Origin of the sequence: Sphingopyxis granuli (genome assembly GCF_001559015.1) — a bacterium.
Classification (GTDB): Bacteria; Pseudomonadota; Alphaproteobacteria; order Sphingomonadales; family Sphingomonadaceae; genus Sphingopyxis; species Sphingopyxis granuli.
In genome coordinates, this window is record NZ_CP012199.1 from 1866570 (window position 1) to 1922557 (window position 55988).

General features: G+C 62.7%; 53 protein-coding genes, 1 tRNA gene and 4 pseudogenes (1 of these 58 only partly in view). 30 read left to right on the top strand and 28 right to left on the bottom strand.

What is annotated here, in order from left to right; all coding sequences use genetic code 11:
- Positions 1-33: 33 nt before the first annotated feature.
- The 4 genes from SGRAN_RS08560 to uvrB all read right to left on the bottom strand — a co-directional run bounded on the left by SGRAN_RS08560 (position 34) and on the right by uvrB (position 4420).
- Positions 34-1539 carry a S10 family peptidase gene (locus SGRAN_RS08560; protein ID WP_067182577.1) on the bottom strand — a complete coding sequence of 502 codons (1506 nt, stop codon included), beginning with the start codon at positions 1537-1539 and terminating at the stop codon, positions 34-36.
- Between the two features lie 92 nt (positions 1540-1631).
- The gene (locus tag SGRAN_RS21640) at positions 1632-1853 is read right to left on the bottom strand and encodes a type II toxin-antitoxin system HicB family antitoxin (protein WP_082737441.1); all 222 of its coding nucleotides are present in this window, start codon (positions 1851-1853) and stop codon (positions 1632-1634) included.
- Positions 1853-2107: a type II toxin-antitoxin system HicA family toxin gene (locus SGRAN_RS08565; RefSeq protein WP_067182578.1), complete on the bottom strand. Its 255-nt coding sequence runs from the start codon at positions 2105-2107 to the stop codon at positions 1853-1855. The genes SGRAN_RS21640 and SGRAN_RS08565 overlap by 1 nt, the downstream gene beginning before the upstream one ends.
- A gap of 126 nt (positions 2108-2233) precedes the next feature.
- Positions 2234-4420, bottom strand: a complete 2187-nt coding sequence (uvrB, locus tag SGRAN_RS08570; RefSeq protein ID WP_067182581.1) for an excinuclease ABC subunit UvrB — start codon at positions 4418-4420, stop codon at positions 2234-2236.
- A 104-nt stretch (positions 4421-4524) separates the two neighbouring features.
- Between uvrB and SGRAN_RS08575 the strand changes: the two genes are divergently transcribed.
- From SGRAN_RS08575 to SGRAN_RS08615, 9 genes are all read left to right on the top strand, one after another.
- On the top strand, positions 4525-5046 hold the full coding sequence (locus SGRAN_RS08575; protein ID WP_172709637.1) for a DUF3617 domain-containing protein: 522 nt from the start codon (positions 4525-4527) through the stop codon (positions 5044-5046).
- A 585-nt stretch (positions 5047-5631) separates the two neighbouring features.
- Positions 5632-7389: a tetratricopeptide repeat protein gene (locus tag SGRAN_RS08580; RefSeq protein WP_067182585.1), complete on the top strand. Its 1758-nt coding sequence runs from the start codon at positions 5632-5634 to the stop codon at positions 7387-7389.
- 272 nt (positions 7390-7661) lie between these two features.
- Positions 7662-7898 carry an acyl carrier protein gene (locus SGRAN_RS08585; RefSeq protein WP_003039428.1) on the top strand — a complete coding sequence of 79 codons (237 nt, stop codon included), beginning with the start codon at positions 7662-7664 and terminating at the stop codon, positions 7896-7898.
- 169 nt (positions 7899-8067) lie between these two features.
- Positions 8068-9330, top strand: coding sequence for a beta-ketoacyl-ACP synthase II (gene fabF / locus SGRAN_RS08590; protein ID WP_067182587.1), 1263 nt, complete (start codon positions 8068-8070; stop codon positions 9328-9330).
- Positions 9331-9495: 165 nt separating this feature from the next.
- Entirely contained in the window at positions 9496-10434 is a 939-nt protein-coding gene (gene mltG / locus SGRAN_RS08595) for an endolytic transglycosylase MltG (RefSeq protein ID WP_067182590.1), read from the top strand.
- A 98-nt stretch (positions 10435-10532) separates the two neighbouring features.
- A complete protein-coding gene (locus SGRAN_RS08600) occupies positions 10533-11285 on the top strand; it encodes an alpha/beta fold hydrolase (RefSeq protein WP_067182596.1) in 753 nt (250 codons plus the stop codon).
- A gap of 155 nt (positions 11286-11440) precedes the next feature.
- Positions 11441-12004: a 2'-5' RNA ligase family protein gene (locus SGRAN_RS08605; protein ID WP_067182600.1), complete on the top strand. Its 564-nt coding sequence runs from the start codon at positions 11441-11443 to the stop codon at positions 12002-12004.
- Positions 12005-12057: 53 nt separating this feature from the next.
- A tRNA-Met gene (locus SGRAN_RS08610) sits at positions 12058-12134 on the top strand.
- 178 nt (positions 12135-12312) lie between these two features.
- Positions 12313-13566, top strand: coding sequence for a tyrosine-type recombinase/integrase (locus SGRAN_RS08615; protein WP_067182615.1), 1254 nt, complete (start codon positions 12313-12315; stop codon positions 13564-13566).
- A gap of 15 nt (positions 13567-13581) precedes the next feature.
- Here SGRAN_RS08615 and SGRAN_RS22965 read toward each other — a convergent pair whose 3' ends face one another.
- Together SGRAN_RS22965 and SGRAN_RS08620 are read right to left on the bottom strand one after the other, a co-directional pair.
- A complete protein-coding gene (locus SGRAN_RS22965) occupies positions 13582-13749 on the bottom strand; it encodes a DUF5818 domain-containing protein (RefSeq protein WP_311880690.1) in 168 nt (55 codons plus the stop codon).
- Positions 13750-13791: 42 nt separating this feature from the next.
- The gene (locus tag SGRAN_RS08620; RefSeq protein ID WP_067182617.1) at positions 13792-14451 is read right to left on the bottom strand and encodes a lytic transglycosylase domain-containing protein; all 660 of its coding nucleotides are present in this window, start codon (positions 14449-14451) and stop codon (positions 13792-13794) included.
- A gap of 127 nt (positions 14452-14578) precedes the next feature.
- Here SGRAN_RS08620 and SGRAN_RS08625 point away from each other — a divergent pair, with 127 nt between their 5' ends.
- On the top strand, positions 14579-15487 hold the full coding sequence (locus tag SGRAN_RS08625) for a DUF7146 domain-containing protein (protein WP_067182619.1): 909 nt from the start codon (positions 14579-14581) through the stop codon (positions 15485-15487).
- 103 nt (positions 15488-15590) lie between these two features.
- On the top strand, positions 15591-18059 hold the full coding sequence (locus SGRAN_RS08630) for a strawberry notch family protein (protein WP_067182621.1): 2469 nt from the start codon (positions 15591-15593) through the stop codon (positions 18057-18059).
- A 138-nt stretch (positions 18060-18197) separates the two neighbouring features.
- On the opposite strand, the gene SGRAN_RS08635 is transcribed toward SGRAN_RS08630, so the two are convergent.
- The 3 genes from SGRAN_RS08635 to SGRAN_RS08645 are packed head-to-tail and all read right to left on the bottom strand — an operon-like array spanning position 18198 to position 21654.
- On the bottom strand, positions 18198-19202 hold the full coding sequence (locus SGRAN_RS08635; RefSeq protein ID WP_067182623.1) for a tyrosine-type recombinase/integrase: 1005 nt from the start codon (positions 19200-19202) through the stop codon (positions 18198-18200).
- Entirely contained in the window at positions 19199-20113 is a 915-nt protein-coding gene (locus SGRAN_RS08640) for a tyrosine-type recombinase/integrase (protein ID WP_067182626.1), read from the bottom strand. The genes SGRAN_RS08635 and SGRAN_RS08640 overlap by 4 nt, the downstream gene beginning before the upstream one ends.
- A complete protein-coding gene (locus tag SGRAN_RS08645) occupies positions 20107-21654 on the bottom strand; it encodes a tyrosine-type recombinase/integrase (protein ID WP_067182629.1) in 1548 nt (515 codons plus the stop codon). The genes SGRAN_RS08640 and SGRAN_RS08645 overlap by 7 nt, the downstream gene beginning before the upstream one ends.
- Between SGRAN_RS08645 and SGRAN_RS08650 the strand changes: the two genes are divergently transcribed.
- The 3 genes from SGRAN_RS08650 to SGRAN_RS21645 are packed head-to-tail and all read left to right on the top strand — an operon-like array spanning position 21636 to position 24740.
- Positions 21636-23555 carry a strawberry notch C-terminal domain-containing protein gene (locus SGRAN_RS08650; RefSeq protein ID WP_404950408.1) on the top strand — a complete coding sequence of 640 codons (1920 nt, stop codon included), beginning with the start codon at positions 21636-21638 and terminating at the stop codon, positions 23553-23555. The genes SGRAN_RS08645 and SGRAN_RS08650 overlap by 19 nt on opposite strands.
- Before the next feature lie 55 nt (positions 23556-23610).
- Positions 23611-24024, top strand: coding sequence for an MbcA/ParS/Xre antitoxin family protein (locus tag SGRAN_RS08655; RefSeq protein WP_067182635.1), 414 nt, complete (start codon positions 23611-23613; stop codon positions 24022-24024).
- Positions 24021-24740: an RES family NAD+ phosphorylase gene (locus tag SGRAN_RS21645; RefSeq protein WP_082737163.1), complete on the top strand. Its 720-nt coding sequence runs from the start codon at positions 24021-24023 to the stop codon at positions 24738-24740. The genes SGRAN_RS08655 and SGRAN_RS21645 overlap by 4 nt, the downstream gene beginning before the upstream one ends.
- Positions 24741-24906: 166 nt before the next feature.
- Here the strand turns inward: SGRAN_RS21645 and tnpC (SGRAN_RS08665) are convergent, their stop codons facing one another.
- The 3 genes from tnpC (SGRAN_RS08665) to SGRAN_RS08675 are packed head-to-tail and all read right to left on the bottom strand — an operon-like array spanning position 24907 to position 27258.
- Entirely contained in the window at positions 24907-26424 is a 1518-nt protein-coding gene (gene tnpC / locus SGRAN_RS08665; protein WP_067182641.1) for an IS66 family transposase, read from the bottom strand.
- Between the two features lie 31 nt (positions 26425-26455).
- Positions 26456-26812 (bottom strand): IS66 family insertion sequence element accessory protein TnpB, encoded by a 357-nt coding sequence (tnpB, locus tag SGRAN_RS08670; RefSeq protein ID WP_067182644.1) that lies wholly within the window; start codon positions 26810-26812, stop codon positions 26456-26458.
- Positions 26809-27258 (bottom strand): transposase, encoded by a 450-nt coding sequence (locus tag SGRAN_RS08675; protein WP_237233956.1) that lies wholly within the window; start codon positions 27256-27258, stop codon positions 26809-26811. The genes tnpB (SGRAN_RS08670) and SGRAN_RS08675 overlap by 4 nt, the downstream gene beginning before the upstream one ends.
- Before the next feature lie 309 nt (positions 27259-27567).
- Between SGRAN_RS08675 and SGRAN_RS22970 the strand changes: the two are divergent.
- A pseudogene (locus tag SGRAN_RS22970) lies at positions 27568-27705 on the top strand (acyl-CoA dehydrogenase); the annotation flags it as partial.
- Here the strand turns inward: SGRAN_RS22970 and SGRAN_RS08680 are convergent.
- The 6 genes from SGRAN_RS08680 to tnpA (SGRAN_RS08705) form a co-directional block, all read right to left on the bottom strand.
- On the bottom strand, positions 27705-28274 hold the full coding sequence (locus SGRAN_RS08680; protein WP_067182647.1) for a plasmid pRiA4b ORF-3 family protein: 570 nt from the start codon (positions 28272-28274) through the stop codon (positions 27705-27707). The pseudogene SGRAN_RS22970 and the gene SGRAN_RS08680 sit on opposite strands and share 1 nt — an antisense overlap.
- A gap of 105 nt (positions 28275-28379) precedes the next feature.
- Positions 28380-29216 (bottom strand): IS21-like element helper ATPase IstB, encoded by an 837-nt coding sequence (gene istB / locus SGRAN_RS08685; protein WP_067182650.1) that lies wholly within the window; start codon positions 29214-29216, stop codon positions 28380-28382.
- Entirely contained in the window at positions 29213-30727 is a 1515-nt protein-coding gene (gene istA / locus SGRAN_RS08690) for an IS21 family transposase (RefSeq protein WP_079639878.1), read from the bottom strand. The genes istB and istA overlap by 4 nt, the downstream gene beginning before the upstream one ends.
- A 228-nt stretch (positions 30728-30955) precedes the next feature.
- Positions 30956-32497 carry an IS66 family transposase gene (gene tnpC, locus SGRAN_RS08695; RefSeq protein WP_067182653.1) on the bottom strand — a complete coding sequence of 514 codons (1542 nt, stop codon included), beginning with the start codon at positions 32495-32497 and terminating at the stop codon, positions 30956-30958.
- Between the two features lie 53 nt (positions 32498-32550).
- Positions 32551-32898: an IS66 family insertion sequence element accessory protein TnpB gene (gene tnpB / locus SGRAN_RS08700; protein WP_006963110.1), complete on the bottom strand. Its 348-nt coding sequence runs from the start codon at positions 32896-32898 to the stop codon at positions 32551-32553.
- Positions 32895-33251, bottom strand: a complete 357-nt coding sequence (gene tnpA / locus SGRAN_RS08705; RefSeq protein ID WP_052182212.1) for an IS66-like element accessory protein TnpA — start codon at positions 33249-33251, stop codon at positions 32895-32897. Before tnpA (SGRAN_RS08705) ends, tnpB (SGRAN_RS08700) begins: the two co-directional genes overlap by 4 nt.
- Positions 33252-33547: 296 nt before the next feature.
- Between tnpA (SGRAN_RS08705) and tnpA (SGRAN_RS08710) the strand changes: the two genes are divergently transcribed.
- From tnpA (SGRAN_RS08710) to SGRAN_RS23135, 6 genes and pseudogenes are all read left to right on the top strand, one after another.
- Positions 33548-33994, top strand: a complete 447-nt coding sequence (gene tnpA, locus SGRAN_RS08710) for an IS66-like element accessory protein TnpA (RefSeq protein ID WP_067182655.1) — start codon at positions 33548-33550, stop codon at positions 33992-33994.
- On the top strand, positions 33991-34347 hold the full coding sequence (gene tnpB / locus SGRAN_RS08715) for an IS66 family insertion sequence element accessory protein TnpB (protein ID WP_067182658.1): 357 nt from the start codon (positions 33991-33993) through the stop codon (positions 34345-34347). Before tnpA (SGRAN_RS08710) ends, tnpB (SGRAN_RS08715) begins: the two co-directional genes overlap by 4 nt.
- A gap of 31 nt (positions 34348-34378) precedes the next feature.
- Positions 34379-35896: an IS66 family transposase gene (gene tnpC / locus SGRAN_RS08720; RefSeq protein WP_067182660.1), complete on the top strand. Its 1518-nt coding sequence runs from the start codon at positions 34379-34381 to the stop codon at positions 35894-35896.
- 10 nt (positions 35897-35906) lie between these two features.
- A pseudogene (locus SGRAN_RS22975) lies at positions 35907-36047 on the top strand (acyl-CoA dehydrogenase family protein); the annotation flags it as partial.
- A 58-nt stretch (positions 36048-36105) separates the two neighbouring features.
- A complete protein-coding gene (locus SGRAN_RS23130) occupies positions 36106-36348 on the top strand; it encodes an ABC transporter transmembrane domain-containing protein (RefSeq protein ID WP_067182663.1) in 243 nt (80 codons plus the stop codon).
- Positions 36349-36459: 111 nt separating this feature from the next.
- Positions 36460-36738 (top strand): P-loop NTPase family protein, encoded by a 279-nt coding sequence (locus SGRAN_RS23135; RefSeq protein WP_067182666.1) that lies wholly within the window; start codon positions 36460-36462, stop codon positions 36736-36738.
- A gap of 52 nt (positions 36739-36790) precedes the next feature.
- On the opposite strand, the gene SGRAN_RS08735 is transcribed toward SGRAN_RS23135, so the two are convergent.
- Together SGRAN_RS08735 and SGRAN_RS08740 are read right to left on the bottom strand one after the other, a co-directional pair.
- Positions 36791-38308, bottom strand: coding sequence for a class I adenylate-forming enzyme family protein (locus tag SGRAN_RS08735; protein WP_067182668.1), 1518 nt, complete (start codon positions 38306-38308; stop codon positions 36791-36793).
- 271 nt (positions 38309-38579) lie between these two features.
- On the bottom strand, positions 38580-39335 hold the full coding sequence (locus SGRAN_RS08740; protein WP_172709638.1) for a TetR/AcrR family transcriptional regulator: 756 nt from the start codon (positions 39333-39335) through the stop codon (positions 38580-38582).
- Between the two features lie 169 nt (positions 39336-39504).
- Between SGRAN_RS08740 and SGRAN_RS08745 the strand changes: the two genes are divergently transcribed.
- The 3 genes from SGRAN_RS08745 to SGRAN_RS08755 are packed head-to-tail and all read left to right on the top strand — an operon-like array spanning position 39505 to position 44259.
- Complete coding sequence (locus SGRAN_RS08745; RefSeq protein ID WP_067182671.1) at positions 39505-41769, top strand: TonB-dependent receptor; 2265 nt, start codon at positions 39505-39507, stop codon at positions 41767-41769.
- A 45-nt stretch (positions 41770-41814) separates the two neighbouring features.
- Positions 41815-43107, top strand: a complete 1293-nt coding sequence (locus SGRAN_RS08750; protein ID WP_067182673.1) for a spinster family MFS transporter — start codon at positions 41815-41817, stop codon at positions 43105-43107.
- 27 nt (positions 43108-43134) lie between these two features.
- Entirely contained in the window at positions 43135-44259 is a 1125-nt protein-coding gene (locus SGRAN_RS08755; protein ID WP_237233961.1) for a zinc-binding dehydrogenase, read from the top strand.
- 9 nt (positions 44260-44268) lie between these two features.
- Here SGRAN_RS08755 and SGRAN_RS08760 read toward each other — a convergent pair whose 3' ends face one another.
- The 4 genes from SGRAN_RS08760 to SGRAN_RS08775 all read right to left on the bottom strand — a co-directional run bounded on the left by SGRAN_RS08760 (position 44269) and on the right by SGRAN_RS08775 (position 49484).
- Positions 44269-44733 (bottom strand): acyl-CoA thioesterase, encoded by a 465-nt coding sequence (locus SGRAN_RS08760; RefSeq protein ID WP_067182679.1) that lies wholly within the window; start codon positions 44731-44733, stop codon positions 44269-44271.
- A complete protein-coding gene (locus tag SGRAN_RS08765; RefSeq protein WP_404950419.1) occupies positions 44730-45623 on the bottom strand; it encodes an alpha/beta fold hydrolase in 894 nt (297 codons plus the stop codon). Before SGRAN_RS08765 ends, SGRAN_RS08760 begins: the two co-directional genes overlap by 4 nt.
- Positions 45617-47788, bottom strand: a complete 2172-nt coding sequence (locus SGRAN_RS08770) for a TonB-dependent receptor (protein ID WP_067182684.1) — start codon at positions 47786-47788, stop codon at positions 45617-45619. Before SGRAN_RS08770 ends, SGRAN_RS08765 begins: the two co-directional genes overlap by 7 nt.
- Before the next feature lie 151 nt (positions 47789-47939).
- The gene (locus SGRAN_RS08775) at positions 47940-49484 is read right to left on the bottom strand and encodes a carboxylesterase/lipase family protein (protein ID WP_082737167.1); all 1545 of its coding nucleotides are present in this window, start codon (positions 49482-49484) and stop codon (positions 47940-47942) included.
- Between the two features lie 195 nt (positions 49485-49679).
- Here SGRAN_RS08775 and SGRAN_RS23250 point away from each other — a divergent pair, with 195 nt between their 5' ends.
- A complete protein-coding gene (locus tag SGRAN_RS23250; RefSeq protein WP_148650832.1) occupies positions 49680-49835 on the top strand; it encodes a transposase in 156 nt (51 codons plus the stop codon).
- A 292-nt stretch (positions 49836-50127) separates the two neighbouring features.
- Here the strand turns inward: SGRAN_RS23250 and SGRAN_RS08785 are convergent.
- Positions 50128-50808: pseudogene (locus tag SGRAN_RS08785) on the bottom strand (conjugal transfer protein TraH); the annotation flags it as partial.
- Positions 50809-50872: 64 nt separating this feature from the next.
- On the opposite strand from SGRAN_RS08785, the gene SGRAN_RS08795 reads away from it, so the two are divergent.
- Positions 50873-52023 (top strand): IS3 family transposase gene (locus SGRAN_RS08795; RefSeq protein ID WP_148650833.1). Its coding sequence is split into 2 segments (ribosomal slippage): positions 50873-51125 and positions 51125-52023, totalling 1152 coding nucleotides; the frame shifts between segments, so codons are not numbered across the junction.
- 26 nt (positions 52024-52049) lie between these two features.
- Here the strand turns inward: SGRAN_RS08795 and SGRAN_RS08800 are convergent.
- From SGRAN_RS08800 to SGRAN_RS08810, 3 genes and pseudogenes are all read right to left on the bottom strand, one after another.
- Positions 52050-52487: pseudogene (locus SGRAN_RS08800) on the bottom strand (conjugal transfer protein TraH); the annotation flags it as partial.
- Between the two features lie 53 nt (positions 52488-52540).
- Positions 52541-53122: a hypothetical protein gene (locus tag SGRAN_RS08805; protein WP_067182696.1), complete on the bottom strand. Its 582-nt coding sequence runs from the start codon at positions 53120-53122 to the stop codon at positions 52541-52543.
- Positions 53119-53967 (bottom strand): conjugal transfer protein TraF, encoded by an 849-nt coding sequence (locus tag SGRAN_RS08810; protein ID WP_237233976.1) that lies wholly within the window; start codon positions 53965-53967, stop codon positions 53119-53121. Before SGRAN_RS08810 ends, SGRAN_RS08805 begins: the two co-directional genes overlap by 4 nt.
- A 353-nt stretch (positions 53968-54320) precedes the next feature.
- On the opposite strand from SGRAN_RS08810, the gene SGRAN_RS08815 reads away from it, so the two are divergent.
- The 4 genes from SGRAN_RS08815 to SGRAN_RS08830 all read left to right on the top strand — a co-directional run.
- On the top strand, positions 54321-54554 hold the full coding sequence (locus SGRAN_RS08815; RefSeq protein ID WP_067182700.1) for a type II toxin-antitoxin system ParD family antitoxin: 234 nt from the start codon (positions 54321-54323) through the stop codon (positions 54552-54554).
- Positions 54551-54880 carry a type II toxin-antitoxin system RelE/ParE family toxin gene (locus SGRAN_RS08820; protein WP_067182702.1) on the top strand — a complete coding sequence of 110 codons (330 nt, stop codon included), beginning with the start codon at positions 54551-54553 and terminating at the stop codon, positions 54878-54880. Before SGRAN_RS08815 ends, SGRAN_RS08820 begins: the two co-directional genes overlap by 4 nt.
- Before the next feature lie 309 nt (positions 54881-55189).
- Positions 55190-55564, top strand: coding sequence for an SHOCT domain-containing protein (locus SGRAN_RS22985; protein ID WP_237234015.1), 375 nt, complete (start codon positions 55190-55192; stop codon positions 55562-55564).
- Between the two features lie 106 nt (positions 55565-55670).
- Positions 55671-55988 carry the beginning of a competence protein CoiA gene (locus tag SGRAN_RS08830; RefSeq protein ID WP_148650835.1) on the top strand. Its footprint extends 729 nt past the window's final position, so only the first 318 of its 1047 coding nucleotides appear in the window; the start codon lies at positions 55671-55673; the stop codon falls past the right edge of the window.

The window sequence follows — 55988 nt, forward strand, 5'->3', positions numbered from 1 at the left end:
AAGGGGCGCCGATCGGCGCCCCTGTCCGTTTCCTTACCGCGCGCGGATGAAGGCGCGGATGTCGGACGCCAGCTTGTGGCGGTCCTCGTCGCGAATATACATCATGTGTCCCGCGGCATAATATTGATATTCGACGCGGTCCTGCGGGATGCCGGTGCGCGACAGCGAATATTCGGCGGCGAAGAAGGGCGTCGCGAAGTCGTAATAACCCTGTCCGACAAACACGCGCAGTCCGCTGTTCTCGCGCAGCGCCTGCCCGATATAGGGCGCGACGTTCAGATAGGCGTTGGTGTCGCGCCCGCCGATGCGCCAGTCCCACAGCCGCCCGATGCCGCCGATCGACTGATATTCGAGGTCGGTCTTGAACCCCAGCGTTTCGCGCGACCAGCTGTTGATCGCGGCGGTATAGCTCGCGTCGATGCCATAGAAGCTGGGATCGTTGTCGGGCTCTTCGCCGGCATTGTCGTAGTCACGGCCGGTATAACGGCTGTCGAGCCGTCCGACGGTCAGCCCGCGATCGCGCAGCAATTCCTTGTAGAAACGGCCCGGCGTCACGCGCAGGTCGGCATTTTCCAGAAAGGTTTCGGACAGGCCGGTGAAGCGCGAAAGCTCGCGGCGGATCTGCGCGCGCTCGTCGCCCTGCAGCTTCTGCCCCTTCAGCAGCGCCGCGGCATAGGGACCGATCGCCCATTGCCGCGCTTCCTCGACGAACTGTTCGACCGAGGACGCGCTCGCCTTGCCGTGATAGAGCGCGGTTGCGGCCATCGAGGGCAGGTTGGTGATGAAGCCCAGCTCGTTGCCCGGCGCGTCGGACCCGGCCGCAAAGTCGAGCACGGTCGAGATCAGGATGATGCCGTTGAGGCCGACGTCATTGTAGGTGACGTTCATCAACTGGTTGGCGACCGCCGCCGAACGCGTCGTGCCATAGCTTTCGCCGCCCAGGAACTTGGGGCTGTTCCAGCGGCCATTGTCGTTCAGCCAGCGGCGGATCACTTCGGCGACCGCCTTCGCATCCTGCGTCACGCCGTAATAATCCTCGGGCTTGGCATTGCCGATCAGATGCGAAAAGCCGGTGCCCGGGGGATCGATGAATACGATGTCGGTGACGTCGAGCAGTGAATCGGGATTATCGACGATCGGATAGGGCGGGGCGCCGTCGTCGCGCGCGTCGCTGGGGATCGCCACGCGCTTCGGACCGAAGGCGCCCATCATCAGCCACACGGTACCCGAACCGGGGCCGCCGTTGAACAGGAAGGTCACCGGGCGGCTGGGATCGCGCGGTTCCTTGATATAGGATGTGGTGACGATCGCGGCCTCGGGCACGCCGTCCTTGTTCTTGAGGATCGTTTCGCCGATCGTCGCGGCATAGGCGACGCGCTGCCCCCCGAACGTGCCAGACAGCTTCGTCGTACGGACCTGCGGCTCATAGTCGGTGGATTTTTCCGCCTTTACCTTGTCAGCGGGGGCATCCTCGGCATGGAGCATCGCGGGTGTTGCGACGGCGAGCGCCAAGGCGATCAGCGACAGACCAGATTTCATCTCATTCTCCCCAGTTGCGCGCGGACCCTAGGCAGCGCACGGGAGGGGAGCAAGGGCGCTCGTCGGCGGGGATCGTCCTTTTGTCGAAGCGGTCAGGCGGCTGCGTAAATTGCGGGCCGATAGCGCGGCGGAGGAATCGGGCGTCCGCTTTCCTTCGCCGTTTCAAGCCAAAGCTCGATAGCAATTTCGGCTTCGGCAATCGCTTCCGATGGCGTGTCGCCATGAGCTGAACAAGGCTTCAAATCCGGTACATCGGCAATCCAGCAATTATCGTCAGGATACCAGAAAACATTGATGTGATAGCGATGCTGCATCATTCGTCCAAAGCTAGGCCATATTCCTCGATCATATCAAGCAATTCGCGAACTTGGTAGCGCTTTGCATCCTTGCCCTTTGGCTGGACGACCAACAATTTGGTGCATTTGGGATGCACGAAACTCTGATGGCTGCCCTTGGTTCTTGAATGGACGAAACCCAGCGCCATGATCAGGGCGAGGAAATCGCGAAAAGAAACTTCGCGGTTCGAATTTTCGAGCAAAAGAGCGAATAGCTCTGATGGCTTGACCATTTTTCAGATTCCCTTTGTGGATGCATGCTTATTAGCATCACAAAGAAAGTGCTATGGGTGTCCGTCAGCGGACGCCCAAGCAGCTTCGATCGAATCGCACAGCGATTTGGATTGAAACCCGATTGCCTACCGCCCCCACTTCGTCTTGCTCTGCTTCCCGAAGCGTCCCTTGCGCGTTCCCGGCTTGCCTTCGTTCGAGCGTCCCACGCGCGGTGCGACCTGTTCGTCCGGGGGCAGGCCTAGTTCGTCGGCCTCCAGCCGGCGGATCTCGTCGCGCAGGCGGCCGGCTTCCTCGAACTCCAGGTCGGCGGCGGCGTCGCGCATCTTCTTTTCGAGCTCGGCGATATAGGCGCGCAGATTGTGGCCGACCATATGGTCGGGCTTGTTGTCGCCCAGGTCGATCGTGACCTGATCCTTCGACGCAACATGCGCGATGATGTCACCGATATTGCGCTTGATCGTGGTCGGCGTGATGCCGTGTTCGGTATTATACGCCTGCTGTTTTTCGCGGCGGCGGTCGGTCTCGCGCATCGCGCGCTCCATGCTGCCGGTGATGCGGTCGGCATAGAGGATGACGCGCCCGTCGACGTTGCGCGCCGCGCGGCCGATCGTCTGGACGAGGCTGGTCTCGCTGCGCAGGAAGCCCTCCTTGTCGGCATCGAGGATCGCGACCAGCCCGCATTCGGGAATGTCGAGCCCCTCGCGCAGCAGGTTGATGCCGACGAGCACGTCGAACACGCCGAGCCGCAGGTCGCGGATGATCTCGATGCGCTCCAGCGTCTCGACGTCCGAATGCATGTAACGGACCTTCAGCCCCGCCTCGTGCAGATATTCGGTCAGGTCTTCGGCCATCCGCTTGGTCAGCGTGGTGACGAGGGTGCGGTATCCTTGCGCCGCGGTCGCCTTCGCCTCGGCGATCAGGTCGTCGACCTGCTCCTCGACCGGGCGGATGATCACCGGCGGATCGATCAGGCCGGTGGGACGGATCACCTGTTCGGCGAAGACGCCCTGCGTGCGGTCCATCTCCCATGTGCCGGGGGTGGCCGAAACGCTGACCGTCTGCGGTCGCATCGCATCCCATTCGGCGAAGCGCAGCGGCCGGTTGTCGATGCAGGAGGGGAGGCGGAAGCCATATTCGGCCAGCGTGATCTTGCGGCGGTGGTCGCCCTTCGACATCGCGCCGATCTGCGGGATCGTCTGGTGGCTCTCGTCGACGAACAGCAGCGCGTTGTCGGGCAGATATTCGAACAGCGTCGGCGGTGGCTCGCCGGGCAGGCGGCCGGTCAGGAAGCGGCTGTAATTCTCGATTCCCGCGCAGCTTCCGGTCGCCGCGATCATTTCGAGGTCGAAATTGGTGCGCTGTTCCAGCCGTTGCGCCTCGAGCAGCCGTCCTTCGACTTCCAGTTCCTTCAGCCGTTCGGCCAGTTCGTGCCGGATCGCCTCGCTCGCCTGTTTCAGGGTCGGGCCGGGGGTCACATAGTGCGAATTGGCGAAGACGCGGACATAATTCAGGTTGGCGATCTTCTTTCCGGTCAGCGGGTCGAACTCGGTGATCTCCTCGATCTCGTCGCCGAAGAAGCTGACGCGCCACGCCATATCCTCATAGTGCGAGGGAAAGATTTCCAGGCTGTCGCCGCGGACGCGGAAATTACCGCGCGAAAAGGCCTGATCGTTGCGCTTGTATTGCAGCGCCACCAGCTTGCGGATGATCTCTCCGCTGTCGACGACCTGTCCCTTCTTGAGGTCGAAGATCATCGCCGAATAGGTTTCGACCGACCCGATGCCGTAAAGGCACGATACAGAGGCGACGATGATCACGTCGTCGCGTTCGAGCAGCGCGCGCGTCGCCGAGTGGCGCATGCGGTCGATCGCCTCGTTCACGCTCGACTCCTTCTCGATATAGGTGTCGGAGCGGGGGACATAGGCTTCGGGCTGGTAATAGTCGTAATAGCTGACGAAATATTCGACCGCATTGTTCGGGAAGAAGCTCTTGAACTCGCCATAGAGCTGCGCCGCGAGGATCTTGTTCGGCGCAAGGATCAGCGCGGGGCGCTGCAATTCCTCGATCACCTTGGCCATGGTGAAGGTCTTGCCCGATCCGGTCACGCCGAGCAGCACCTGGTCGCGCTCGCCCGCGCGCGCGGTGTCGACCAGTTCGCGGATCGCGGTCGGCTGGTCGCCGGCGGGCTGATAGTCGCTGACCAGTTCGAAGCGCTTGCCGCCCTCGACCTTGTCGGGACGTGCGGGGCGGTGCGGGACATAATCGCCGCTGGTGTCGATTTCGTCGAGCGAGGTGCGAATCTGGATTGCCATCACGAGGAATATGGTATCGTTTGCCTGCCACGACAACGTGGCGTGACGGCAACCAAATGGATCGCATCGGGGTTATCGCCCAATCCAGCAGAAGGATGGAATATATGAGGAAATTTGTGACGATCGCGGCCCTTGGCGTTGCCATGGCGGTGACGGGATGCAGCAAGTCGGCGAACAGCGACGGCCCGGTGAAGCGCGAGGCAGGCAACTGGAAGACCGAGGTCAAGCTGGTCAAGTTCGAGGTTCCCGGCATGCCCGAGGAAATGAAGGCCGGCATGAAGCAGATGGTCGAGGGCCAGAGCGGCATGGATCAGTGCTTCACGCAGGAACAGGTCGACAAGGAGGATATCGCGGCCGAACTCGCCAAGGAAGGCTCGGGCAACGGCGGCGAATGCAAATGGTCGAAAAAGGATGTCGCTGGCGGCAAGATCGACGTCGCGGGCACCTGCACCGCCAACGGCCAGACGATGGACATGGCGATGGCCGGAACGATGGAAGCGAAGAAGAGCGACGTGACCATCACGACCAAGGGCAAGATCCCGACCGGCGACGACATGGAAATGGTGATGCAGGTGGTCAGCACGCACACCGGCCCGTGTCAGGCCGGCGCCGCGACGAAAAGCTAAAGCTGAGCCGAAGCGTTTCGGCAGCACCATGGGCGTCGGCACGAGCCGGCGCCCTTTCATCGCACGACGGATTGGCGCCGACGCCCGATATTGCGGGATACGGCGCGGACCGGACAAGTCCGGACACGCTTCTGATCGTGGTGATGAGGGGGAGAGCGGACCTGCCGGAGGGGACACAGGTGGGGCTATGTCCCCTCCGGCAAAGTCTCAGTGTATGAAGCCGACAGGTGTTGCGAAGAATGCCAGGGACCAGCTCGCATTCTTCAACCCACCGGCTTCAATTCGTCGAACTGAGAACATGTCTCAGACCAGACCACGGTGTTGTGGGGGGCACCGCGACGATTGAAAGGTGGCAGCGGTGACGGGGAAATGATAGTTACATGGGGTCACGTAGCGGGTTGTCGCTACTTGATAACCAAATGCTAAGATTGTTTCACCGGATTTTGGCCGGATTGGTGGGAACCAATTTTCAGCATGGCGCGTTCCGGCCTATCTGTTACCGTTACATGGCCGTAACGGTGTCTGGTCGTGCTCCGGGATTGGCGTATCTACCGCAGCAGCTCGTCGGGGAGCATCGAGGGTAGAATGAATCATACAGGAACGAACGAGTCGGAGAGCAGCGACGCCGGCGACCGGATCGTCGAACAGGAACTGCGCCGCCTGCTCGAATCACCGCTGTTCGTTCGCTCGCCGGTGTTGTCGCGATTGCTGCAATATCTGGCCGATCACCGGCTGCGCGGCGCGCGGAGCGCCCCCAAGGCCTATGAGATCGCGACCGAGGCGCTGGGGCGCAGCCACGATTTCGACCCCTCGCTCGACAGCTATCCCCGCGTCATGGTCGGGCGCCTGCGCAACCTGCTCGACCGCTATTATGCCGATACGCCTTGGGTGCACCGCCTGCGCGTTCCGCAGGGCAGTTATGAAATCGTCGTCCAGCATCGTGCCGCGCCGCCGCCGGCCCGCTCCGCCGAAAATGCTGCGGAAGCGTCCGCCGCGGCATCGGTCGACCCGGTCGCGACGCCTTCGCACGAAGCCGCCGCGCTGCCCCCGGCGCGTTTGCGGCGCGGACGCCGCACTGTCCTGCTCGCCGTGCTCGTTCTGGCGGGGCTCGCGGCGCTCGCGGGATGGTGGGCCTGGCGCGGGCAGCAGGCGGTATTCCAGGGCAATATCGACCCGATGCCGCTGGTCGAGATCAGCGCCCCCGAAGCGGGGGAGAGCGCGGTTTCGCGGGCGCTGGCGCGCGCGCTCGACGGCAAGCTGCGCGACGGTATCCGCCGCTTCGAGTTCGTCGACCTGCTGAGCGCGCGGAGCCGCGAGGACGACCGGCGCGACCGCGCGGATTACCGACTCGACAGTTCGGTGGTGCGGACGGTCGAGGGGCCGGTCGACGTGACGCTGGTGCTCAATCGCGTCGCCGACCAGCGGGCCATCTGGTCGACGCAGGTGCGGGTGAATGACGGCGACGTGCCCGAATTCGGTCAGCTCGAGCCCGCGATCGCCCAGATCGCCGGCGATTACGGGGTGATCGTTCGCGACCAGCTCCGCCGTCAGCCCGACGATTACGCTTCCGGCTACCCCTGTCTGGCCCAGTTCAGCCGGATGCGGCAGAATCGCACCGCGGAAGGGGCGCGTAGGGTCGGCGACTGCCTGCGCGCGTCGGTCGAGCGCGCGCCGCGCGACCCGGTGCTGCTCAATGCGCTGTCCTGGCTTCGGTTCGGTGACTGGGGGCCGCAGCGGGGGACGCCGCAGGGCAAGGCGATCTTCGCCGAGGCGCGCGGGCTGGCCGAGCGCGCCTATGAAAACGGTCCGAACACGCCGGCCGGCCTGTTCGCGATCACGCGCGCCCATTTCTATGCCGGCGATTGCGCCGCGGGGGAGGCGATGGGCAATGCCGCGGTCCGGCTCAATCCCTATGATCCCGACATGGCCGGCTTCATCGGGCTGTTCAAGTTGACGTGCGGCATCGGCGACAATGGAGAGGCGCTGCTGCGCCGGTCGCTCGCGCTCGACGCCAGCTATGCGGGGGTTCCGGCGGTCACGCTTGCGTTCGTGCTGTCGCAGCGCGGCGAAGTCGATGAGGCGCGCGCCATCCTCGACGGCATGCCGTCGCCCAGCAACATGGAGCCGCAATATCTGGTGGTGCGGTCGATCGTCCTGGCGCGGCAAGGCCATCTGGCCGAGGGGCGTCAGCTCTGGCAGCGCCTGTTGACCTATACGCGGCAGCCGGCGGGCACCGAGCCCGAAAAGGTGCTGGGCCAGTTCATGATCACGCCCGCCGTGGTCCGGCACGCCGCGGCGGCGCTACGCGATTCGGGCGTGGTGCCGGCCGCCCCGCGCGGTTGACCGGAACACGGCCCGCATCGCTTTCCGGGGGCATGATCATCGCGATCGGCTGTGGGTTCGTCCTTGAAGCCGGCGGCTCTACCCCCTATTTCCGGGGACAGGTGGCCGAACAGCAGAAAGGGGGCGACGGTCGGCCTGCGCCTTGTCCGGGGGGCGGTGTGTCGATGCGGCGTATGGCCGCGGTCGTGACGCCAGCCTCTTGCCAGCCCCGCCGACGGACACTAGGGCAAATTCCAACATTCACGAGACAGTCAGAAAAAAAGGAACTGTGCATGAGCGATTCGGCCGAAAAGGTTAAGAAGATCGTCGTCGAGCATCTGGGCGTCGAAGCCGACAAAGTCACCGAGGAAGCGAGCTTCATCGACGATCTGGGCGCCGACAGTCTCGATATCGTCGAACTGGTGATGGCGTTCGAGGAAGAATTCGGCGTCGAGATTCCCGACGATGCGGCGGAAAAGATCGCCACCGTCAAGGATGCGATCGACTATATCGAAGCGAACAAGGGCTAGGCCCGTTCGGTCCGGCGCGGCCGGACGCGGCGGCGACGCCGCCCACGCGTTTCCGGCTTCCCGGCTCCCAGCGCTTGCGCGCCATGGCCGGGAAGCCTTTTTTTTGGGCATGCCCTGACAAAGATGATGCCGCGCCCCGAAGAGGCGAGGCCCGACGAAAGGAATGACTATGCGCCGGGTTGTGGTGACGGGTTTGGGTTTGGTGACGCCGCTGGGCGGCGACGTCGAAACGAGCTGGGCCAATCTGATCGCCGGAAAGTCGGGCGCGGGGACGATCACCCGCTTCGACGCGTCGGACCAGAAATGCACGATCGCGTGCGAGGTGAAGCCGGCGGATCACGAATATGGCTTCGACCCGATGAAGCGCGTCGATCACAAGGTGCAGCGCCAGGTCGACCCCTTCATCATCTACGGCATCGACGCCGCCGGGCAGGCGATCGAGGACGCCGGCCTGACCGAGATGACCGATGAGCAGAAGCTGCGCGCGGGCTGTTCGATCGGGTCGGGGATCGGCGGCCTGCCGGGCATCGAGAGCGAGAGCCTGCTGCTCGCCGAAAAGGGCCCTGGCCGCGTCAGCCCGCACTTCGTCCACGGTCGCCTGATCAATCTGATCTCGGGTCAGGTCAGCATCAAATACGGGCTGATGGGTCCCAACCATGCCGTCGTCACCGCCTGCTCGACCGGCGCGCATTCGATCGGCGACGCGGCGCGGATGATCAAGGACGGCGACGCCGACATCATGCTCGCGGGCGGCGCCGAGTCGACGATCTGCCCGATCGGCATCGCCGGCTTCGCGCAGGCGCGCGCGCTCAACATGAGCTATAACGACCGCCCCGAACAGGCGAGCCGCCCCTATGACAAGGATCGCGACGGCTTCGTGATGGGCGAGGGCGCGGGCGTCGTCGTGCTCGAGGAATATGAGCATGCGAAGGCACGCGGCGCGAAAATCTATGCCGAGGTGGTCGGCTACGGCCTGTCGGGCGACGCTTATCACGTCACCGCGCCGCACCCCGACGGCTTCGGCGCCTATCGTTCGATGGAGATGGCGCTGAAGAAGGCGGGCATGACCCCGGCCGACATCGACTATATCAACGCGCACGGCACCTCGACGATGGCCGACACGATCGAACTCGGCGCGGTCAAGCGCCTGTTCGGCGACGCGATCGGCGACGTGTCGATGAGCTCGACCAAGTCGGCGATCGGCCACCTGCTCGGCGGCGCCGGCGCGGTCGAGACGATCTTCTGCATCCTCGCGATCCGCGACCAGATCGTCCCCCCGACGCTCAACCTCGACAACCCCGACGAGGGGACCGAGGGCGTCGATCTCGTCCCGCACAAGGCCAGGAAGCGCCCGGTGCGCGCGGCACTCAACAACAGCTTCGGCTTCGGCGGCACCAACGCCAGCCTGATCGTCAAGGCGGTCGAGGAGTAGCTCGAGCCGGACTGAAACCTCTTTCCTACATTGCGCCGCCATGCTCTAGCAGGCGCGTGCGCTCGACCGGGCCCGGTTTAAAGCCGCAGAGGACACAAAAGCATACCGCACATGCGGGGCTTTTGTGGCTTTAGGCCGCCGGGCAAGGACTGACGGGAGACTCTGGTGCGTCCGTTTCGCTGGCTGACGATTGCGATCCTCGCGCTGCTGCTCGCCGCCTGCTCGGGCGGCGCGCCGCGCGATACGGTGGTCGTCATCCCGCCGGGCGCGAGCATCGCGAAGGCGGGCGAGATCCTCGAGAAGGCTGGCGTCGCGTCGGCGTCCGCCTTCCGCAACCGGGCGCGCTTCCTCGGCTCTGACAAGCCGATCAAACCCGGCGAATATGAAGTGAAGAAGGGCATGGGCGCCGGCGATATCCTCGCGCTGCTGCAGTCGGGCAAGACCGTGCAGCGCTTCGTGATGATTCCCGAAGGCATGCCCTCGATCATGGTGTGGGAGCGATTGATGGCCGAACCGCGCCTGACGGGCGAGGTGGCGGTGCCCGCGGAGGGCAGCGTGCTGCCCGATACCTATGCCTTCACCACCGGCGAAAGCCGTGCCGCGGTGCTGAAGCGGATGCAGGCGGCGATGGACAAGGCCTTTGCCGAGCTCTGGGCGAAACGCACCCCGCGCACCGCGGCGAAGGACCGGGGCGAGGCGATCACGCTCGCCTCGATCGTCGAGAAGGAAACCGGCGTCCCCGCCGAGCGTCGCACCGTCGCGGGCGTCTATACCAACCGGCTCGCGGTCGGCATGAAGCTGCAGGCCGATCCGACGATCATCTATCCGATCACCAGGGGCAAGCCGCTCGGCCGTCGTATCCTGCGGTCCGAAATCCAGGCGGTGAACGGCTACAACACCTATGCGATGGTCGGTCTGCCGAAGGGGCCGATCGCCAATCCCGGCAAGGCGTCGATCGCGGCGGTTCTCGACCCTGAACCCAACGACTATCTCTTCTTCGTCGCCAAGGGCGACGGCGGCCATATCTTTGCGCGCACGCTGTCCGAGCATAATGCCAATGTGCAGAAATGGTATGAGATCCGGCGCGAGCGCGGGGAGATGTAGGACAAGCGCCGTCGCGGCGAAAGCCGGGACGGCTGGCAGCCTTGCGCCGTACGGATAGGGCCGCGCGTTCGGAAGGGCGAAGGAAAGGCGAAGCGACGATGGCGACCGCGAAACTCTTCCTCCACGGCGTTCCCGACAGCCCCGCGGTCTGGCGCCCGCTACTCGACGCGCTCGACCTCGGCGATGCGCCGGTCGCGGCGCCCGCACTGCCCGGCTTCACGGCCCCGCTGCCCGCGCATTTCCCCGCGACGAAAGAGGCCTATGCCGACTGGGCGGTGGGGGAGGCGGCGGCGCTGGCGCGCGTGCATGGCCCGATCGACATCGTCGGCCACGACTGGGGCGCCCTGATCGCGCAGCGCGTCGCGATGCTGCGCCCCGGCCTCATCCGAAGCTGGGCGGTGTCGAACGCCGTGATCGACCCCGATTATCGCGGCCACCGCATCGCGCGGATCTGGAACACGCCGCTGCTCGGCGAAATCTTCATGGCGCTGAGCCGTCCGGCGGCGCTGGCGAAGGGACTCGTCGCGCAGGGGCTTCCCGCCGCCATTGCGGAGGAAGAGGCGCGGCAATGGGCGGGCAGGGACAAGCGCCGCGCGATCCTGCGCCTCTACCGCTCGGCGAAGGGGCTCAGCTTCCGGCACGACTGGGCGCGCGACCTTCCGGACCTTCCCGCGCGGGGCGCGCTGATCTGGGGCGCGAACGATCCCTATGTCGCTCTGGCGGTGGCGCAGCGCTACGCCGCCCGCACCGGCACGCCGCTGACGGTCATCGAGGATGCGGGGCATTGGGCGATCGCCGAACGCCCGCAAGCGGTCGCGGCGGCGCTGCATCGCTTCTGGAACAGTTTGTAACGGGGCGCTTTTTCGCTCTCATCGGCGCAGGCGATCATTGTGACCCAGGAAATCGATTGGATTGCCGCAAAGGATTGGCCGAAAGCGCCCGACATCGAGAAAGGGCGTCCCATGGACGATGGCCATCCCCCCTCCCGCCGCGCCCATCCCTTCTCGTGACTGGCGACCCGGGCAATCCCCCTCCCGTCCGGGCCTCTGGCGCCGCGCCCGTCGTCGTTACCGCAACGACGGGCGCGGCCGACCAGCGCTTCTTCGACGCGCTGCGGGTCGCTCATTATCCGCCCAGCCGTAATCGCGTGGCGTCGCATATCACGCTGTTCCATCATCTGCCGCCATCGGCCCTCGACGAACTCGCCCGGCTGATCCGCGCCATCGTCGCCGACACGCCGCCGCCTGTGGCACGTGTTTCGGACATCTACCTGCTCGATCGCGGCGTCGCCTTTCGCGTCGAAAGCCCCGACCTGCTGGCGATCCGGGCGCGCATCGCGGACCGTTTCGCGGGCCTGCTCGCCGCGCAGGACCGCGGCACGCCGCGCCTGCACATCACGGTCCAGAACAAGGCCGATCCAGCAGCGGCGCGGGCGCTGCTCGCCGAACTGCGGCGCGATTTCCGCGCCCGGCCGCTGGCAATCGCGGGCCTCGCCGCCCACCATTACCGCGACGGACTGTGGGAAACGGCGTTTGAAAGGAATTTTCGCGGCATGCGCGGACGATATTGACCGGCGCAGACCGCCTGCTTATAGGCGCGGCTCGCCCACGGGCGGCCTTTCGGGGCGGAGTAGCTCAGCCGGTTAGAGCAGCGGAATCATAATCCGCGTGTCGGGGGTTCGAGTCCCTCCTCCGCTACCATTCCTTGATCCGGAAGCTTCCGCTAGCTTCCGTATTTTTCCAAAAATCGAAAGAAAAGCAGAGGGTTGCGGGTGATTCGCGTCCGCATGCGCCCATGGTCTTCCACATGCAGCCAGATTTGGTGTGGGGGTATTTTGGGGGTATTTTCGCGAAGTATCGGAAAGGAGCGATACCCCCAATGCCTCTCACGGAGATCCAGGCCCGAAATTCCAAGCCACGCGAGCGCGCCTACAAGCTGGCCGACGGGGATGGCTTATTCCTGTTCGTACAGCCGAACGGGTCAAAGTTATGGCGGATGAAGTACCGCTTCGCGGGCAAGGAGAAGTTGCTTTCGTTCGGCGCTTACCCAGAGCTCGGGATAGCTGCCGCGCGCGACAAGCGTACCGCCGCAAAGGCTTTGCTCGCTGAAGGCAAGGATCCAATGAAATCCAAGGGAGAAGTGATCTCGCAGGAGGGAGCCACCTTCTTCGAGGTCGCAAAGCGCTGGCATGAAAATCGAAAGAGCGCGCTGAATTCCGCGCACGCCGAGCGCGTCTGGTCGCGCATGGAAAGGGACGTCTTTCCAGCCATCGGCCAGAAACTCGTGCATGAAATCACGGCGCCCGACGTCCTGGCGATGATACGCAAAATCGAAGCAAGAGGCGCGCTCGATATCAGCCGGCGTGCTAAGCAAGGGGTGGGGCAAGTCTTCCAGTTCGCAATCGCGTGTGGCCTGGCCTCGAATGATCCGACGGCACATTTGCGTGGGGCTCTAAAGCCGCGACCAAGAGTGAAGCATATGAGCCGGCTGCCGCTCAGCGAATTGCCCGCATTCATCGACAAGCTGCATGCCTACCAGGAAGAGGGCGAACGACGGTCCGCGATCACCCGTGACGCTGTTCTCTTTGCTCTCCTGACTTGGGTTCGAACCAAGGAGCTCCGTTTCGCCGCCAAATCCGAGTTTGAAGACCTGGGCGGCAAATCACCTGTCTGGCGCATACCAGCCGAGCGAATGAAGATGGGACGGGAGCATTTGGTGCCCCTCCCGCAGCAGGCAACGCACATCGCGAAATCTATGATAGCAGCAGCGCCGGGCGAGTTTCTCTTCCCGGGCAACGGCCCGAACAAGCCACTTTCAGAGAACACAATGATCTACGCGCTCTATCGCCTCGGATACCACAGTCGCCAAACCGTACACGGCTTCCGCGGCTTGGCGAGCACCTGGGCCAATGAGCAGTTGGTCGAGTTTGGTAAGCCGCCCATGTGGATCAGGAAATACCATGAGGATTGGGTCGAACTACAGCTCGCGCATTCGGAGAAAAACGACGTGCGTGGAGCTTACAATGCCGCTGAATACCTGGCTCCTCGGCGCCGCATGATGCAGGACTGGGCTGACTATCTGAGCGGCGGGAAGGTGATCGACATCAAGAAGGCAGGAAAGCGCGCAGCCTGATAACGATGGCTTCAATCAGACCGGTCCAATCCAGTCTGCGCGCAAACGATCTCGACCTGCGACAACCCCCTCGACAATCACCGCTGATCCGACGAATTCGGATTCGGGTTCGTTGCTCTCGATGATCCAGACGACTTCGTCTGTTGTGGTCAGGAACATTCCGCGTCTACCGCGGCTTAACATCCCCGACACGCGTATTCGACCTGCACTCACAATGCCCCCCGCTCAAAAACGCCAATAGCGCAGCACTTCGCGCACATAGGCCGGCGTCTCGCCGTTGCGTGGAACACCGCCGGCGCGCTCGACGGCACCGGGACCTGCATTGTAAGCGGCGAGGGCCAAATGAACTACCCCGAACTTGTCGAGCATCTGGCGCAAGTATCGGGCCGCACCCAAGATGTTCGCCTTGGGATCGAAGCGATTTGAAACGCCAAGGTCCCGCGCTGTACCTGGCATCAATTGCCCCAAACCCGCGGCGCCAGCCTTGCTGATCGCCAGAGGATTATATCGGGACTCCGTCCATACAAGCGCGTCGAGAAGACCACTTGGTAGCGAGTATTGAGCCTCAGCGGCGTAAACATGAGGAAGGTAGCTTGCTCGACGGAAGCCGGATGGCGCGCTGCCTTGGGGCTTTGGATATCGATAGGGCAGATAGGTTCGACCCGCATCGGTAGCCGACTGCTCGGACGAGCCCGCTGGAGGCATTCTCCAAATGCCGTGTTCGACGAGACGAAAGCCATCGGTTCCTTCTGCAACGCGGAAGCCGTCGGTCGTCAACTCCGAGGCAACGGTCATCTGAGGGGCTTCCAGTTCCTGCGCGTGAGCGGGTAGGAGGAACCCAAGTCCTGCCGTTGCCACTGCGGCTACTGCCGATTTCAGTCTCATTCCCGAATCCTTTAGTGGTTGAATCGGGATGGAACATATATAGAACATATGATGTAGGAAAATGAAACGTCAGCGACGCAGAGCGGAGGCTGCGCGGGTGGAGGCACGTTACGATGGAGATGCCCCCATGCACCAACACCGATCATCCCGGTTCCGAGGTCTGCAACTGGAAAACCGCGCGCGCAAGATAGTCGAGCAACTGGGCGGTGCCTGGTCGCGTTCGCGCGGAATGTGCTGCTGCCCGGCCCACGACGACCGCACTCCTTCGCTAAGCATCACACTCGGAAAGCGCGCAATCCTTGTTCATTGCTTTGCCGGCTGCACGAACGAGGCGGTGATAGAAGCCATGGCCGGGCTCGGAATACGAATTGCGGACCTGTTCGATGGCACGAGTGGTCCGATCGTGGCCGAACCGCGCGAGGAAGTCGCCAATCGCAATGCGCTGAGGCTCTGGCGTGAGGCGTCGACCATCGCTGGCAGCCCCGCCGAGAAGTACCTCGTGTCCAGAGGCATCACGATTTCTTCGCCGGAGCTGCGTTTCCACCCGCGTATGCCGCTGGGGCCAAAGGGTGCTGTCCGGTTTCTACCGGCGATGGTGGCGGCCGTGCGCAATGATGCCGGAATTCTGGCGCTGCACCGCTCCTTCCTTGACCTCGACAAAACCAGCTTGGCTTCTTTCGATCAGCCGAGGCGTGCGTTAGGCAGCCCCGGTTCTGGCGCGGTGCGTTTCGCGTACCCGGATGGGGGACGCCTTGGCCTTGCAGAAGGAAACGAAACGGCCCTCTCAGCGATGCAAATGTTCAATGTTCCCTGCTGGGCGACTCTAGGAAACGAACGCTTCGGCCTGGCCACAATCCCGGTTTCTGTGCGGCAGCTGTATCTTTTTGTCGACAATGATGCGGGCGGGCGCCTTGCTGAAGAGCGTGCGCGCGAGGCTTACGCTTGCGAAGGGCGGCTGATTGTCACCAGGCGTCCGGAGCTAATCGGCGAGGATTGGAATGATGTGCTCATGCGCTCAGTCCGCGCTGCGGTCTGAATGTCGGTGAGAGGAAAGCGGGCTTGGGGCCTTGTGAGGCCCCCCGGCGGATCCATCCGAACGGACACCCGGACAAACCCAGGGCCTCTTCAGGAGGTCTCCCATGTCACACGCAAATACCGCTTTCGCATTTTCCGATCCCGCCGAGCCGCAAGTGTTGGCAGCGGCGAGGGCGCTGGCCGCGCGGCTCGCTGCAGATCAAGCAATCTCGCGGCTCACCATGAACGCCACCATGGCCGATCACTTCGGCGGTAGCGACGCCGAAGGACGCTGGTCCGTTCGCGATGCCCATGCCGCACTGGAACTGGCTCAGGTGCTGTTTCTGGCGCAGGCAACAGAATTTGCTCCTAGGATGTCGTCCAGCTTCGCCGATGATGCATTTATGCGCCTTGAAGCTCTGGTCCCGACCCAGTCCAACCGGAGCGACGAGCAAATCGAGTGGCAACAATTCGCAACGCCGCCCCGCCTGGCCTGGATCGCGGCGAAAGCATGCGCGATTTCTGCCGCTGAACTGGTCCTCGAACCGTCGGCCGGAACCGGGATGCTGGGCGTATGGGCAGCAAAGGCAGCTGCGCGTCTCGCTCTCAACGAGATATCGCCGCTGCGCCGCGAATGCCTGGGCGCCGTGTTTCCGGACGCGACAGTCACGGGATTTGACGCGGAACTGATCGACGAACTTCTCACGCCCGACGTGGGGCCGAGCGTGGTGCTGATGAACCCGCCCTATTCACACGGTATCGAGAGGGGCCACGATGGCCGCACTGGCGACCGGCACCTGCGTTCTGCCTGGAAGCGCCTTCTGCCCGGTGGCCGCCTGGTCGCAGTGATGCCCGAATGGTTCGAGCTTCCGAAGTTTCTTGTCGGGATCGCTGGTCCCGTCTCGTTGCGTCTAAACGCGACGATCGAGCGCGGTTTCGTCAAGCAGGGCACCTCGATCTCAACCCGGCTCGTGGTTCTCGACAAGGCTGAGGATGGTAACAGCCCGATCATCGCCCAGCCGGCAAACTTTGCCGAGCTTCATTTGCTGATCGATATGCTGCCTGACCGGGTAAGCCTGCCCGCCGAACCCAGCATCGGCACCAAGCCAGCCTTGCCGCTTCGACTGGTGGCGAACAAGACGAAACCGGTTCCACTTAAGGTCCATCCAGCCGCGGCAGCGGCGTCGATCCTGCCGCTTGAATTTACTCCGCTCGAAGCACCTGCGCCGATCGAAAGCCAGGTTGGGCATTATTTGCCTTACCGACCGAGCCGGATCTCGATTGCAGATGCTGTCCCGCATCCGACCCCGCTGGTCGAATCTGTCGCGATGGGTTCGATAACCGCACCCGTGCCCGAAGTGGTGCCTCAGCTTCCTTCGAGCATCATTGCTGGAGGCGCCTTATCCGCTGCGCAGGCCGAGACCCTGATCTATGCCGCTAGCGCTCATGCCCGCGATCTGCCGGGCCGGTTCGAGCCCGACGACAAGGGCTCCGCCTTGAAGGCGAGCGCCGAGGGGCGTGCTTACCGGATGGGCTACTTTCTTGGTGACGGAACTGGTGCAGGCAAAGGTCGGCAAGTCGCCTCTGTCATCCTCGACCGGTGGGTGAGGGGCGAACGGCGCCACATCTGGATTTCCAAGAACGAAGCTTTGCTCGAAGATGCCCGCCGCGATTGGAGCGCGCTCGGCGGCCTTCCCATCGACGTTCAGCCCGTTGGTCAATGGAAGCTCGGTGTCCCGATCGGGATGCGCGAAGGCATACTCTTCGTGACTTATCCGACACTACGCTCGGGCCGCAGCGACGCGACCCGGCTCGAGCAGATTCTCGAATGGGCAGGGGAGGACTTCGACGGGCTCATCGTCTTTGACGAAGCCCATGCGATGGCCAACGCCGCTGGCGGGGAAGGCTCACGTGGTAAGGTAAAAGGATCGGAACAGGGCATTGCCGGTGTTCGCATCCAGAATCTGTTGCCGCGCGCTCGCGTGCTCTACGCGTCTGCGACCGGGGCATCCGACGTCAATAATCTCGCCTATGCCACCCGTCTTGGCCTGTGGGGTCCCGAAACGGCTTTTGCCAATCGCGAAGCCTTCGTCGCAGACATCCGCGATGGCGGTATCGCTGCAATGGAACTGGTCGCCCGTGATCTGAAGGCACTCGGACTGTACGCGGCGAGGGCACTCTCATTCGCCGGAGTTGAATACGAGATTCTCGAGCATTGCCTGACCCCCGACCAAGTGGCGGTTTACGACGCCTATGCAGACGCCTGGGCAATCATTCATTCCAACCTGCGCGACGCACTCGAGGCAACCCGGATCGTCGACACTGACAGCGGCGATACCCTGAATTCAGGCGCCAAATCGGCTGCGCTTTCGGTGTTTGAAGGCACCAAGCAGCGCTTCTTCGCGCAGCTCCTTCTATCGATGAAGCTGCCAAGCCTTCTGCCTGCGATTGATACGGCACTTGCCGACGGCAACGCTGTTGTAGTTCAACTCGTCTCGACCGCCGAAGCCATGCTCAACCGCCGCCTCGCCGATCTCTCCGATGCAGAACGTGAAGCACTCGAAATCGATCTCTCCCCCCGCGAAGCGATCTAATGTTGAGCTCAACATTACACATATTCTTTGCAGTCGCAGTTTATGTCGAGCGTGGCGGCAGGAGGCGCAGGTTTCCTTCGGTTTTCCATGATTTCACTCCAGATAATATGAGGGTCAGGGGGAATGTTCGGTGACGGGCTAGGCCCGCCTTCGAACATCGGTAAGCATGGTAATCAGGGCATCGGATGGTGGCTTGAAGCGCCCGGGCTTGATGGCGGGGGCACCATGAGCCGCGAGGATTTGCAGCTTCTCCTCGGGATCGGCCCGCAGGTATGTCTCGGTGCTCTGTATGCTGGCATGGCCAAGCCACAACGCGACCTTGCGGATGTCCCCGGTCGCCGCGAGCGTGTGCATCGCGCTGGAATGGCGCAACACATGCGGCGTAACCCGTTTGCCGAGGATCGACGGCTGCTTCGTTGCCGCGGTCTTGACGTGCTCGGCCAAACGGAATGCGAACCCGTCACGGGTCATGGGTTGCCCGTTGGCATTGAGGAATATCTCGGCAGCTTGCGCGTCGGGCCGTATCGCAAGCCACGCGCGCAATGCGAACTGGGTCTCCTTCCAGAGCGGCAGGACCCGTTCACGCCGACCCTTGCCCATGATGTGCACGGTGGACAGGGAGCGGTCCGGGAAATCGCGCAGCTGCAGCGACACAAGTTCCGATACCCGGAGCCCGCCGGCATAGGCCAGATGCAGCATGGCGCGATCGCGGGTGCCAAGCCGAGTGCGGGGATCGGGGGCGTCGAGCAACGCCTTGATCTCGGCCCGGTCGAGATAGTCGATCAGCGCCTTGTCAGTCTTCTTGGTCGGGATCGATCTGACGCGGAGAGCCTGATCGAGGCAGGCTGGAATGCGATACTCGATATACCGGAAGAAGGACCGGATCGCAGCGAGCCTGCCATTACGGGTCCGCACGCAGCTGCCGCGGCCGGTCTCTACATGGTCCAGGAAGGCCATGATCATGTCGGTGCCGAGATCCTCGATCTCAAGATCGGTCGGCCGACGCTTCAGCCGATCGGCAGCGAACTGAACGAGGAGGACGAAGCAGTTGGCATAAGTCTTCACCGTGTGCGGGCTGACGGCACGTTCGCGTGGCAGATGTTCACGCAGGTATGCCGAGAGATGGGGAGCGAGCGCCGTCATGCCGCTTCTCCCCGGTAAAGTTGCTCGCTGGCGGCAGCGATGTCGCGCAGCAGCACCGGAGTGGCTTCGAGATACCAATACGTGTTGGCGACCGACGCGTGCCCCAGATAGACGCTGAGTCCGGCCATGTGGTGTGCGATCGCCTCCCTGTCGGGCGGACATGCCTCAAGCGAGCGGACAGCGAAGGTGTGCCTCAGATCGTGGAGTCGCATGCCCGCCGTACCGGTTGGTCCACGATATCCGAGCTGCCGGGCTAATCTGACGAACACGACGTGGGCGCGCACCTTGTGCGGTGCCCGTCCCCGGATAGTGACGAACAGGTCGTTGCCCCTGGCCGCGTGCTTCTCGCGGAGGGCGAGATAGGCTTCGAGTGCTTGGCGCGTCGATGGCTGCAAGGCAATCAGCCGCTGCTTGCCGAACTTGCCGTTGCGGACGATCAGGCCATCCTCGACCAGATCGTTGCATTGTAACGCGAGGGCCTCGGAAATCCGGAGACCTGTCGCCGCGAGCAGGCCGAACAGGTAATGGTATGTGTATGGGCTGATCGTGCCTTGGGGTGGAACGTCCAATGCTGCAGTCATGATCGCCCGCACTTGGTCCGGTTCAATGATGGTCGGCGTCGGGCGTGGCCGCTTGCCCCGGCCGAAGACGCCGGCAGGCGGAACTTCGTGGCCTGAATCTTCGGCCTGAGCGAAAAGGCTGAAGTTACGTGCGGTGTCGAACCTCCGGCGGGCCACATATTGTGAGCTTGACGTGTGGCACCAGTCGTAGATGCGCTGGACCTGAGTGTGCCGATCGCCGAAACCCTCGGCGTAGGCAGCGTACTGGCGGAGCATCCGGTCCTGTTCGGAATACTTGCGACCCAGGCTGCGATGCAGAGCGACGTATCTTGAGATGTGTGTGTTCAACATGGCAGGTCTCCGGGCCAGGGCTGCGCGATCTTCATGAGCATCGGCAGATCGACCTTGGCGTAGATGGCAGTGGTCTCGGGCGAGCTGTGACGCAGGATGGTCCCAACGGACTCCAAGCCCGCGCCGGTGCGCAGCAAGTTGGTGGCAAGCGAATGCCGGAATATGTGCGACCCGGTCGGCACCCCTTCGATCCCACCGCGCTCGTGCGTGCGTGCAACGATGCCTGCGATCTCCGCGGACGAGCTGAATGGCCGGAACGGAGCTTGCACGCGCAGGAACAGATGCTCTTCGACGGCCTTCGGGCGGGCTGCCGCAAGATATGCCAGAATCGCGTCGCCGACATCCTGCGGCAGTGGCAACCGGTCCGGCCTTCGGGTCTTGCCCTTGACCCGGATGTACCCGCCCCGCCAATCGATATCGTCGAGCCGCATGTCCCGGACATCGCCCGCTCGCAATCCGAGCCTGGCGAGCAGGAGAATGATGGCCTTGTCGCGGACTTCCACCGGCCGATCAGTCGGACAGGCTGCAATGATCTTCTCGATCGTGGCCGGGTCAACGTGACGGGGTAACGCCGAAAGGCGGTAGCGTTGCACTGATGGTATCGCGTGCAACAATGCCGGTCGGCACTCGCCTTGCACGATCAAAAACCGAATGTAGCTCCTCATTATCGTGACGAGCAGCGATGCCGAACCCGGCGTCTCCTTGCTTCGTCGTTGGAACGCGCGCCTGAGAGCGGCTGCATCCCATTTTGAAGGCTCGCCGAGCATGGGCATGAGCCGCGTGATATCGGTCCGGTAACGCCGGATCGTCTCGTCGGTCGCGCCGCGATGTTGCTTGAGCCATGTCAGATATGCCGCCATGTGCGGGTTATCGTCCACCACCGGTTCGACCGATGGGATGACGCCTCGACCCCGCAGAAACTCGACGAAGTGCCGAGCGCAGCGCCGCCGCCGCTTGGTGCCCGTGGTGACCAGCTTGCCCCGCTTGCGCCAGACCGGGCAACGACAATCATGCACGGCGTACTGGTCGATGATCGTGTCGTCGATATCGGCCCACCGTCGTCGCGCAATGCGAAGCCAGGCCACGACATGCTCGGCCTCGGATCGATAGGACTGCGCCGGTCCCTGCGCGAGTTGCAGGCTATTGATCGCGTCGAAATAGTCGGCGAGGTGCCGTGGCAGATCGTCGATCCCGTCGTCGACTTCGACGTAGCCTTGATCTTCCAGGAAGCGGACGAAGCGTCTGACTCGCGCTGCCATGTCCGCCTTATATACTGGCTGCTGCGCTGAATACCGGTGGCACCGGCACCGGTGCTTCTCGAACCGCCGAACAGCCCGATCGTCGATCGTGCGGACCGCGATCCCATGGAGTTCCAGCCAATGCAGGAAATGGCGGGCAGCAGCGCCAAACAGAACCGCACAGGCTGACCTCTCGTCGAGCGACAGAGAGGAGAGGAATGCGGTGAGTAGGGTGTCGTGTCTGGGCGGGTCTTCGACCCGGAGCGGGGCCGCTCGAAACGGCAATGATGATCTTGTTCGCATTTAACTTCCTTCGACTTGTTGAGGTCGAAGGAACTGTAATTATCTGGAGTGAAATCATGGAAAACCGAAGGAAACCTGCGCCTCCTGCCGCCACGCTCGACATAAACTGCGACTGCAAAGAATACGTGGTCGATTACCTCACCAAGAGCTTTCCGGTGCGGTTGATGTCCGTGTTTACGGACGAAAACGGCAACGCGCGGTCCGAACCGATGAGTGATGCGAACGGTGCTCCAGTTCTCTGTCGTACGGCACTTGCCGCGCGCGATCGCATGATCGAGCAGCTCTGTGCCTTGCCGCCGATTGCGACGGCGCTCGATGCGATCATCGAACGGTTCGGTGTCGATCAGGTCGCCGAAGTCACGGGCCGTACCCGCCGCCTGATTGTCGGACGCGATGGGCGCCAGGTGCTTCAGTCGCGCTCTCCGCGCGCCAATGTCGCCGAGACGCGAGATTTCATGGACGGCACCAAGCGAATTCTGGTTTTCTCCGATGCCGGTGGCACCGGCCGCAGTTATCATGCCGACCTCGCGGCAAAGAACCAGATGCGCCGGGTCCATTTCCTGCTTGAACCGGGCTGGCGGGCCGATGCGGCAATTCAGGGCCTTGGCCGTACCAACCGCACCAATCAGGCATCTGCCCCGCTGTTTCGCCCGGTGACCACCGATGTGCGTGGCGAACGTCGGTTTATATCGACCATTGCACGGCGGCTCGACAGCCTCGGGGCACTGACCCGCGGGCAACGCCAGACGGGAGGGCAGAACCTCTTCGATCCTGCCGACAATCTCGAGAGCGCCTACGCCAAGGAGGCGCTTCACCGCTGGTTCGGCCTGTTGTTCGCAGGCAAGCTGGAAGCCGTTTCGCTTTCTCGGTTTGAGGAATTGAGCGGGCTCAGGGTCGAAGGGCCCGACGGCGGGATGGTCGATGACCTGCCAACAATCCAGCGCTGGCTCAATCGCATCCTCGCGTTGCCGATTGCTTTGCAAAACGGCATATTTGACGAGTTTCTCGGCCTCGTCGAAGCGCGGATCGATGCAGCACGCCAGGCCGGCACGCTCGACATTGGGGTCGAGACCATTGCGGTGGAGCATTACGAGGTGCTGACCGACACGCTACTGCGCACCGATGCGCTGTCGGGCGCGACTACGCATCTCCTGGAACTCGAGATCGCCCGCGCGCTCAAGCCTTTGCGTCTCAAACGCCTCGAGGAGCTCTACGGCTTGTCAGGTGCGCGTCAGCAGCTTCTCCGTAATACGCGCTCAGGCCGGATCGGGCTGCTTGTCCCAGCGCGCAGCCTGCTCACAGACGAAGGTATGCGGGTGGCCCGCTTCGAGCTTGTCCGTCCCTTGAAGCATGGGCACATCACCGCCGATCAACTCGCGGATAGCAACTGGGAAACGGTGGATCCAACCGAATTTCGCCGCCTGTGGCAGGTGGAGGTCGATGACGCCGCATCAAATCACAAGCGCGAGCGACTGCATCTTGCAACCGGCCTGCTGCTTCCGGTGTGGGACAAACTACCTTCCGATTATGTTCGGATCAGCCGGATCTCGGCGCGAGACGGACGCTCGCTGTTAGGCCGGGAGGTTCCGCTTCATTGCGTGCCCGAACTGTGCCAGGCGCTTGGGCTCGAAGACGAACATTCCTTTTCGGCAGAGCAAACCGTCGATGCGGTGCTCGGGACAGGGCGACCGATGCAAATCAAAAGCCGCGAAGCGCTTACGCTCAAGCGCAGCCTCGTGAATGGCGCGCAGCGGCTCGAACTGGCTGGTTGGTCGGCGTCGCGCCTCGACTGGTACAAGGCACATGGGTGCTTCACCGAGATCATACGCTATCAGACGCGACTTTTCGTCCCGACGACGAACGCTGTGGCGGTCTTGGCGCGGCTTGCAGGCCAAATTTGACGTATCTTGCCAAATGGCATTAAAAATGATATATGCTGCCACATGGAGAATAGTCATGTTGGCTTTGCAACCCATTGATACCGTCCCCCATGCCTTCCGGCCCGATCCTATAACCCAAGAGGAAGCAGCGGCGATGTTCCGCGCCGTGCTGAACCTGTTTGGGAAATGGGAACTAACCGACGAGCAAGCCGCGACTTTGCTCGACATGCCGGTTCGCTCCTATCGGCGGTGGAAGGCTGAGGGTGTAGGCCGTGTCTCGCGCGATGGCGCGGCGCGGCTCTCCAACCTGATGGGTGTCCACAAGGCGCTGAGGATCATCTTTTCAGAAGCCCAGCGTGGCTACGCCTGGATCAAGGCAGGTAACGCCGCCTTTGCCGGAGCGAGTGCGCTCGATGTCATGCTTGGCGGCGAACTGACTGATATCATGCGGGTGCGTCGCTATCTTGATGCCGAACGTGGTGCCTGGTGATTGATCCCAAGGCAATTCCGATTGCCCAGGTCGAGTGGAAAGGTGCTGTGCGGATTATCCGCAGTGCCTTTCCACCGATCGACCTGTTCGAAGATATCGCAGACCCCGCAGATTGGCCGCTGCTGATCTCTGCCGAGCAAAAAACCAATCCTCGCATCATGGCGACGATCGGCAATCTCGATCTGGTAACTGCAGACCGTCGGGTAGGGGGCAACGGCGCATCCTATCTGATGGCCCCGTTCACGCATGTCAGCACTGACCGACCAAGTCGATTCACCGATGGGACCTACGGCGTCTTATACGCGGGGGATGCATTTGAAACTGCGCTGTTCGAGACAATCCATCACCATGTCCGCTTCATGGCTCGCACTTCCGAAGCGCCAGGTTGGACCTCGCAGTTTCGTGAGATCATCCTTTCGGTAAGCGCCGATCTTCACGATCTCAGGAGCCTTGCCGCAGGCGTTCCCGCACTTGATCCCGACAACTATGCTGCATCGCAAGCCCTCGCTGTTGAGCTTAAAGGGGGCGGGGCCGAAGGTCTTGTCTATCCGAGCATCCGGCATCCGGGTGGTGAATGTGTCGGCTTGTTCTACCCGGATTGTGCATCCGACCCCACTCAGGGACGTCACCTCGACTACCACTGGGACGGAGCGGGCGTCGATCTGGTTCGAGACGCTGGCACAGGGGCGGTGTTTCGCGTCGTGGGTGCAGCGTAGATTGAAAAGTCGAATTCCGGGTTGTGCTGCGGTGGTTCCGGCAGCTCTGCGCCCCTAGGTCAGCCATTGAAGCCGAAAAGGCGACGTCCTGAAAGCGGTCCTTCGTTCATCTACCTGCGCGCTTCAAGCATATTGAGAGCCAATCGTTTCAAGGTAAGCGGTGTTTTCAGGCCACGGCGGTCCACGGCATGAGGTTGCCGACGCGGTTTGCGGGATGACCGTTGGCGAGGCTGGTGAGCGTATCGGTCAGCCATTCGTGGGGGTTGACGGCATTGAGCTTGCAGCATTCGATGAGCGTGGCGATGACGGCCCAGTTGTCTCCGCCCTCGTCGGATCCGGCGAAGAGCGCATTTTTCCGATTGAGGGCGAGCGGGCGGATTGATCGTTCGACGGTGTTGCTGTCGAGGTCGATGCGCCCGTCGTCGAGGAAATGAGCAAGGCCATCCCAGCGGGTGAGTGCGTAGCGGATCGCTTCGCCGAGCTTGCTCTTGGCGCTGACCTGGCGGCCCCTGGCTTCGAGATATTGGTGAAGATCGCCGATGATGGCGCGGCTGCGCTGGTCGCGGATCACGCGGCGCTGCTCGGCGGCTTCCCCGCGCACCTCGTCCTCGACGGCGTAGAGCGAGGCGATGCGGCGCAGCACTTCGGCCGCGACGGGCGAGCTGTCGGCCAGCTCGAAGAATTTGCGCCGGACATGCGCCCAGCAGAAAGCGAGTCGGATCTGCTGGCGCCGCCGGGCGAGCGCGGCGTAGCCGCCATAGCCGTCGACCTGCAATATGCCTGCGAAATCGCCGAGATGCGCTTCGGGCCGTTCGGCCTTGCGGTCGGCGGCATAGACATAGGCGACCATCGGCGGATCATCGCCGCCCCATGGCCGGTCATCGCGGGCATAGGCCCAGAGCTGCCCGGTCTTGGTCCGTCCGCGCCCCGGATCGAGCACCGGGGCGGTCGTCTCGTCGGCGAAAAGCCTTGCCGATCGCCGTAACCGATCCAGAATATGGTCACGCAAGGGTCGCAGATACCAGCCTGCTCGCCCAACCCAGTCGGCGAGGGTCGAGCGATCGAGCTTGATGTCCTGCCGGGCGTAGATCTGCGCCTGCCGGTAAAGCGGCAGATGGTCGGCATACTTGGCGACCAGCACCTGAGCGATGAGCGCCTCGGTGGGGATGCCGCCTTCGACGATGCGCGCCGGCGCCGGAGCCTGGACCACCGCGCTCTCGCAGGACCGGCAGCCATAGCGTGGCCGACGCGTGACCAGCACGCGGAAGGTGGTCGGCACGACGTCGAGCCGTTCGGCGATATCCTCGCCGATCTGGTGGAGCGCGCCGCCGCAGCAGGGGCAGGCCTTGTTATCGACATCGACGATCTGCTCGATCCGTTCGAGGTGTGCGGGCAGCGCGCCGCGGTTGGTCTTGCGCGGCTGATCATTCTGAGCGCGAGGGGCCTTCGCTTCGCTGGCGACTTCGGCATGGGCGAGCGCCGTCTCTACATCCTCAAGACCAAGCTGGAGCTGATCGGCATCGAGTTGCTCGGAGCGGCGACCGAACCGGTGGCGCTGGAAAGCCTCGAGGATCGCCCTCAGGCGTGCGACTTCGGCGTCGGCGCTCTCGAGCTTGCGGGCCTGTTCAAGGACGATCGCGCGCAGCGCGTCAACGTCTTCGGGAAGGTCCGCCTCCATGAGCATGAAAACACTGAATCAGCAGAAGAAAGCCCCGTCAACCAGCAATCTGCGGTGCTTGTGGGCGACGACCGCCATGCACGCGGCGCCAATCCAGACCCTCGAGAAGCGCGCCCAGTTGCGCCGCCGTCAGGCGCATCACGCCGTCCTGGATGCCTGGCCACTTGAAGCCGCCCGTCTCGAGCTTCTTGGCCATCAAGCACAGCCCCGTGCCGTCCCACCAAATGAGCTTGATCCGGTCGCTGCGCTTCGCCCGGAAGACATAGATCACGCCCGAAAATGGATCGCCACCATAGTCGGCACCGACCAGTGCCGCGAGCGAGTCCGCCCCTTTGCGGAAATCCACCGGGCGCGTCGCAACCATCACGCGCGCGCCCGCGCCAGGGCCGATCATCGCGCGGCTCTGAGCGCTTGCATTACGGCCACAACTAGGTCGACCTCGGCCGTCCGGGATATCCGTGCAACCGCGCCGTCGATCTCGACTTCAATGGCGACATCGCGTGGCCCCGACGCCACCCTCCCGCCGCCATCGGAAACGACAGGCACGAACATCGGTGCCGAGTTGACCTCGGCGGCCCGAGCGGCCTCCATCGCGTAGCGCAGCTCGCGGCGCCACGTGTATAGCTGCGAGGTCCGGATATCATGCCGTCGGGCAAGCGCGGTCATATTATCGCACCGTTCCGCCTCGGCCACGATCGCCAGCTTTTGCTCCAGGCTCCATGAACGACGGCGCCCCGCCATCCCGCTCAGCAGCTCAACCCGCCGAACCGGCTCCGGACCAACTCCAGTGCACGTGTCCAGTGCGGTCGTAGGTGTAAAATCTTCCATCCACGCCAGCATCTGACGCAATCAGTCGCGGACACAAGGTGGCGCCGGAACGCCGCTTACACTACTCTTGATGAAGCGATAAATTGTTTGCGAGGCGTTGTCCCGACTGGCGAGGCGAGCTTCGAATTCAGTTTGTCTGTGGATCAGCGTTGGAGTGGGACCCCACTCTCACGGAAGCTAATACATTGATTGTTATGTATATATTAGCGCGTACCGGGGTCCCGAGCGGCGCCTATTGGGACCCCGGCCAAAGCCAAGTTTTTACGACAGTTCAAGAAGATAGATCGTGAAAGAAGAGGGTTCCGCTCCAACGCTGATCCACAGCTCGCCGACATGATGAGCGAGATCGCGCTGGGGCTGCAAGCGAGTCTCAGAGTGGGCCGATTGATCGATGAAGGGCGTTTCGCGCCGGACATGGTATCGATCGTGAGTAAGCGTGGTCAGGAAGCCGCCATCGATTAGCTGTCGCGGGATTTAGCGTCGGCGTAGGCGGCTCTTCCCTGTGCTCGTCGCTTGGCGAGCTTCGCCATGCGTGCGTTGATCTCGTCGGCGCCGATATCGGTGGGATCGAAGACGCCGCCATACCATTGCACCATGGATGCGCGCTCGGGATCGCGCGGCTTGGCCATGGCATTGAGGAACTCTTCAAATCCCGGGGTTCCGCCGACATCTTCGGGCGGGGCTCGTCGTTCGCCATCGACGAAGCGCGGGTAATCGATGCCGGGGATGGTGGATGAGATCTCTTCGATCTCGATACGATGTCGCCAGTTGTCGCCGAAATCATAGGTGTAGGTGAAGCTGGTGATGCCGCGCTCGACGAGCTTGCCGATGCGCATATTGGCGGCATCGCGGGTGCGGACCATGAAAGCATCGTCATCATCGAAGCGGATGCCATAGGCGGCATCGCCAATGTCGAACTGGAACAGATGGTAGTTCTCGAAGAGCATGCAGGCCTGGATCGCGAGGTGCAGGGTCTTGAGGCTGTTGGTGACGGGAAGTTCGACACGGCGCCAGATGGCGGGCTTCATGTCTTTGTAGCGCGACGATCTGGATGAGAAGTTAGCGACGATCAGGATGAGAAGCGCTGACCGCGACGGTGCCGTTTTGATGTGTTTAATTGTCGCTGGCAAGGCCTATGTCGCAGGTTGATTGTCGTGGAGCGACAGGCCGGTATTTTTGATTGTCGCGACCTTTGCGGGCCGACCTGCGCCGTGCTGCTTTCGGTCGATCGCGGCGCGCCGCCGATAGCTTTCGACGTTCATTTCGAAGATGGTGGCGTGGTGCACGAGGCGATCGACAGCGGCCAGCGTCATGGCGGGATCGGGGAAGACCCGGTTCCATTCGCCGAACGGCTGGTTGGCGGTAATCAGCAGCGAACGCCGCTCGTATCGCGCGCTGATCAGCTCGAACAGGACCGAGGTTTCGGCTTGGTCCTTGGCGACGTAAGCCAGATCGTCCAGGATCAGCAGATCGAAGCGATCGAGCCGATTGATCGCGTTTTCGAGCGTAAGCTCGCGGCGCGCAACCTGCAGTTTCTGGACGAGGTCGGAGGTCCGGACGAACAGCACGCGCCAGCCCTTTTCGATGAGCGCCAGTCCGATCGCCGACGACAGGTGCGATTTGCCCCCGCCGGGCGGGCCGAACAGGATCAGGTTCGCGCCGTTTTCGAGCCAGCTGTCTCCGGCGCAGATCGCCATGACCTGCGCCTTCGATATCATCGGCACCGCGTCGAAGTCGAACGTATCGAGCGTCTTTCCCGGCAACAGCTTTGCTTCCGCCAGATGCCGCTCCATCCGGCGGCGACCGCGTTCGGCGATCTCATGCTCGGTGATGGCGCTGAGGAACCGTGCCGCCGGCCAGCCCTCCTTGTCGGACCGATCGGCGAACGTCGGCCAGAGCTGCTTGATTGTCGGAAGCCGCAGCTCATTGAGCATCAGGGTGAGCTTGGTCGCATCGATGCCCTGGGTCATGCCATTTCCTCCGCGCGAGGAGCCAGCAGCGCTTCATAGGCGCTCAGCGGGACGAGCTCGACGATAACCTCGGGTAAAGCCGCGGGGTCGGGCGCGAACCGCGCACGCAGCGCTGCCATGTCCGGCATGCCCTGCGGCGTCGCCAGCAGGGATTCCAGCACGCCAGCAAGCTCGGCCTCGCAGGCCCGCTCATGTGCAAGGCTGAGCAACTCGACCATCGTCCGGCACGCCATCCGATCGGCGAGCCGCTCGATCAGCCGGTCGAACATGCGCCGATAGGCCTCGCGCGGGAAGAGCTGGTCACGGTAAACGAGGTTCAGCAACGCCATCGGCTTACGCCGCAGCGCATGGATCACATGGCGATAATCGACGACATGATCATGCTTGCCTTTGCGGTCGGCGCGACCGCGCGGCAGAGTGAACAGGGGCGTGCCGCCGAGGAAGAGCTCAAGCCGGTCGTCGTAAAGCCGTACCCGCAGCCGGTGACCGATCAGCCGCGACGGCACCGTGTAGAAGACCTTGCGCAGCGTGAACCCGCCCGAGGAGGTGACCATGACGAGCACCTCTTCATAATCGCTGGTGCGCATGCCCGGCAGCGACTGAAGCACCGCCCGCTCGGCGTCGATGCGCTTCGCGCTCCGGGCATTCTTGCGCGCGACGATCTCGTCGATGAAGCGTCGATATTCCGCAAGCTCGCCAAAGTCGACCGATCCGCGCATCAGCAGGGCATCACGCACTGCCGCCTTCAGATGCCCGTGCGCGCTTTCTATCGCGCCATTCTCGTGCGCAACGCCGCGGTTGTTGCGGCTCGGCTCCATCCGGTAATGGCGGCACAGCGCGTCATATCTGTGCGTCAGATCATCGCGCGCCGATGCATCCAGATTGCGGAACGCCGCCGACAGGCTGTCGCTGCGATGTTCACGCGGCGCCCCGCCCAGCGCCCACAGCGCATTTTGCAGACCCTCCGCCAGCGCGACATAACTCTCGCCGCCAAGGATCACATGGGCATGCTCGAAGCCCGAACAGGCGAGCCGGAAGTGATACAGCCGGTGGTCGAGCTCGACCCCCGCGATCCGTACACCCAGATCGGCCATGTCCGTAAAATCCGACAGCCCCATCCGCCCCGGCTCGTGCACCTGGCGGAAGATCACATCGCGATCCGGGCCTTGCAGCGCCCGCCAACTGCGGATCCGACGCTCCATCGTCCGCCGCACTCCATCGGGAAGCTCAGGATGACGACGCTGCATTTCTTCGAACACCGCGACGGCGCGGATTCCCGGCGCACTCTCCAGAAGCGGTACAACCTCGCTATCGAAGATATCCGCCAGCGGATCGGGGCGACGGCGACCGCGCGGCGCCTTCTTTTGCGACGGCAACTGCGCATCCTGCTCCAGCCGATAGGCCGTCGCCGTGCTGAACGCCGCGCACGCCGCCGCTGAACGCGGCGACACTGTCTGTCTCATCTTCATATATAATCTCACCTGATGATCGTTGATATGGCTCCCAGGCACCGCTTCTCCCCTTCAGAAGGAGGCGCCACCTGACAGGTCACGATCACCAAAAGCGCCCTTCCAGAAGAAAAGGCGCTCGCGGCGGTGTGTCTGTCGCTCCTCGGGGCTTCGCCCCTCGTCCCGACAGACACACCGCCGCCTTTCTCATCTAGATTGTCGCGCTGTTCTCACCTTGATTGTCGCGCAGCATGTCTTCGAGCGTTATGCGAATCCGGGCGATCTGATCGGTCATGCCGCCATGCATACGGGTGCGGTCTGTGCTGTCCAGTTCCACGGCATGAGCTCGTCCCAGCGGGAGGCGGGCCAGCCTGAGGCGATCTTCTCGATGACATCGGCAATATAGGCCTGCGGCTCGACGCCATTGAGCTTGGCCGTCTCGATGACGGAGTAGATGGCGGCGGCGCGTTCGCCGCCGGCCTTCGATCCGGCGAACAGCCAGTTCTTGCGCCCGATCGCGATCGCTCGGATGGCGCGCTCGGCGATATTGTTGTCGATCTCCGCCATGCCCTCGTCGATGTAGCGGGTCAGCGCGTCCCAGCGCTTGCGACCATAGGCGAGCGCCTTTGCCATCGCCGACTTGGGCGATAGGCGGCGCAGGGCGTCGTCGATCACGCCACGAAGCGCGTCGATCTTTGGCATTGCTTGCTCTTGCCGGTGTCGGCGCCGGACATCAGGCGGCTGGCCGCGGACGTCCTCTTCGATCCGGTAGAGCCCGGCGATGCGATCGAGCAGGTCGGTGGTTAGCGGCGTCGGGCTCGTCTGGTGGCACTCGAAGATCTTGCGGCGGAAGTGCGCCCAGCAGGCGACCTCCTGGATGCCGTTGCCCTGGTAGAGCTTGTCATATCCGGCATAACCGTCGGCCTGAAGAAGGCCGGTGAACGACCCCAGCTCGCTCTGCGGATGGATGCCGCTGCGATCGGGGGTGAACCGATACCAGGCGAGCGCCGGGGTGGCGGCGCCCGATGCGCGGTCATCGACGACATAGGCCCAGAGCCGCGCCTGCGCGGTGCGGCCCTTGCCGGGCACGAGCATCGGCACCGGCGTGTCGTCGGTGTGGAGCTTGGCGGCCTTCAGTCCTTCCTCGCGGATGCGGCTCACGATGGGATCGAGCAGATGCGCGGCCTGGCCCGCCCAGCCGGCGAGGGTTGAACGATCGATGTCGATGCCCTGCGCCGCCATCATCTCTGCCTGGCGATAGAGGGGGAGATGGTGATCGAACTTGTGGACGACGACATGGGCGAGCGTCGCGAAGCTGGCCTTGCCACGTGCTATGGCCTTCACCGGCGCCGGTGCCTGGACAATCCTGTCGCAGGCGCGGCAGCTATACTTGGGCCGCACGGTGCGGATGACGCGCCACTGGACCGGGGCAATATCGAGCTGCTCATCACTGTCGTCGCCAAGCGGGCGCAGCGCGCCGCCGCAATCGGGACAGGTGCAGCTGCCGGCGTCGGGCTCGATCCGCCGTTCCGCGCGCGGCAGATGATCGGGCAATGCGCGCACCGGCGATACCCGTTCGGCGGGTGCCCGCTCACTCGTTCGGCTGTCGGCGACCTCAGCCTCGCCTTCGAGTTCTTCGAGGGCCAGCTCGAGCTGCTCGATCTGGAGCGCGAGCTTCTCCGAGGACTGGCCGAAGGTCATGCGGCGAAGCTGCGCGAGCTGGTGGCGGAGGGTGTCGATCAGCGTATCGCGCGCCGCCAAAGCGGCTTCGAGCTCGGCGATCCGGGCGTCCTTGTCGATGCTGGAAGAGGCTGGTTCCGACACGCGGAACATCTAGCAAAAGTGGCTCCGCGATGCCAGTAAAACCCTCACTAATCCGCCACTTTTTACCCTGCGAGCAAGGGCGCCGCGGTGCGTTCGGGACGCCGCCAGTCAATGCCTTCGAGCAGCATCGAAAGCTGCGCCGCGGTGAGGCTGACCTTGCCCGCCTTGGTGATCGGCCAGACGAACCGGCCACGGTCCATGCGCTTCGAGAAGAGGCACAGGCCCTGGCCATCATACCAGAGCAGCTTGACCAGATCGCCGCGCTTGCCGCGGAACGCGAACAGCGCGCCCGAGTGCGGACTCTTCTCCAGCACCTGCTGCACTAGCACCGCGAGGCCGTCGAACCCCTTGCGCATATCGGTGGCGCCGCAGGCCAGATATATCCGTGTCGTCGGCGGTAACGGGATCATCGGGCAAGGACGGACATCACCCGTGCCAGCGCATCGGCATCGACCGCCGCGTCGACGGTGAGCCGCACGCCTGACGGCAGCTCGATCCCGATCTGGCCGCTGCCTGCCGTTGCCGGGGCCGGAACGGACACCTCCACCTCGGCGAACGAGGGTGCCGGCGTGCGCTTCGCTCCCGTCAGATCGCCAGCCAGGGCCTGTCGGCGCCACGTATAGAGCAGCCCGCTGCCGACCGCGTGCCGCTGGCATGTCGCCGAGACCGAGCCGTCGGGGCCAAATGCCTCGCGCAGGATCGACAGCTTCTGATCCACCGACCAACGGCGACGGCCGCCAACGACCGCGATCCGACTGCTCATACGATCACTCATATGACCAGTCACAAGAGCACTCGCTCCCGTCGCCGCGATATCCTCGTTCATCACCGCTCCTCGCAAAGAGCGGCTATCAGCACCGCGCAGCAGCTTCCTGCAAGGCGGCCTTCAGGACACGCTTACGATCGTGAAGCGGAACAATGTCGGAAAGGCGCTCGATATTGCGCGCCAAGCTCGTGATATGCACGGCGGAAAGTAAGCGGAGGCGTGACCCCACCTTGCGGGAGTGACGCGCAGCGCCGAGTGTCCGCGCCCTGATCGTGGGGTAGGAAGCTGGTGCTATGACGATGCCATATGATGATGCTGGCACCAGCGGGGTTCAGCGCTTCGAGGTTTTCACCGGTAGGGGCAAGCGGCGGGATTGGCCGCCAGAGTTGAAGGCCTCGATCGTTGCGGAGAGCTTTTCGGGTCAAGAGACGGTCTGTGCGGTGGCGCGTCGGCATGGCTTGAGCCCCACGCAGTTGTTCAACTGGCGCCGCGATCTGCGCAAGCGCCTGGAAGGCCAGGGCCTGACGTTGCCGACGGCGGCTCCCGCCTTCGTCCCTGCTGTGATCGATCCGCTGCCCGCGAGCGATCCACATCCAGCTGTCAAGCATTCCGCGAAGCGGCGGCGTCCCCAGGCAAGTGCGGTCGAGCTGGAGATCGACGGCGTGGCGGTGAGGATCGGCCGAGGCGCCGATGTCGGCGTGATTGCCGCGGTAATCGAAGCACTCAAGGCCACGCGATGATCGGCCCCGGTGCCGGCGCGCGCGTGATGGTCGCAACGCGTCCCGTGGATTTCCGCAAGGGGCCCGACGCGCTCGCCGCGCTGGTCGCCGCCGAGTATGGCGGCGATCCCTGGTCGGGCGTGATCTATGTGTTCCGGGCGAAGCGCAGCGACCGGATCAAGCTGGTCTGGTGGGACGGCACGGGACTCTGCCTGATGGCCAAGAAGCTGGAGTCCGGCGGCTTCAAGTGGCCGGGCATCCAGGACGGTGTCATGCGCCTCACGGCCGCGCAGCTCGGGGCTCTTCTGGAGGGACTGGACTGGCGCCGCGTCCATGGCGGGCGCCGGCCACAGGCACCGCAGATTGCTGGTTGACGGGGCGTTCTTCCGCTGATTCACTGCTCCCATGCTCGTGGAAGCGGATCTGCCGGATGATGTTGACGCGCTCCGCGCGCTCGTCCTCGAACAGGCCCGCAAGCTCGAGAGTGCCGATGCGGAAGTCGAACGTCTGAGGACGATCCTCGAGGCGTTTCGGCGCCACCGGTTCGGCCGCCGTTCCGAACAGCTCGATCCCGATCAGCTGCAACTGGGTCTCGAGGATGTCGAGGCGGCGCTCGCCGAGGCCGAGGTCGCCGCCGAAGCGAAGGCCGGAAGGCCTCACAGCGATCGGGTGCGCAAGACCAACCGCGGTTCGCTGCCGTCGCATCTCGAACGGATCGAGCAGGTCGTGGATATCGAGGATAAGGCCTGCCCCTGCTGCGGCGGTGCGCTCCACCAGATCGGCGAGGATGTCGCCGAGCGTCTCGATGTCGTGCCGACCACCTTCCGCGTCCTGGTCACGCGCCGACCGCGCTACGGCTGCCGCGCGTGCGAGGGCACGGTCGTGCAGGCTCCCGCACCGCCGCGTATCGTCGAAGGCGGCATTCCGACTGAGGCGCTGATCGCCCAAGTGCTGGTATCCAAGTATGCGGATCATCTGCCGCTTTACCGGCAAGCCCAGATCTACGCCCGACAGGGCATCCGGCTCGATCGATCCACCCTGGCCGATTGGGTCGGCCGAGCAGCATGGTATCTACGCCCCTTGCGTGACCATATCCTCGAACAGCTTCGCCGGTCCGAGCGGCTGTTCGCCGACGAGACGACGGCGCCGGTGCTCGATCCCGGGCGCGGGCGGACCAAGACCGGGCAACTCTGGGCCTATGCCCGCGATGACCGGCCATGGGGCGGCAGCGATCCACCGATCGTCGCCTATGTCTATGCTCCGGATCGCAAGGCCGAGCGTCCTCACGCGCATCTTGGCGATTTCGCGGGCATCCTGCAGGTCGACGGCTATGGCGGCTACACCGCGCTCGCCCGGCGGCGACAGCAGATCCGGCTCGCTTTCTGCTGGGCGCACGTGCGCCGCAAGTTCTACGATCTCGCCGACACGTCGCCGGTCTCCACCGAGGCGCTGCACCGCATCGCCTTGCTCTATGCCATCGAGGACGACGTACGCGGTTCATCCGCCGAGCGGCGCCGCGCCGTCCGGGCCGAGCGCAGCCGCGCCATCGTCGACGATCTTCACCAGTATCTTGTCGCCCGCGGCCGCCAGGTCAGCGCCAAAAGCAAGCTTGGCGAGGCGATCCGCTATGCACTCACCCGCTGGGACGGCCTCGTGCGATTCCTCGACGATGGACGCATCGACCTCGATTCCAATACCGTCGAACGGTCGATCAGGCCGCTGGCTCTCAATCGCAAAAACGCCCTGTTTGCCGGCTCCGACGAGGGCGGAGATAACTGGGCCGTCATCGCGACCCTCATCGAATGCTGCAAGCTGGGCGCCATCAACCCCCACGCGTGGCTGACCGACACGCTCACCAGCCTTGCCAACGGTCATCCCATCCAAAGCGTCGGCGATCTCATGCCCTGGTTCGACGTGGCCTGAAAACACCGGTTACGGCGGAAACGGTATTTCCGAAGAGTTTCACGTCATTCGCCACATGATGAACCTGGAAACCGTGAACACCTATGAAGGCACGCACGATGTCCATGCCCTCATTCTCGGCCGGGCTGTTACGGGGCTGGCGGCGTTCTGAGTTTGAGGTAAAGATCGGCTTTGAAGCGTGCCCCGGAAATATGTGAACTAAACACCTGATGCGCGATCGGTGGGAAAAGCTGTTCTCCGGTTATACGAACACCGGGTTCGACGTCGCCAAGCTTGCCAATACCGGCAGCCACCTTATCCAGATCGTCTCGAAGCTGACCACCGTGGCGATCCTCGATTTCGGAGCAAAAGCGGTGATCGCGGGCGACTTGTCGGTCGGATCGCTCGTCGCTTTCAACATGCTGCCGGGCCGCGTGGCGGCACCGATCCTTCGCCTCTCGCAGCTCTGGTAGGATTTCCAGCAGGTCCGTATCTCGGTCGACCGTCTGGGCGACGTCCTGAACACGCCTGCCGAGCCCGAATATAACTCCAACCGCGCCAGCCTTCCGCCCATTCGCGGCGACGTGACCTTCGACCAGGTGCGCTTTCGCTATCGTCCCGACATGCCCGAGGTGCTCTGCGGCGTGACCCTCGAACTCAAGGCGGGGGAGATGCTCGGCATCGTCGGGCCGTCGGGTTCGGGTATCCGCGATGTGCAGAAGATTTTCCAACCTGTATTCGCTTTCGATGACCTCAAAATTGATGGGCGGGACTTCGACCGTCTCTTTGTCGACGACGAGCGCTTCGCCTGTGGTGCGCTGGAGGTTGAGGTGATGCATATGGGTGAAGGGAATGGAGCATAAGGCTATGAAAACTAAGGCCGCCTAGCGACTTCCCGACATGCCGTGATCCAAATCAGGCACTGTCTTCCTCGCAGGATGCCCGAAGTTCGCGCTTCAAGATTTTGCCTATCTGGCTGCGGGGCAACTGGTCGACGATGCGCAGGTCAGCAAGACGCTGCGATTTTCCAACGCGCTGGTTGGCGTATTCCAGCACCTCCACAGGTGATGCTTGCGGGCCGACGATGAACGCGACGGGCGTCTCGCCCCACTGAGTCGAAGGAATTCCCACGACGGCGGCATCCTCGACATGCGGATGGGTGCGGAGCACCTCTTCGAGATCCGAAGGGTAGATATTGAAGCCTCCCGAGATGATGACGTCCTTCTTGCGGTCCATGAGCGTCAGGAAGCCGTCCTCGTCGAATTTTCCGATATCGCCGGTGCGCATGAATCTGCCTCCGTCGGGTGCTGCCCATATCGCTTCTTCGGTCGTGCGCGGCCGATTGTGATAACCCTGCATGAAATTCTCCGAGATGCCCACGATTTCGCCGACTTCCCCCGCCGCGAGCTCGACGCCCTCTTCATCGATGATGCGCATATCGGTGCCCGGCGCGGGGCGGCCCACCGTATGCAGCTTGTCGGGATGAGCGTGCGCGCGCAGAATGCACAAGCCACCACCCTCGGTCATTCCGTAATATTCCGTGAGGCCACCAGGCCAGCGTTTCAGGATCGCGCGCTTGAGCTCGGGCGGGAATGGGGCCGAGGTGCAGAATTTCTCGCGGAACGAGGAAAGGTCGTGGGTGTCGAAGCCTTCGCTCGCCATTAACCTCTGATACTGGATCGGCACCAACATGGCATGCGTCACGCGCTGTTCTTCGGCCAGGGTCAGGAAGGCTTCGGCGCCGAACTTCCTCATCAATATCGCGGTGCCGCCCAGCGCCAGCGTCGGCAGGAGGCTGATCAACGTGGTATTGGAATAAAGCGGCGTGGAAAACAGCGTCACGCAGCCTGGGTAATATCCGCAAGCTTCGCCGAGCTGCACATGCGCCTCGCGCATGGCATGGGATTGGACGATGCCTTTCGGTGTCCCAGTCGTTCCCGACGAATAGATGATGTTGAAGCGGTCGGACGAAGCGATTTCTGCCCACTCGAACATTCGTCCCTCCGGCAGTACTCCTGCGGGATCGGCGATATCGGTCAGGCTGGCTAGGGGGGCGGGCAATTCGCAGTTCGCGAGCATCGACGCGGCTCCCTCATCGACCAGGACGATCCGCGCGGCGCAATCGCCGATCATGCGGGCAAGACTGTCGGCGGTCGCCGACTGGGGGAGCGGAGCGACGACCGCCCCCATGCCGACTGCACCGAGATAGGCGATTACGTAGGAAACCGAGTTGAAGGCGCAGATCGCGACGACGTCGCCCTGAATCACCCCTGCACGGGCAAGCTTGTCCGCCGCTGCGCCAGTAGCTTCGCGCAACTGGTGATAGGTCAGGGACGATTGCTCGTCGCACACCGCCATGCGATCTGGAAAGGCCGTAGCAGCGGCACGCAAGCGCGCGGGGACCGACACGAACGATGCTTCAGACAATCCCATTCCCCTGATGCCTCTTCCGGAGTGGAGCGGGAGGCTTATCATGTTCACCATTCGATGAACTTTATGAGGTTGTCAACCTAATCTCCGTCAAACGGTGAACATCGTTTCCACGCCCGCTTGTGTCCAGTGAGGGTAGGCGGCGCGACGGGCCGCCGATTGAGCGCGGCGAGCCGCAAATCTGCGCCACATGGAGACCATCGACAAAGCGCACGGGCTTCAGGCCGCCGCGTACCTGGCCTCGCCGAGTGCCCGACGAACGACTGCCGTCACTTTACGTCCGGTCGGGTTGGCACAAAGCCCGAAAACCTGCCGCTGCATATTCGACCAGCCGATCCGAGAAGGCATCGACATCGTCCGAGCGACATTCGCCATTTGACAGAAGCTCGATTCGCCCGGTCGATGCCTGGATGACCATCAGCGAGCCGGACAGCATCTGGTAGCTCCAGTATAGATCGACCGGCTTGGCATCAGGCATGGCTTTGCGCAGGAGGTCGATAAGTCGGTGGATGACAGAATCGAAGTAGCGGCTCATCATCTCGCCGCCCCACTCCTTTGTGTTGTTGGCTAGCGCGACGAGCGCCGAGAAATTGCGCCATCCCGCATCGGCCTGGCGATCATTCTCCAATATGGGATGGAGAAAGGCCCGGAGCGCGCCCTCGACGGTTATGGCAGTGCCCACCTGTTCCTCATAATCGTCCATCGACAAGAGGCGTGCGGCGTTGATGGCCTCGGCCCGGCGCGCGAAGACGGCGTCGAACATCCCGCGCTTGGTGCCGAAATAATAGTGGATCAGGGCACTATCGACCCCGGCATGTTCGGCAATGTTACGGACCGTGACCCCATATAAGCCGAAGTGCGCGAAGAGCTCCTCGGCCGCATCGAGCAACCGGTCGCGCGTTTCAAGACTTTGCTGAGCCTTCTTGGATTTCGCCTTTGCCGGGGCGATCTTGTGCTGGCGTGATCGAGCCCCCTCCCGCACGCCATCCTTCTCCGCGATTCGGCGCTGCAGGCTCACATTCTTCTCCACGGCTATCTGGCTCCCTTTAATCATGCACATCGCTTCACTGCACCGCAAGGCTCGAGCCTCTGCCGATATTCACTATATGATGAACATCTATTGACACGGCCGCTGTTCAAGTTATTCAAAGACGTTCAGCAAACAGTGAACTGATAATCCGGGGTGGGGAGAGAGTCCAATGATCAATTCTGATGCGCAGCGACGAGCGCTACTGGTCGGCATCGCGGCGGCCGCTATGCCGCTGTTTGCGGTACCCGCACTGGCGCAGGACGATAACGCGGCCGCTGCCATCGGAGCGGACAACGGCGAGATTGTTGTTACGGCACGGCGGCGGGCGGAGCGCGAGCAGGATGTTCCGATTGCCATGACCGTCCAGAACGCAGAGCAACTCGATCTAAGGGGCGCTGCTGATATCACTGCTATTCAACGTACGACGCCCAACACCACGCTTCAGGTTTCGCGCGGCACCAACTCAACGCTCACCGCCTTCATTAGGGGCGTTGGCCAACAGGATCCTTTGTGGGGCTTCGAACCCGGCGTCGGCCTTTATGTCGACGACGTCTATATCGCGCGCCCGCAGGGCGCGGTTCTTGATATCTTTGATATCGAACGAATCGAAGTGCTGCGCGGCCCGCAAGGGACACTCTATGGCCGCAATACGATCGGCGGGGCGGTAAAATATGTGACGCGACGCCTCGGTTCGGAGCCCGAGTTCAAGGCACGCGCCGAGCTCGGCACCTATAAAGAGATCAACGCCATCCTCAGCGGCTCGACACCGGTCACCGACACGCTGCGCGTCGGCGCAGCCTTCGCGCACTATAGCCGCGACGGTTATGGCGACAATCTGACGCTGGGCCGAGAGCACGCCAACAAGGACGTCATCGCCGGCCGCATCAGCATCGAGTTCGAGCCGAGCAGCAAGCTGTTTTTCCGGCTTGCCGCTGACAAGCTGTGGGACGACAGCAATATCAACAATGGGCATCGCGAAACACCGGGATTCCCTGTCGCCACACCGCCGCTTGCCGATAAATACGATACGCTGGCGGGCATCGGCTACAAGGGTCGGGTCCGAACGGGCGGCGTTTCGCTGACGGGTGAGTGGAAGGCGTCGGACGCCATAACGCTCAAGTCGATCACTGCCTATCGCGAAGGCTCCACCCACGGCGACGGGATTGATTTCGACGGGTTGCCCTCGCAATATTTTGACATTCCCGGCTTCTACAAGGACGACCAATTGTCACAGGAGCTGCAGGTGCAGTTCAATTTCGACCGGGTGCAGGGGGTCGTCGGGGCCTATTATCTCGACGGAACCGCGGCGGGCGAGTTCGACGCCATCCTCGGGGCCTTCGGAATCACCCAGCCGACATCGGGTTCGGTCAAGACCAAAAGCTATGCCGCGTTCGCCGACGTCAGCGTCGATGTGACCGACAAGCTGTTGCTGTCGGCGGGCGCGCGCTACACCAGCGACGACAAGACGGCACAGGTGTTCAAGGCGAATTATTTCGGTCTGGGTGTTCCGGGGCCGACCGCCGTCCCGTTTCAGATTCTCACCGACTACGCCAATGGTCGCATCTTTTCGAAATTCACCCCCCGTTTCAGTGCGACCTATAAATTCACCCCGGCGTTCAATATTTACGCGTCGTACAGTCAGGGGTTCAAGTCGGGCGGCTTTGATATGCGCGGTGACGCGTCGGTGACCCCGGCAACGCGGCTTGGCTATGACCCCGAGACGGTCACGACCTATGAAATCGGATTCAAATCGAATCTGTTCGACCGTCGCCTGAAATTGAACGGTGCGATCTTCCAGTCGGACTATAAGGGGCAGCAGGTGACGACGCAGGTGCCCGTCGGCAACAGCGCCGTGAGTTTTGTCGACAATGTCGGTAATTCGCGTATCCGCGGCGCTGAACTGGAAGGCTCGGCGGCGGTTACTGATTGGCTGAGGGCCAATTTCGCGGTCGGCTATCTCGACGCGAAATTCCTGAATTATGCGTCGTTCGGGGTTGGCGCGTCGGGCAGCGCGTGTATCGCCAATCCGCCGTCCCCGCCTTCGGCTATCGGCTGTTACATTGACGTGTCCGACCAGCGCGTCTTTCAGAATACGCCCGAATGGAGCGGCTTCGTCGGCCTCAGTTCGCACCACGGCCTGGGTTCAGGGGGGGCGCTGGACCTCAATGCCAATCTTTCGTTCCGCAGCGCCGTCCACCTCTTTGAAACCCCTATTCCGGCGCTCGATCAGGGCTCCTATCAGCTCGTGGATCTGAGCGCGGTTTGGACGTCGCCCGACGATCACTGGCGCATCGGCGTCCATGGCCGCAACCTGTTCGACAAGCGCTACAAGACCGGTGGTTATAATTTCCCAGTGCCCGCGTTCGGAAACTCGGTGATCAGCTTCTACGCACCGCCGAGGACGGTCAAGCTGACCGCAGAATTTCGATACTGATTCCGCCCATCCGCCAATGCGGGATATGTTGAAGGAATGCCCGTGATGGGACGCAGCGAACGGGAGACCGCAGGGACGGGGAGGATCGGTAATCGTTATCTCGTCCTCGCCCTGCTCCTGCTGGTCTATATCTTCAATTTTGCTGACCGCATGCTCCTTGGCGTTATGGCTACGCCGATCAAGGACGAGCTCCATCTGACCGACGGTCAATTGGGCCTGCTCGGCGGCACTGCCTTTGCACTGCTCTATGCAACGCTTGGAGTTCCCATCGGATGGCTGGCCGATCGGTATAGCCGCTCCTGGATCATTACCGTGTCGCTGTGCATCTGGAGCGGCTTTACCGCACTCTGCGGATTCGCCACGGGCTTCGTGACGCTGTTCCTTACGAGGCTTGGTGTCGGGATCGGTGAGGCGGGCGGGGTTGCCCCATCCTATTCGATGATTGCCGACTATTTCGGGCCAGGCGAACGGGCGCGGGCGCTAGGCGTATTTTCCTTTGGGATCCCCATCGGCGGAGCGATCGGACTCGCCTTCGGCGGGATAATCGCGACCGCCTTCGATTGGCGAACGGCCTTCATCACGATGGGAGCTGCGGGTCTGCTCATCGCCCCCGTCTTCCGATGGTTGGTGCGCGACCCGGTGCGTGGGGGCGCGGAACATGGCCCTGTCGAACATGGGCCTGCCGACGAACGGCCGAAACTGGCTGCTGCGATCCGGATCATCGCCCGCAAGCCAGCCTTCTGGCTAATTTCCTTCGGCTCGGCGCTGGGATCGACGGCGAGCTATGGCATCTCCTTTTGGATTCCGTCCTTCTATGTCCGGTCGTTCGATATGCCGCTTTCGCAAGTCACCCTGCTCTACGCCGCCATTATTCTCAGTGGAGGAATCACGGGCATATGGCTGGGGGCCTGGCTCGGCGACCGGATCGGGCCGCGCCGTCCCGGCGCCTATATCGCGATCCCGATGTGCGCCTTGCTCGTTTCGATTCCGTTTTTTGCGCTGGCCGTTCTCGCAACGTCGCCGATGCTGTCGATGGGGCTGCTCTTCATCCCGACCATGCTTGGCAGCATGGGCTATGGCACGGTCCTTGCGGCCGTTCAGAATGTTGTGCCAGCTACTTTGCGCAGCACCGCCTCGGCGCTGTTCCTGTTCATCAACAATTTGATCGGCCTGGGACTGGGTTCGGCGGTTCTCGGGTTCATCTCGGACAAGCTGACGCAGCAATATGGCGCGCAATCCCTCCGCTATGCGCTGCTTTCCGGTGCGCTCTTCTATCTGGCGGCGGCCATTTTCTACCTGATGGCGGCGCGGCGCGTGGCGAAAGACTGGGAAGCTTGAGCCACCAATCAATTCTGGATAATTATGATGACTAAAATCACGGCCGCCGTGCTGCACGGCGAAGGCAGCGTTGCGCCCTATGCGACCTCTCGCCCTCTGGAACTGGTTCCTCTCGACCTTGCCCCTCCGCGCTCCGGCGAACTTCTTGTGCGAATCGATGCGGCGGGGATTTGTCATAGCGATCTCTCGGTCGTGAACGGCGATCGGCCGCGTCCCTTGCCAATGGTGCTGGGGCACGAGGCGACGGGCATCGTCGAGGCGCTCGGAAATGCCGACGACCCCGGGTTCGCAGTGGGTGATCGGATCGTCCTCGCTTTCCTTCCGGCGTGCGGTGAATGCGCGCGCTGTGCAGCGGGCGAGGGGTATCTCTGCGAGCCTGCAACCGTGGCCAATGGGCGCGGTGAATTACTGCGTGGTGGAACACGGCTTTGCGGCCACGAAGGTTCGGTAAACCATCATCTGGGCGTTTCCGCCTTTGCTTCCCACGCCGTCGTCGATCGACGCTCAGCAGTGCGGATCGATCGTGACATTCCCGCGAAAATCGCGGCGCTATTCGGCTGCGCTGTGCTGACCGGAGTCGGAGCGGTAATGAACAGTGCAGCCGTGCGTCTTGGGGAAAGCGTCGTGATTTATGGACTCGGCGGGGTCGGTCTCGCGGCGCTTCTCGGAGCCGTGGCGTCCGGCGCCAACCCGATCCTGGCGATCGACCCATCGCCCCAAAAGCGAGCGCTCGCGATTGAACTCGGGGCACACGCAGCGGTCGATCCGGATGATGCAGACCGGATGCTGGCTCTTCATCTTCCAGGCGGCGCTGACGTGGTGATCGAAACTGTGGGAAAGGCGGCCGTTCTTGAGCGCGCCTATGAAGCTGGCCGCCGCGGTGCCCGGATCGCCACCGTCGGCTTGCCGAACCCCGCCGAGATGTTCTCGGTCCCCGCCGTTTCGCTGGTGGCTGGCGGCAAAACCCTGATAGGGAGCTATATGGGGTCGTCGATCCCGGCGCGGGACATACCACGCTATATCGCGCTCTGGCGCGCAGGCCGGCTTCCCGTCGAGCGATTGCTGACGTCGGTCAGCAAGATCGAAGCGATCAACAACCTGCTCGACGAACTCGCCGAAGGGCGAGCGGTGCGACAGGTGGTCATACCCTAGACGAGCGTTTCAAGGGCCGCGCCGGTTCGCTTCCGCCTGTTCGGCGGTCAGCGAGGCCAGCATCGCCCGCCAGTTTTCCGGAAGCGCGACGGGTCGGCGCGTGGCTTCGTCTACATAGGCATGGGTAAAGAAGCCCTCGGCAGATGCGGCTTCATCGCCGCGCCGGAAGGCACCCAATCGGTAGGTTACGCTGGAATTGCCCAGCCGTTCGACCGCAAGGCCGATCTCGACGGTGTCGGGATAGGAAAGCGCGCTCGCATAGCGGCAACTGCTCTGGACGACGAGGCCGATGAGCCGCCGATTGTCGAGCGCCAGCAGGCCCGACGCGATCAACCAGTTGTTCACCACCGTGTCGAACCAAGCATAATAGGCCGTGTTGTTGACATGGCCATAAATGTCGTTGTCCAACCACCGGGTTCGGATATCGTCCCAGGCGCGATAGGATCGGCGTTCGCGCAAAGGGCTGCGGCTCATTCCACCGGCACCCGTTCTAGGAACCGGGCGAGCGCATCAAGCGCCGCCGGTTCGTTGAGCAAGGGAGCGTGGCCGACATCGGGAACCTCGGCGACCGTCAGCGACGGTGCCTTCGCCTGCATCTTCGCGGCAATGTCGTCGCTGACGATGTCGGACAGCGCGCCGCGGATCAGCATGACGGGACGGCGATCGCACAGCTGCTGGAACCGACGCCACGCGGTCGGGGGATCGGGTTTGAGAAGCCCGGCCTTGATCGGCTCGGCGATTGCCGGGTCATAGTCGAATAGCGGCTTGCCGTCGTCGTCGGTGCGGAAGGTCAGCCTGGCAAATTCCATCCATTCATCGTCGTCGAACAGGGGAAAGGCTGCTTCGTTGATCCGCCGGACATAGTCCCGTGCATCCAGCCAGGTCTCCAGCGGCGCGACAAGGCCGGTGTAGGACGCGATGCGCGCTAAGCCTGCTGGTGACGCCTCCGGCCCGACATCGTTCAGAACCGCGCCGACGACCCGCAGCGGCCATTTCGCCGCGAGGTCCATGGCGATCAGCCCGCCCATCGACGTGCCGATAAAGATAGCCCGGTCGATACCGAGCTTGTCGAGCAATTGGGCGATATCAGCTGCATATGTTGCGGGCACATAGCGCATGGGGTTCGGGTCATAAGCGGAGAGCCCGCGCCCCCGCATGTCCGGTACAATGACGCGGTGATCTCGCGCCGCGATCCAGGCCGCCAATCCGCCGAAATCTTTCGAATTGCGGGTAAGTCCATGCAGACAGACCACCGGCGGCTTTGCCGCTTCGACGCGGGCCGGATAATCCCGGGCGTGAAGGGTGAGGCCATCCGAACACCAGGTTCGAGCCGTATAAGGGAAGGATTGGGGAACGATCAGAATGTCTTCATCACGCGCAGGCCGAATTGCCGTGGGGCGCCGGCAACGCGCAGCCCGCTGAGCTTCGCGGCGACATAATGCTTGTCCAAAAGATTGGACGCATAGAGCGTCGCGGTCCAGGTGCCGGAGCTATAGGCGAGTTGAGCGTTGACGAGCGTGCGCGCAGCAAGCGTGTCGATCGTCGGCACCTGGAACACGGTGGTGTACTGATTGTCTAGATAGGCTACATCGACGCGCGGCGTCAGCGTGCCCCAACCGAGATCGAACCGATGCTGCAGACCCGCGCTGAAGGTGAACTTTGGCTGGAAGGGTAGGCGGCGTCCGCTCAGGTCAAGGCACTGAGGACTCGTCGACGGCCCGCTCGCAAGACAGGGAGGAGCGCCGACGACCGGCGGGTTGCGCGGATCGACAGCGAAATAGCTAGCGAGTTTGCTCGTTGAATAGGATGCCGCGAGATTGAAGGCGGTGGAGCCGAAATTCCCGTCGAGCTGGAGTTCGATGCCTTCGCTCTTGCTCTTGCCCGGAACATTGAGAATGACGGCAGAACGCGTCATCACATCATATTGATTAAATTGATAATTCTTGTAATCATAATGATAGAAGCTCGCCTGGAAACGCAGACGCCTGTCGAGGAAATTCCCCTTATAGCCGATCTCATAATCGGTGACGTCCTCGCCATCGAAGGAGGGCGGCGAGAAGATGCTCGTGTTCAGACCGGAATTCTTATGTCCGGTAGCAACGAAGCCATAGAGATAATGCTGATTGCTGACCTGCCATGACAGGCCGATCTTGCCGGTGACCTCATCATCGTCGGGCAGCGTGGCGGGTCCGGGGGTGCTGCCAAGCGGGAAGCCGGCAAAAGTTAGCGTCGTCAAAAGATTCTGCCGGACCGTCGCGTGATTGAATCGGGCGCCGACCTCGATCTCCAGTCCAGGCGCCAGGTCGTAGCTAAAGTGGCCGAACACTGCCGTATTGTCGCGGCGCAGCTTGCTGTCGATTGCGATCACCAGTGGAGGTGCGTCGATCTCGAAGACTGGGAGGTCGACGATCGAATTGGAATAAAAGGCGCCGAGAACGAAGCGGAGCGGCAGGTCCTCGGGCGAGATGAGATTGATTTCCTGCGAGGTGATTTCTTCGGTCGCGCGATATTCGAGCGTGAGGTTCCCGATGTCGGTGCCGTCGGAATCGCTCTTCTGCCGTGTCTTCCCGAATTGATAGCCGGTGATCGAGCGCAGGATGGTGCCGTCGCCAAAGATGTAGCTCAGTGTGCCTCCGACCCGCACGAACCGGTCGACCGCGAATAGGTTCGTATTGGACGACACGTCGAACAGATCATTTGGTGAACCAATCGGCGCATAGGTGTTTGCGCCATAATCAAAATAATCATAATCGACCTTCACGGTCGCCTCGAAACGATCGCTCGGTCGCCAGAGCAGGCCGACCCGGCCCGCCGCGCGGGCATAGCGGTCGGGATGCCCGGTGAAAGAACCCGAATAATTGTAAAAGCCATCGCGATGCTCTGCATCCCCCGCGAAACGAATCGCAAGCGTATCCGAGATCGGTATATTGAGCGCCGCCTGCGCCTGAACATCGGTATAGTTGCCGATGCCCAATTGCACGTAGCCGCCAATTTCTGTCGTGCTGGGATCCGCGGTCCGCACGAAAACGGCGCCGCCCGTGGAGTTCTGTCCGGCAAATGTCCCCTGCGGGCCGCGCAGGACTTGGATGTCCTTGATATCGAAATAGGGTTCGGCCGAGCTGAAATAAGCGTTGAAGGTCGGAACGCCGTCCCGATAGATCGGAACGCCCGCCGAGGCCTGGGTTACGACCTCAGTGCGGCCGACACCGCGAATATTGACAAGATTGCCGCCGCCATAGCTGCTGACCGTCAGCGCCGGGGCCGCAAATTGCAGGCTGTCGAGATTGAGGATGGACCGGTCCCGCAGATCGTCCTGCGACAGGACGCTGGCCGAGAGTGGCGACGACATCAGCTTGGTCGTGCGCCGCTCCGCAGTGACGACAATCTCCCTGTCGCTGGCCGACGACTTGTCGGTTTCAGAGGCGCTGGATGGCGCGTGCGCATCCTGCGCATGGGCCTGCGCCGCGGCAAGGGACGACAGTGATAGCCCGACGATGAGGGCACAGCCGCGAACGCACAAATCTTTCATTCAATCCTCCCCTGGACTCGCTCTTTATGTTCAGCGACTGATGAAGGAATGATCATGTTTGGTGGCGGAGTCAATCTTTGTTCGTCATTCGATGAACATTATGGCTATGGCGAACCCTTTCCGGACCGCGCGGCCCGGCTCTCGGTTTCCTTCACGGTGTTTTTGGTGTTGGCTCGTCGGCTTGGTCAGGACCGGTCGTCCAGGCTTTTGCCGCTGCGGTCACAGTTTCATAAACCCGGTTATCCTGCCCGGTTGGCGTTACCATCCTGACATCGCGGCGCAGCAGGAGGTGACGCCCTGTCCGGGCATCCTGCCACACCGGTAATCCTCGCCCATTCGGATCGCCCGTAGCGACGAAACGGGACCAATAGTCCATCATTTCAGACGATAGCATGCGGTCCCGATCATCCCAGCTCACCAGCGCAGCGTCCGGGGTTCCGAACAGATAGGCCAGTTCGCCGCCATGCGCCGTTCCAGGTTGCTGACTGCGGAGCGAGGCGGGAACCATATCGAAATGATAGAACCAGGTTGGGCTGACCGCGACGTGGTGCTCCGCAAGAAACCGGGCCGGTTGAACGAAGAACAGGTCGCCGCGCAGCCTGTCCCTGGCGCTCGCCTCATTCTGGCCAAGCGCGACATAGGATTGCAGCAACACATCATAGTCGTGGCCCAGCAACCCCTGAGCAAAGGCGTCGCTGAGGATTCGCAGGCTGCCTTCCCAGGAATTGGCCCCGATCAGCAACGGAACCTTCGCCTCTTCTCCACGCGCAAAGGTTTCGGCCGGATTGCGATCGAGCAGATTTCCGTCGACCGAGGGAAAAGCGATGAAGGGAGCCGACAGAATTTTCTCGACCGACAGTGCTCGCAGGTCGGCTGCGGTGGCATCTGGTGCCCCAACACTTTTGGCCCAGGCATCCCCGGCGGCCAGCGCCATTTCGCTTCGGGCGTCGGCAAGTGCGGCGAGACCGCCTCCGGACTGGATGATGGCTTTGTCGAACAGCCCACGGGCGACCGGGCTCGCCATCAGTGCCTGGACAGATACGCCACCTGCCGATTCCCCGGCTATCGTGATATTGTGCGGATCGCCGCCGAAGGCCGCTATGTTCCGCTTTATCCACTGGAGGGCGGCGATCTGGTCCAGCAGCCCGAAATTGGCAGAGGGCACCCTCTCGGTCCGCAGGGCGCGATGGGTTAGAAAGCCGAGCGCACCAAGACGGTAATTGATCGTGACGACGATGACCCCGCGCCGGGCAAGCCTCGACCCGTCATAGAGCGGCTGCGACCCGGATCCGATGAGGAAGGCACCACCGTGTATCCATACCAGAACCGGTCGCTTATGGCGCCCCAGGGTACTCGGCTTCCAGATATTCAGATAGAGACAGTCTTCGCTTTTGGGTCCATCGACGCCGAAGGGCGCGGGCAGCTGAGGTTGCGGACAACTGGGTCCGAACTCGACCGCGCTCCGCGTCCCTCCCCATCGAAGTGGGGCTTGCGGGGGTGCCCATCGACGGATTCCTAGCGGAGCAGCGACATAAGGAATGCCTCGAAAGACATCGATATCGCCCGCATGATATCCTGATATGGATCCGCTGCGGATCTGAGCCACTGGTGCCGCAGACTTTGGCTGCTTCGCCGCGAGATGCGAACAACTGGCGATGCACAGGAAGGAGGCGCCCAACCCAAAAATCGCTCTCATCTTCTCTCCCAATCAAACGAAGTCAGTTTGTTCATCATATGATGAAATATCTCGAAACGAGATGCAAGCTACGATCTTGGACTGACCGTCGGCATAGCTAAAAGCTGGTTCCTTGACCCGATCCCCGAACGCTGGTTCGTTTTTATATGAAATTCTCGGTTAGGTTTGTCCCCTGACAACGCGAGAATTTTTGCCATGAAGAGATCGAGATCCACCGAGCAGCAGATCGCGTTTATTCCCGAACCGACTGATAATTGCACGACGGTGGAGGAGATTTGCCGGAAGGCCGGGATTTCAATCCAGACATATTATCGATGGCGCAGCAAATATGGCGGCTTGATGCCATCGTAGGTGAAGAGTCTGAAGCAACTTGAGGAGGAGAACGTGCGCTTGAAGCGGCTCGTTGCGAATCTGAGCTTCGACAGAGAGGTGCTTCAGGACGTTATCCGCGGAAAAATGTAAGGCCTAATCGGGCCCGGGAGATCGTCGGCTATTTGCAGGCGAGCTACCAGGTGAGTGAACGGCGGGCTTGCAGCGCATTTGCGATCAATCGATCGACCCAGCGCTACCAGTCCCACCGCACCGATCAGACGGGCCTCAGGATGCGGATTAAGGAGTTGGCGGCCAGCCGTGTTCGCTACGGATAGGCGAGGCTGAGCGCCACCAGTTCGTCGGTATCGGCGATCACGGAGTCGACAACGCCCTGACGAACGCCCCATTCCAGCATCCGGTAGATGGGAAGCGTGCGCACATTGGCGACAAATTGCCGTTCCTCAGCGCTGAGCGCCGCGCGCGTCTGGATCTTAACCGCTATCGACTGCATCTGTTCGCGGGTCAGGGCGAGCGCACCGCGCCCGCCGCCATCCTGCGAGCAATCGGCCGCGGTCGGCGGCACATTGATCGATCGGCGCTGCACCCGACCGGTCAAAAAATCCTGCGCACTCTCGGTATCTTGCGCTGCACATTGGGGTATCGACGTGAAGAGCGGAACCTTGTCGGCCGCATTCCAGCGCATGTAAACGTCGCCCACACGGGCCCGCATCACATTGGCCCAATCGCCGGCGCCAACGCGCGACGCGGCGTGCGCGAGCAGCGAGCCGGTGCGGAAAATGTCCGTCACCTCCGCCGGACAATTGGCGAGCGCATCTTTCAGGTCTTCGGTCGGGTTGTTGTTGTTCGCCTCGATCTTTTCGCGGCTCTGCTGATAGCTCTTGGCGAAGCCCTGCTTCACGGATCGGTACCCGGTCATCTCCTCGATGATCCCGCTCATATTGTCGTCGCCTCTGGCGATCTGCACCATCCGGTTGGCGAGCCGGCAGTCATTGTGACGTGCTCCCCTGAAATGTGACCGATTTTGAGTAGAGTCCGACACGAAGGAGTCGGACAGAATGAAGCGAAGCAGGTTCAGCGAAGAGCAGATCATCGCGATATTGAAGGAGCATGAGGCGGGGATGCCGACGGCGGATGTATGCCGCCGTCATGGGATCAGCTCGGCGACCTTCTACAAGTATAAGGCCAAGTTCGGGGGTCTGGACGTGTCGGAGGCGCGGCGGCTTCGGGCGCTTGAGGACGAGAATGCGAAGCTGAAGAAGCTTCTGGCGGAGGCGATGCTCGACAATGCGGTGCTGAAGGATCTGACATCAAAAAAATGGTGACGCCCGGCGCCAAGCGGGAAGCCGTCGCATATGCTCGTGACCATCACGGGCTGAGCGAGCGTCGGGCGTGCAGCCTGGTCGGCGTGAGCCGCCGGGTGATCAGATATGAGCCAACGAGGCCGGATGACGGTGCTCTGCGGCGACGCCTGCGCGAGCTGGCGGCCGAGCGCCGCCGGTTCGGCTATCGTCGTCTGGGGTATCTTCTGGCGCGGGAGGGCATGCGCCCGAACCACAAAAAGCTGCTGCGTATCTATCGCGAAGAGGGACTGCGAGTCCGCCGCCGTGGTGGCCGCAAGCGGGCCCTGGGCACGCGGGCGCCGATGGCACTGCCGCAGGGTCCGAACCAGCGGTGGTCGCTCGACTTCGTGTCGGACAGCCTGGTGTGCGGTCGGCGGTTCCGCATCCTGTGCATCGTCGATGACTTTACGCGGGAATGTCTGGCGCTGGTGGCCGATACGTCGCTGTCGGGAATCCGCGTTGCCCGGGAACTGACGACGCTGATCGGCCTGCGGGGGAAGCCTCACATGGTCGTCAGCGACAACGGCACCGAACTGACCTCGTCGGCGATTCTGCGCTGGTCGCAGGAGCGTCAGGTCGAATGGCATTATATCGCGCCGGGGAAGCCGATGCAGAACGGCTTCGTTGAAAGCTTCAACGGACGCCTGCGTGACGAATGCCTCAACGAGACCCTGTTCACGTCGCTGGCGCATGCCCGCTTCGTGCTCATGGCTTGGCGATACGATTATAATCACGTCAGGCCGCACTCGAAACTGGGCGGGCAAACACCCGCCGAGATCGCCGGCCAATGGTCCTGGGGGCATGCCCCCAGGACCATTGCCATCCCATCAATCAACCATCATGAAGGAGCCGGACTCTACCTCTGACTGGTAACAATCAGGGGAGCACGTCAATTGACCTGGATCGAGTTCAGAAAATTGGTCGCGGCCTCCATCTTCGAAATGATGTTGCCCATCTTCTCGTCGAGGGTTTCGAGCAGATATTGAAACGCGACCGCGGGCGCCGCCTGAAGGATGCTCTCGAGCTTCTGGACGAGATATTCGGGATCGAGGAAGGACATGCCGCCGAGGAACATATCGATGCCGCCGCATCCGGCCTTCACCTTGGGTAGGCTCACCGACATCAGATAGTCGTTGTGGACGTCGACGCGCCCCGACATTCCGCCCGCCGTGACATAGCCTCGCGTCTGATCCTCGAAACTCCCCGGTGATGTGTAGGTGACATTGTCGAACCAGCTCTCGGTCCAGCTTTGGGCGGCGGCTGGCTGTGCGGTCAGCGCGAAGGATCCGCCGGCGAGCAGCAGGGACAGGCGTGCGATGGGGCGAGACATGGCGGACTCCATTCGTGATCAAGAGGGTGGGAAGACGTTGCGCCCGCCATTGCTCAACGCCTTCCCGTTACGGGTGCCGACACACCGACGATTCCAGTGAATTTGGACATCGCCCGCACGCCCACGGCAGGCCGAACGCCCGTCAGCATCTTGGCCGCGAGGTAGAGATTGCGCGCGAGGTTCTGGGAATGATCGGTTCCCACGGCGATCGGGATCGTCCGTCCTGTGTCAGCGAGCGGACGCGCCCAGGCGACGGGATGCCCGACCCACGGAAGGCCCAGGCGCCCCGATCGCATGAGCGCTTCTTGACGGTTGAGCACACGGACCCGCCATCCATAGCGGGTGCCAAGCGCGGCGAGTTTGCGCCACAAGTCACCGCACGGCACGCAGCCCGGCGCCGACGTCATCTCGATTTCGAAGGCTGATCCATGACCGCGCAGCGTCGCGCCGAAATCGTTCGGAAAGTCCCGCGTAACCGGCACACGCAAGAGCCAGCCCTGCATCTGCTGGGCATCCGCAACCGGGTGAACCGCGGCGCGCACCGCGTCGGCCCGCGATGGCGCCTGCGCCGAGGCAGCCGGTCCAAGCGCGAGGACGAGACCTGGTATCCCCAAAAGGACCCTGAGATTGTTCACGGCTCAGCGCGACCGCTGGCCGGCACCAGATCCCCGCGGCGGACACGCGGATCGGTCGGTGACAGCGGCCCATTCGCCAGTGCATCGAAAAAGCCGTCATCCTCGCCAGGACCCGTCAGGAATTGCTCGGGCCGGATGTCGCCCCGTAGCAGGCGCACGGCCTGATAGGCCGTCTGGGCGAGGCTCGGGTAAGACTCGACCCCCGACGCAATGATCATCCGCTGCTGGCTGCCGCGCCGGATCACCATGGTTGTCGGCGTGACCTCCACACCATAGCGCTGGGCCAGCTCCGGCCTGTTGTCGAGATCGAGAAGGGTGACCTGCCATCCCATTTCTTCCTGAAATCGCTGGATAACCGGCCACTGGACCCGGCAATAACCGCAGGTGGTCCGCGAGAACATGACAAGGGCGAACTCAGCGGCGTGCGACCGAAGATAATGTCGCCGCTTCGCATCCTTGAATGCGCTCAGCTCCGCGCGGGCGTCGCCGACCATCGGATTAGCCGACTTGGCGTTAAGCTCCGGGTGCTGAAGCATCGCGATTTGCGTGACGCCCGCGAATGCCCGGGCCTTCCGGCGCGCGAAATCTTGGAGGCGCCAGAAATCCGCGACCGCGTCGACCGTCAGGACAGTGGCGGCAAAGTCGCGCTGCTGCTCGATGAGTTTGCGAATTCTTGGCGGCGTCCATGTCGCGAGCTCCGCCATGGGCGGGATCGCTGGTTTCAGAAGGGCGTCTGGATCGGACGATTTCTCTGCTGCGGCCTTCGGGGCCTCGTACCACCAATATCCCTGTTTCTCCTGCGGCACACTTTGGGCCGACGCCTCGATCGGCAATGCGACGAGCAAGATTGACAGGCAGCCACGCAGTAGCTGGGCCCGGCTCGCTGAGTCATGGGGTACGACCCTGCGCGGCACTGATCTCATCGCATTCGTCATGCCGCGACCGTGCCGACACCCCGGCGATCCATCAACGGCTGGGGCATCTCACTGCCGCTTGCGCTGAACTTGGCTCATTGGTCCAGGCTTGGGCCCTGCGGTGCCAATGCTGGCGCTTTGGAGACAGGCACGGCAAGAGGCAGGGATAGTCGCCGATCCGGTATGTTTCTAATTGTCCTCTGCTTTGGCGGCGGTCGCCCGCACGGCTGACGAGCGCGTCTATATTCTTGCCAATTTTTGCCAAAGTGGCTATATGGGCGTGCATGAGTACGATGAATATCTCGCTGCCTGACACGCTCAAAAGCTTCGTTGACGAACAGGTCGCGGGCCGCGGCTATGGGACGAGCAGCGAATATGTACGCGAGCTGATCCGCAAGGACCAGGACCGCCAGCGACTTCGCCGTCTGCTTCTGGACGGGGCCGAGTCAACGCCCGGCGCGCCGGCGGACGATGCCTATTTCGAGGGGCTGCGTGCGCGGGCTCGCCGCGCGGCATGACGGCAAAGCGGGTTGTCCCGCGCGAACAAGCTTACCGCGATACCGAACGGGCGATCGACCAATATGCGCGCGATGCTGGGCCGGACATTGCGCTCGGCTTCGTCGATGCGCTCGAAGCAGCTTACCGGACGATCTCTGAGCATCCCGGCATCGGCTCGCCGCGCTACGCGCATGAACTGGATCTGCCCGGGCTGCGCCATCGCCGGCTTGTGCGCTTTCCATGGCTCGTCTTCTATGTCGAGGGCGCGGATCATATCGACGTATGGCGCGTGCTTGACGCCCGCAGCGACATCCCGGCCTGGCTCGACGATTCCGACGAAAACTAACGCATAGCGTGCGAAGGGTCGGGCTGATGCAGCGTACCGCACGGCGGGAACGCTCGATGCGATTACAAGATACGCGTCATCCGCGTTAGCTTGGCGATCGGAACAAGACCGAAATAACGGCTGTCGAATCCGTGTGGGTGATGCGACCTGACATAGATCATGCCGGGTGGCACGACGCCGCTCCACATCATGTGCGCGAGCCTGTTGCCGTCATGGTCGCGGGGCATGCTCGTTCCGAGCAAGTTGCCGTTACAGAAATAGCGACCGTCAAAGGCACTCGGATCAAGCCTCGACGGTATCTCGATCTTGGTGAGCCGATCACCGGGCAAGCGTGTCGAAGGCTACTGGACTTGCGGGTCGATCAATGCCCGCAATCGCATGGGGGGCTACACCGGCAACACGTCGTTTGTCGTCGTCCTGGATTCCAATGGTTTCGTCCAGTTCGTCGACATGGGCGAAGCGCGGGACTTCGACTTTGTCACGAACCAGTGCAACGGGTCCGTGAAGTTTTTGCCCCCTCCGCAGCGAGAGCTTGCCGGGGCAGCGGTGGCCCAACCTGCGCAAGGGACGTCAATTGCCGACGAGTTGAGAAAGCTGGTCGATCTCAAGAACAGCGGTGCCCTGAGCGAAGCAGAATTTCAGGCTGCCAAAGAGCGACTGCTCGGCACCTCTGGGCAGCAGTGAGCGATGATGGTCCCCGGCCAGCTGATCACAGCAATCGATACGGCCATTGGTCCTGGCTCGAAGCCGCCGCCCTTGCCGGCTCACTGATCGTTTCCTGGGGGCTGAAATGGCACTGCGATGTATCGACACTCATTCGGGCAAGAGCATCCATGCGTTCGAATTCGCCCCGCAGGAATGGCAATCGCTTTCCGTTAAAAACGCGCTCGAACGGCACCTGCGAGCACCTTGCTGTCAGGCAGAGATAATCCTCAGACGTTCGAAGCTCGGCACGCAGCATTTCGTTCACAGGTTCCGCGGGGCCTGTACAAGCGCGCCCGAAAGCGAAGACCATCGCCAAGTGAAGCAAGTGATAGTCGAGGCGGCGAGGGCCAATGGCTGGCTTGCAGAGGCAGAGATCGACGGACTGAGCGCAGATCGCGAGCCG

What these genes read in the sequence shown, in the direction of transcription:
- SGRAN_RS23250 (WP_148650832.1), top strand. Translation starts at nt 49,680, where the DNA reads ATGAAGAGATCGAGATCCACCGAGCAGCAGATCGCGTTTATTCCCGAA.
- tnpB (WP_006963110.1), bottom strand. Translation starts at nt 32,898, where the DNA reads ATGATCCCGTTACCGCCGACGACACGGATATATCTGGCCTGCGGCGCC.
- uvrB (WP_067182581.1), bottom strand. Translation starts at nt 4,420, where the DNA reads ATGGCAATCCAGATTCGCACCTCGCTCGACGAAATCGACACCAGCGGC.
- SGRAN_RS08580 (WP_067182585.1), top strand. Translation starts at nt 5,632, where the DNA reads ATGAATCATACAGGAACGAACGAGTCGGAGAGCAGCGACGCCGGCGAC.
- SGRAN_RS08735 (WP_067182668.1), bottom strand. Translation starts at nt 38,308, where the DNA reads ATGGGATTGTCTGAAGCATCGTTCGTGTCGGTCCCCGCGCGCTTGCGT.
- SGRAN_RS08620 (WP_067182617.1), bottom strand. Translation starts at nt 14,451, where the DNA reads ATGAGACTGAAATCGGCAGTAGCCGCAGTGGCAACGGCAGGACTTGGG.
- tnpC (WP_067182641.1), bottom strand. Translation starts at nt 26,424, where the DNA reads ATGCTCATGGAGGCGGACCTTCCCGAAGACGTTGACGCGCTGCGCGCG.
- SGRAN_RS08585 (WP_003039428.1), top strand. Translation starts at nt 7,662, where the DNA reads ATGAGCGATTCGGCCGAAAAGGTTAAGAAGATCGTCGTCGAGCATCTG.
- SGRAN_RS08575 (WP_172709637.1), top strand. Translation starts at nt 4,525, where the DNA reads ATGAGGAAATTTGTGACGATCGCGGCCCTTGGCGTTGCCATGGCGGTG.
- tnpC (WP_067182660.1), top strand. Translation starts at nt 34,379, where the DNA reads ATGCTCGTGGAAGCGGATCTGCCGGATGATGTTGACGCGCTCCGCGCG.
- SGRAN_RS08770 (WP_067182684.1), bottom strand. Translation starts at nt 47,788, where the DNA reads ATGAAAGATTTGTGCGTTCGCGGCTGTGCCCTCATCGTCGGGCTATCA.
- SGRAN_RS08755 (WP_237233961.1), top strand. Translation starts at nt 43,135, where the DNA reads ATGACTAAAATCACGGCCGCCGTGCTGCACGGCGAAGGCAGCGTTGCG.
- SGRAN_RS08750 (WP_067182673.1), top strand. Translation starts at nt 41,815, where the DNA reads ATGGGACGCAGCGAACGGGAGACCGCAGGGACGGGGAGGATCGGTAAT.
- istB (WP_067182650.1), bottom strand. Translation starts at nt 29,216, where the DNA reads ATGACCCAGGGCATCGATGCGACCAAGCTCACCCTGATGCTCAATGAG.
- fabF (WP_067182587.1), top strand. Translation starts at nt 8,068, where the DNA reads ATGCGCCGGGTTGTGGTGACGGGTTTGGGTTTGGTGACGCCGCTGGGC.
- SGRAN_RS08615 (WP_067182615.1), top strand. Translation starts at nt 12,313, where the DNA reads ATGCCTCTCACGGAGATCCAGGCCCGAAATTCCAAGCCACGCGAGCGC.
- SGRAN_RS21640 (WP_082737441.1), bottom strand. Translation starts at nt 1,853, where the DNA reads ATGCAGCATCGCTATCACATCAATGTTTTCTGGTATCCTGACGATAAT.
- tnpC (WP_067182653.1), bottom strand. Translation starts at nt 32,497, where the DNA reads ATGTTCCGCGTGTCGGAACCAGCCTCTTCCAGCATCGACAAGGACGCC.
- SGRAN_RS08650 (WP_404950408.1), top strand. Translation starts at nt 21,636, where the DNA reads ATGATGATCTTGTTCGCATTTAACTTCCTTCGACTTGTTGAGGTCGAA.
- SGRAN_RS08645 (WP_067182629.1), bottom strand. Translation starts at nt 21,654, where the DNA reads ATGCGAACAAGATCATCATTGCCGTTTCGAGCGGCCCCGCTCCGGGTC.
- SGRAN_RS08600 (WP_067182596.1), top strand. Translation starts at nt 10,533, where the DNA reads ATGGCGACCGCGAAACTCTTCCTCCACGGCGTTCCCGACAGCCCCGCG.
- tnpA (WP_067182655.1), top strand. Translation starts at nt 33,548, where the DNA reads ATGACGATGCCATATGATGATGCTGGCACCAGCGGGGTTCAGCGCTTC.
- SGRAN_RS08565 (WP_067182578.1), bottom strand. Translation starts at nt 2,107, where the DNA reads ATGGTCAAGCCATCAGAGCTATTCGCTCTTTTGCTCGAAAATTCGAAC.
- SGRAN_RS08560 (WP_067182577.1), bottom strand. Translation starts at nt 1,539, where the DNA reads ATGAAATCTGGTCTGTCGCTGATCGCCTTGGCGCTCGCCGTCGCAACA.
- SGRAN_RS08675 (WP_237233956.1), bottom strand. Translation starts at nt 27,258, where the DNA reads ATGCTGGCGTGGATGGAAGATTTTACACCTACGACCGCACTGGACACG.
- SGRAN_RS22965 (WP_311880690.1), bottom strand. Translation starts at nt 13,749, where the DNA reads ATGTTAAGCCGCGGTAGACGCGGAATGTTCCTGACCACAACAGACGAA.
- SGRAN_RS08635 (WP_067182623.1), bottom strand. Translation starts at nt 19,202, where the DNA reads ATGACGGCGCTCGCTCCCCATCTCTCGGCATACCTGCGTGAACATCTG.
- SGRAN_RS08745 (WP_067182671.1), top strand. Translation starts at nt 39,505, where the DNA reads ATGATCAATTCTGATGCGCAGCGACGAGCGCTACTGGTCGGCATCGCG.
- SGRAN_RS08775 (WP_082737167.1), bottom strand. Translation starts at nt 49,484, where the DNA reads ATGAGAGCGATTTTTGGGTTGGGCGCCTCCTTCCTGTGCATCGCCAGT.
- SGRAN_RS08625 (WP_067182619.1), top strand. Translation starts at nt 14,579, where the DNA reads ATGCACCAACACCGATCATCCCGGTTCCGAGGTCTGCAACTGGAAAAC.
- SGRAN_RS08630 (WP_067182621.1), top strand. Translation starts at nt 15,591, where the DNA reads ATGTCACACGCAAATACCGCTTTCGCATTTTCCGATCCCGCCGAGCCG.
- SGRAN_RS08760 (WP_067182679.1), bottom strand. Translation starts at nt 44,733, where the DNA reads ATGAGCCGCAGCCCTTTGCGCGAACGCCGATCCTATCGCGCCTGGGAC.
- tnpB (WP_067182658.1), top strand. Translation starts at nt 33,991, where the DNA reads ATGATCGGCCCCGGTGCCGGCGCGCGCGTGATGGTCGCAACGCGTCCC.
- SGRAN_RS08680 (WP_067182647.1), bottom strand. Translation starts at nt 28,274, where the DNA reads ATGAAGCCCGCCATCTGGCGCCGTGTCGAACTTCCCGTCACCAACAGC.
- SGRAN_RS08815 (WP_067182700.1), top strand. Translation starts at nt 54,321, where the DNA reads ATGAGTACGATGAATATCTCGCTGCCTGACACGCTCAAAAGCTTCGTT.
- SGRAN_RS08820 (WP_067182702.1), top strand. Translation starts at nt 54,551, where the DNA reads ATGACGGCAAAGCGGGTTGTCCCGCGCGAACAAGCTTACCGCGATACC.
- SGRAN_RS08640 (WP_067182626.1), bottom strand. Translation starts at nt 20,113, where the DNA reads ATGTTGAACACACACATCTCAAGATACGTCGCTCTGCATCGCAGCCTG.
- SGRAN_RS23130 (WP_067182663.1), top strand. Translation starts at nt 36,106, where the DNA reads ATGCGCGATCGGTGGGAAAAGCTGTTCTCCGGTTATACGAACACCGGG.
- SGRAN_RS08655 (WP_067182635.1), top strand. Translation starts at nt 23,611, where the DNA reads ATGTTGGCTTTGCAACCCATTGATACCGTCCCCCATGCCTTCCGGCCC.
- tnpB (WP_067182644.1), bottom strand. Translation starts at nt 26,812, where the DNA reads ATGATCGGCCCTGGCGCGGGCGCGCGCGTGATGGTTGCGACGCGCCCG.
- tnpA (WP_052182212.1), bottom strand. Translation starts at nt 33,251, where the DNA reads ATGAGCAGTCGGATCGCGGTCGTTGGCGGCCGTCGCCGTTGGTCGGTG.